The sequence below is a fragment of the uncultured Bradyrhizobium sp. genome (genome assembly GCF_936943645.1).
Taxonomy (GTDB): Bacteria; Pseudomonadota; Alphaproteobacteria; order Rhizobiales; family Xanthobacteraceae; genus Bradyrhizobium.
Genome location: NZ_CAKZJO010000066.1, coordinates 1 through 57,671 on the forward strand (window position 1 = coordinate 1; position 57,671 = coordinate 57,671).

Consider the following 57,671-nt stretch of genomic DNA (forward strand, 5'->3'; position numbering starts at 1 on the left):
AGGCGACGGGGGCAATAGTGCAACGCTCCCCGGGGAGAGCACGGCATAAGCCGTCAAACCACTGCGCAGGGAAGGCCGTGTGTTGGGCTTCACCTGTATGCCGCTGTGCAGCCTCTTGTAGCGCAATTCTCGCACAGTGGACCGTGGGTGCCAGCCGGCACCCGGCCTTCCCTGCGCCCTCTGACATTGAAGGCGCATTACGACCATGCAGGACTCGGGCAGGAACTGTCGCGAGGCCGCAGCGTTATGTCCTGTTTTTCAAAAAGCACGCAAGTTTTGTCGAATCCGATCGGATTGCGGGTTCAACCGGCGCGACCAAACGTCATCATGTGGGTCCGTGCTTGCACGCGAAAATATTGGCGCAATAATGCCGCCCTACGTTGTGAGCCGGAATCAACCGGACCAACCCCATGGAGGGCGACGAAAGTGTTCGCTCGCACCGCGGCGTCAGTCGCTGTGATCATCACCTTGGCCGCCATCGATGGTGCGGCCGCGCAAACGGCCAATCAGCCGCCGGATACGATGGCGGCGCGGGTCGAGGCGTGCACGCCCTGCCACGGCAACAAGGGCGAAGGCACCAGCGATGTCTATTTTCCGCGCCTCGCCGGCAAGCCTGCCGGCTATCTCTACAACCAGCTTCTCGCCTTCCGCAGCGGCCGGCGCAAATATCCGCCGATGAACTATCTGCTGGAGTTCCTGCCCGATCCCTATCTGGAGGCGATGGCGGAATATTTCGCCGGCGAGCATCCGCCGCTGCCGCAGCCGGCGCCCAGCGAGGTCAGCAAGGAGGTCCTCGCGCAGGGCGAGCTGCTCGCCACCAGCGGCGATGCCAGCCGCAGCATTCCGGCCTGCGTGAGCTGCCACGGCCCGGCGCTGGCCGGCATGCAGCCCGGCATTCCCGGCCTGTTGGGGCTGCGCGCCGCTTATATCAGCGCCCAGCTCGGCGCCTGGCGCTATGGCACCCGCACCGCGAAGTCGCCCGACTGCATGCAGCTCGTGGCCGGCCATCTGACCGAGGCCGACGTCACCGCGGTCGCCGCCTGGCTCGCGACGCGGCCCGCGCCCGCCAACCCTGCCCCCGTTCCGAAGGGCACCTACGCGCTGCCCTTCGGCTGCGGCAGCCAGCCCAACTGACGAGGCGGATGATGGGCTCGAAACTGTCGATCGCATTCCTTGCTCTGGTTGTGCTGACGACTGCCGCGCAGGCGCAGGACAAGGCCCAAGGCAAGAACAGCGATATCATCGCGCGCGGCGAGTACCTCGCCCGTGCCGGCGATTGCACGGCGTGTCACACCGCACCGGAGGGACGCCTGTTCGCCGGCGGCCGCGCCATGCCGACCCCGTTCGGCACCCTCTACACCTCCAACATCACGCCGGATACCGATACGGGCATCGGCAAATGGAGCGCGGACGATTTCTACAAGACCATGCACAGCGGCCGCTTCCCGGACGGCGGGCTGATCTATCCGGCGATGCCGTTCGCGTCCTACACCAAGGTGACGCGCGCCGACAGCGACGCAATCTATGCGTATCTGCGCGCAATCGCGCCGGTAAGCCAGAAGAACAAGCCGCACGAGCTGCGCTTTCCCTATGACAACCGCCAGCTCATTCTCGGCTGGCGCACGCTGTTCTTCAGCGAAGGCGAGTTCAAGCCCGATCCGAAGAAGTCGGCGGAATGGAATCGCGGCGCCTATCTGGTCGAGGGTCTCGGCCATTGCGGCATGTGTCATTCGCCGATCAACGCGCTCGGCGGCACCTCGCAATCGGACGCCTTCAAGGGCGGCCTGATCCCGATGCAGAACTGGTACGCCCCATCCCTCACCTCCAACCGCGAAGCCGGCCTCGGTGACTGGAGCATCAAGGACATCACCGACCTGCTCCAGACCGGCGTCTCCATGCGCGGCGTGGTCTACGGTCCGATGGCCGAGGTCGTGCACAACAGCCTGCAATATCTCAATGACGAGGACACGCGCGCCATGGCGGTGTACCTCAAGGGCATCGCGGAGCCCTCGCCTCCGCCGCCGGCGAGCTCGACGCTGCCGACCACCGAGAGCAGCCTGCTGATCAGCCTCGGCAAGACCGTTTACGACAAACACTGCGCGAGCTGTCACGGCACGCAGGGCGAAGGCAAGCCGCCGCACTGGCCGCCGCTCGCCAACAACCAGTCGATCGAGATGCAGTCGGCGGTCAATCCGATCCGCATGGTGCTCAACGGCGGCTATCCGCCGGGCACCAAGGGCAATCCGATGCCCTATGGCATGCCGCCCTTCGCGGGCCTGCTGTCCGACAACGAGATCGCCGCCGTCGTCTCCTACATCCGCACCGCCTGGGGCAATCGCGGCACGCCGGTCTCGGCGCGCGAAGCCAACGAGCTGCGTTCCGCGCCGCTGAACTGAGGCATCACATGATCAATTCCGATCCGCCGACCAGCCCAGCCGCCGCCGATCAGGCCGTCGAGGAGGTCGTGGCGCAAGGCCCGTCCGGCGCCATAGTGCTCGCCGGCATTGCGACGGCCTGCGTGGTCGCAATGTGGTTCGCCTTCTATCTCTTCGTGTTCCTGCCGCGTGGGCCGCTGCAATGAGCACGTCAGACACCCATGGCAGCGCCAGTGCCGAGGTTGCGGCCCGCGTCGAGCGGCGCTGGGCCACCATTGCCGTTGTTATCATCGTGGTGATGGCATTGCTGGCCGCCTTCGCCGGCATCCATCGCGCCACCATGCCGCAGCCGCGCGTCGAGACCACCGACCCGTCGCGGATCCATCTGTCCGGCGAGTTCGTCGAGAGCAATCTCGGCAGCGTGCTCGAGGCCAATGGCGCTGTCACCGTGCGCGCGATCGGCCAGCAATATTCCTTCACGCCGGCCTGCATCGTGGTTCCCGCGGACACGCCGATCACGCTGCGCGCCACCAGCGCCGACGTCGTGCACGGCATCCTGATCCAGGGCACCAACATCAACACCATGCTGGTGCCGGGCTACATCTCCGAGCAGTTGATGCGCTTTACGAAGACAGGCGACTATCTGATGCCCTGCCAGGAGTTCTGCTCCTTTGGCCACGAGGGCATGTGGGGCAAGGTCAAGGTGATCGACAAGGCCGACTTTGCGAACCGTGCGAAGGGCGGCGGGAGGCTGAGCTGTGTTGGTCAATAGGAAGCTCATCCTCGCCCATTTCTGGCTGGCCTTCGCGGTGTTCGGCATCGCCCTGACGCTCGGCGCCTGGCAGATGTTCATCCGCAGCCCGATCGGCACCTGGCTGTCCAATCCCGAGCTGTATTACCGCTCGCTGACCGCGCACGGCACGGTGATGGGATACGTGTTCCCGACGCTGGTCGCGATGGGCTTTGGCTATGCCATCAGCGAGACCGCGCTGCAGCAGCGCCTGGTCGGCGTGCGCTGGGCCTGGACCGGATTCTGGTTGATCGTCATCGGCAGCATCATGGCGGTGATCCCGATCGCGCTCGGCCGCGCCTCGGTGCTCTACACCTTCTATCCGCCGCTGATCGGCAACGTCTTCTACTATCTCGGCGTCGTGCTTGTCGTGGTCGGCTCCTGGATCTGGGTCGCGCTGATGTCGGTCAACTTGCGCGTCTGGCGCAAGGCCAATCCCGGCGCGCCGGTGCCGCTGGCGATGTTCGCCAATGTCGCGGGCTCCTATCTCTGGGCCTGGACCGCGGTCGGCGCCGCGCTCGAGCTGCTGCTCCAGATCATTCCCGTGGCGGCGGGGCTGAAGAACACCATCGATGCCGGCCTTGCCCGCATCTTCTTCTCCTGGACGCTGCACGCCATCGTCTATTTCTGGCTGATGCCGACCTACATCGCCTACTACACCATCGTGCCGCGCGCGATCGGCGGCCGGGTCTATTCCGACAGCATGGCGCGGATCTCCTTCATCCTGTTCCTGGTGGTGGCGATGCCGATCGGCATGCACCACACCTTCGCCGATCCGCAAGTCGGCGCCGGCTTCAAGTTCATTCATTCGGCCTTCACGGCGCTGGTGGCGCTGCCGACGCTGCTGACCGTGTTCACGATCTGCGCCTCGGTCGAGATCGCCGCGCGCCTGCGCGGCGGCCGCGGCATGTTCGGCTGGATCAGGGCCCTGCCCTGGGACAATCCGATGATGCTGGCGCTGGCGTTCTCGTTCGTCATGCTCGGCTTTGGCGGTGCCGGCGGCCTCATCAACATGAGCTATCAGCTCGATGCCTCCATTCACAATACGCAGTGGATCACCGGCCATTTCCACCTGATCTTCGGCGGCGCCATCGTGATCATGTATTTCGCGATCGCCTATGATCTGTGGCCGCATCTGACCGGCCGCGAGCTGATGGATATCAGGCTGATCCGCACCCAGCTCTGGCTGTGGTTCATCGGCATGATCGTGACGACCTTCCCGTGGCACTGGGTCGGCATTCTCGGCATGCCGCGCCGCATGGCCTATTTCGATTTCGCCGATCCCGCCATCGCGCCGCAGGCGCTTTCGGTGACCTTCTCGGCGATCGGCGGTTTCGTCCTGCTGGCTTCCGGCATCATGTTCATCGTGATCCTCGCGCGCGGCATGCGTGCGCCGCTAGCCGACGCCGGCCCGTATCGCTTCGCGCTCGCCGTGCATGAGCCGAAGACGGTCCCCGTCGCGCTCAATACCCACGCGCTGTGGGTGGCGCTGATGATCGGCCTCACGCTGACCAATTACGGCTATCCGATCCTGAATCTGGCGCTCAGTTCCGGCACCTCGGTGCCGGCCGTCTATGTGGGAGCGCAGTGATGAGCAGGCGCGACCTCTTCACCATCAGCAACAGCCATTTCAGGATCGGCGTCGGCATCACCGCGGCGATCCTGATCGTGACCGCGGTCGCCGGCTTCATCGTGCTGCCCTTCGCGCAGCCCTGGGTGCAGTTCGCAGGCGTCTGGGACGCGATCTGCAGCGCCGCCGGCGTGCCGCAGCGTACGGCCAACGTCACGGTGCCCGAACAGGCAAAACGCCTGTCCGAGGTCGTGCTGACCTCGAACACGCTGTCGCGGCCGAGCCAGGAAGCGATCGGCCGCGGCGCGACGCTGGCACAGCGTTGCGCAATCTGCCACGGCCCGACCGGCGTCAGCCGCGCGGACTCGCCCAATCTCGCCGGCCAGTATGCCGCCGTGATCTACAAGCAGCTGCACGATTTCCGCTCGGGCGCGCGCACCAATGCCGTGATGTCGCCGTTCGCGGTCAATTTGACCGACCAGGAGATCGCCGATCTCTCCAACTATTACGCCTACCTGCCGCGGCTCCCCGCCTATCACCCGACCCCGCAACTGCCGAAGCCCAACATCGTCATCTACGGCGCCCCGATGCGCGGCATCGCACCCTGCGGCTCCTGCCATGGCAGCCTCGACAACAAGACCGGCAGCCCGTGGCTGGAGGGGCAATCCGAGGCCTACATGAAGGCGCAACTGCAGGCCTTCGCGACCAGCGAGCGCCGCAACGACATCAGCCAGCAGATGCGCAACATCGCGCGCGCAATGACGCCGCAGGAGATCGAGGCGGCCGCGGCGTATTACGCCTCACAGCCGCCGGATGTGGTGAAGGCGGTGGATTAGAGATGGTCTCGTGCCCCGGACGCAGCGCAGCGCTTCTTCAGCGGTGCGCTGCAGAGTCGGGGCCTATCTCTCCGGGGTGCTCGGGCGGCGTGGGTCCCGGCTCTGCGCAGCAACGCGAAAAGCGTTGCAGCGCGTCCGGGAAACGAGAGTTATTACGTCGGCGCCAGCTTGGGCCGGCCGTAGATCGCGTCCGCGCGCTTTTCGAACGCGGTCGAGAACCGCGCGAAAGCGGCGTCGAACATCGAGCCCATCAGCATCGCCAGCATGCGGCTCTTGAACTCGTAGGACAGGAAGAAGCCGACGTCGCAGACGCCCTCACCTTTGGGCTCGAACGTCCAGCGGTTTTCGAGATTGCTGAAAGGACCTTGCAGATATTCGACCAGGATTTTCAGATTGGTGCGGTCGAGCGTCACGCGGCTGGTGAAGGATTCCTTGACCAGCTTGAACGACACCGTCATGTCGGCCACCAGCACCTCGGTGCCGTCGGGCTTGGCCATGCGCTGGCGCACCTTCAGCGCGCTGCAGAGCGGCACGAATTCCGGGTAGCGCTCGACGTCGGCGACCAGATCGAACATCTGGGAGGCGCTGTGGTCGACACGGCGCTTGCTCGAGAATTTGGGCATGGCGGCTCAGACGGCGGTTCAGCGGGCGCTTGCTGCCCGCGCGGCCTTCAGTCTCGCAAAGTCCTCGCCGGCATGATGGGACGAGCGGGTCAGCGGACTCGCGGATACCATCAGGAAGCCCTTGGTGTAGGCGACCTTTTCGTAGGAGGCGAATTCGTCCGGCGGCACGTAGCGCATCACGGCGTGGTGCTTGCGGGTCGGCTGCAGATATTGCCCGATGGTCAGGAAATCGACGTCGGCGGAACGCAGATCGTCCATCACCTGCTGCACCTCGTGGCGCTCCTCGCCGAGGCCGACCATAATGCCGGACTTGGTGAAGATGGTGGGATCGAGCTCCTTGACCCGCTGCAGCAGCCGGATCGAATGGAAATAACGCGCGCCGGGTCGCACCGTGAGATAGCGCGACGGCACGGTCTCGAGATTGTGGTTGAAGACGTCGGGCTTGGCGGCGACGACGATGTCGAGCGCCCCCTCCTTGCGCAGGAAGTCCGGCGTCAGGATCTCGATCGTGGTCGTGGGACAGGCCGCGCGGATCGCACGGATGGTTTGGGCAAAATGCTCGGCGCCGCCATCGGCGAGATCGTCGCGGTCGACCGAGGTGATGACGACATGCGCGAGGCCCAGCTTGGCGGTGGCTTCGGCGACGTTTTGCGGCTCGGCGGCGTCCAGCGCATTCGGCAGGCCGGTCTTGACGTTGCAGAAGGCGCAGGCGCGGGTGCAGGTGTCACCCATGATCATGAAGGTCGCGTGCTTCTTGTCCCAGCACTCGCCGATGTTCGGGCAGCCCGCCTCTTCGCACACCGTGTGCAGGCCGTTCGACCGCACGATGTTGCGGGTGTCGGCATAGCCGCGGGTGTTGGGCGCGCGCACGCGGATCCAGTCCGGCTTCGGCGGCGAAGCGGAGTCAGGGCGATTCACCTTTTCAGGGTGGCGCGGGCGCAGCGGGTTCGTGATGGTATCGACAATAACGACCATGGTCCGTCCGGTCTGTTCAGGTCCTACCTAGTCGGTCTGCCCTCTCGCTGCAACCCGGCTCGCGCCGCTTCAGGGAACATGGCAGATATGGGCATTATCCTGCTCTGTTCTCAAGCGATTCTCACCTCGAATGGCTCCAGTCTCGAAGGCCCCATCCCCCAGGCTCGGCAAACGGCTCAAGCGCGGCTTTTTCGACCGCGACGTCCGCGAGGTCGCGCACGATTTGATCGGCGCGACCATGCTGGTGGACGGCGTCGGCGGCATCATCGTCGAGGTCGAGGCCTATCATCATACCGAGCCGGCGGCGCACTCCTACAACGGCCCGACGCCGCGGAACCAGATCATGTTCGGCCCGCCTGGTTACGCCTATGTCTACCGCTCCTACGGCATCCACTGGTGCGTCAATTTCGTCTGCGAGGAGGCTGGCTCGGCCAGCGCCGTGCTGATCCGTGCGCTGGAGCCGACGCACGGCCTGGCCACGATGCGCCGCCGCCGTCATCTGCAGGAGGTGCACGCGCTGTGCTCGGGCCCGGGAAAGCTGACCGAGGCGCTCGGCATCACCATTGCGCACAACACCCTGCCGCTGGACCGTCCGCCGATCGCGCTGCATGCACGGACGGAGGAATTGGAGGTCGCGACCGGCATCCGCATCGGCATCACCAAGGCCGTCGAGCTGCCCTGGCGCTATGGCGTCAGGGGCTCGAAATTCCTCAGCAAGCCGTTCCCGAAATAGCCCTACGTCGCCTGCTTCAGCCGCTCCAGTGCCTCGAGCAATTTGGCCTTGCGGGCCAGCGCCGCCTCGCGCTTTTCGCGCTCCTCCTCGACGACCTCCTCGGCCGCGTTGGCGATGAACTTTTCGTTCGCCAGCTTGGACTCGGCGCGCTTGATATCGGCATCGGCTTTGCCGATTTCCTTGTCGAGACGCGTGCGCTCGGCGGCAACGTCGATCACGCCCTTGAGCGGCAGCGCAGCGACCTCGCCACGTACGAGCAACTGTACCGCGCCGTCAGGCGCGCGGTCGGCGAAGGAGATGTCAGACAGCCGTGCCATGCGCTTGATGACGTCGGTCCAGCGCGGCGCGCGCTCCCTCGTTTCCGCGGAGGCACCCGCAAGCACCAGCGCCGTCAGCGTCGCCGGCGGGATGTTCATCTCGGCGCGCACCGAGCGGATCTGTGTGACAAGGTCGATCACCCAGCCGATCTCGGCCTCAGCCTTGGGATCGGTGAAGTCGGCGTGGTCGAAGATCGGCATGGCCAGCATCGGCGACACCAGCGGATCGGTCGGTCCCGCCGCCGCGGCGAGCATCGCCAGCTGTTCCGGCGTCGGCTCGGCCGGCTTCAGCGGCCACGGCGCAAGTGCGAGCAGGCCGTCGCGCTGGGCAGTCACCTCCCAAAGCTCTTCGGTGATGAAGGGCATGAAGGGGTGCAGCAGCTTCAGGATCTCGTCGCGCGCCCAGGCGACCATGGCGCGGGTCTCGTCCTTGGCCGGGCCGTCCGGACCGAGCAGCACGGGCTTGGCGAGCTCGACATACCAGTCGCAATAGACGTTCCAGACGAAGCGGTAGATGCTGCCTGCGGCATCGTTGAAGCGATAAGCCTCGATCGCCTCGGTCACCTCGCGCGTGGTGTGCGCGCTCTCATGCGCGATCCAGCGATTGAGCGTTTCCTTCGCCTTGGCAGGCTCGAAACCGTCGGGCACGGCGCAATGGTTCATCTCCGCGAAGCGCGAGGCATTCCAGAGCTTGGTCGCGAAATTGCGATAGCCCTCGACGCGGCTGGTGGCGAGCTTGATGTCGCGGCCCTGAGCCGCCATCGCGGCCAGCGTGAAGCGCAGCGCGTCCGCGCCGTATTCGTCGATCAGGTTGAGCGGATCGATGACGTTGCCCTTCGACTTCGACATCTTGGCGCCCTTCTCGTCGCGGACGAGGGCGTGGATGTAGATCGTCGAGAACGGCACCTCCTTCATGAAGTGCAGGCCCATCATCATCATGCGGGCGACCCAGAAGAAGATGATGTCGAAGCCGGTCACCAGCGCGTTGGTCGGGTAGTAGCGCTGCACCTCCGGCGTGTCGTCGGGCCAGCCGAGCGTCGAGAACGGCCAAAGCGCCGAGGAGAACCAGGTGTCGAGCACGTCCTCGTCGCGCGTGATGAAGCCTTCGCGCTTGTTGCGGTCGAGCGCCATCTCGCGGCCCTGCTCGGCCGTGATGACTTCCTGCTCGACGTAATAGCCGAGCGCGTGGCTGATCGCCTCTTCCTCGGTCTCGGCGACGAACACCTTGCCGTCGGGACCGTACCAGGCCGGGATCTGATGGCCCCACCACAGCTGGCGCGAGATGCACCAGGGCTGGATGTTCTCCATCCAGTCGAAATAGGTCTTTTCCCAGTTTTTCGGCACGAACGAGGTCTCGCCCGAACGCACCGCGGCGATCGCGGGCTTGGCCAGCGTCTTGGCGTCGACGTACCACTGGTCGGTCAGATACGGCTCGATCACGGTGCCCGAGCGGTCGCCGTGCGGCACCATGTGGGTGTGCGGCTCGATGCGCTCGACGAAGCCGAAGCTCTCCAGCCGTTCGACGATGCGCTTGCGCGCGGCGAAGCGGTCGACCTTGTGGAATTCCTCGGCGAATTGCGAAGCGCCTTCCGGCAGCTCGCGCAGATAGTCCTCGTTGTCGACGAGATCGAGGCAGCCTTCCCTGTCGATCACGCTGATGCGGCGCAGGCCGTGGCGATTGCCAACCTCGAAATCGTTGAAGTCGTGCGCCGGCGTGATCTTGACCGCGCCCGAGCCCTTTTCCGGATCGGAATAGTCGTCGGCGACGATCTGGATCTTGCGGCCGACCAGCGGCAGGATCACGTTCTTGCCGACCAGCTTCAGATAGCGCTCGTCCTCGGGATGCACGGCGACGCCGGTATCGCCGAGCATCGTCTCGGGGCGCGTGGTGGCGACGACGATGAAGCTCGAGGGATCCTCGGGATTGAAGGTCTTGCCCTCGATCGGATAGCGCAGATACCAGAGGTGGCCCTTCACCTCGGTCTGCTGCACTTCGAGATCGGAGATCGCGGTGAGCAGCTTGGTGTCCCAGTTCACCAGCCGCTTGTCCTTGTAGATCAGGCCGTCGCGGTGCAGCTCGACGAACACCTTGACGACCGCCTTCGACAGGCCCTCGTCCATGGTGAAGCGCTCGCGCGACCAGTCGCAGGAGGCGCCGAGACGCTTGAGCTGGTTGATGATGGTGTCGCCGCTCTCGGCCTTCCACTGCCAGACGCGCTCGAGGAACTTCTCGCGGCCCATCTCTCGGCGGCTAGGCTGCTGGCGCTCCATCAGTTGCCGCTCGACCACCATCTGGGTGGCGATGCCGGCATGGTCGGTGCCGGGCTGCCACAGCACGTCGCGGCCGCGCATGCGCTCGAACCGGCACAATATGTCCTGGAGCGTGTTGTTGAGGGCGTGGCCCATGTGCAGCGAGCCCGTCACGTTCGGCGGCGGGATCACGATGGTAAAGGGCACGGCGTCGCGGCGGTCGGGACGGCCGGCCTTGAAGGCAAGGCTGTCCTCCCACACCACGGACATGCGGGCTTCGATATCGGCGGGCTGGTAATTTTTCTCGATCATGGGGTCGCTAGAAAGCCGCGCGCGGGGCCCAAGTCAACGGAAAGCTCAGCGGCAAAAGGGCTTTCCGGCTTGTTCGGCAGGCCTGATATAACGCTTGAGCGGGGCGTTATGAGGGCTGGTCGGCCACCCCTACCTGCCGCCGCGCGAGACCCGCTCGATTTCGGCCTTCACAATGCGCTCCACCATGGCCGGCAGATTGTCGTCGAGCCAGGATTTCAGCATCGGACGCAGCATCTCCTTGACCAGATCCTCCAGCGTCCGCGCATTGCTGCTGAGCACCGTATGGGCCAGGGAGTTGAAGGCGGATTCGACGGCCGAGACCGTCGATTGCGCCAGCATGGGCTGCTGCGGCGGCAGCGGCGGGGCATCGAAATCGACCGGCGCGTAGGACGGTGGCGGTGTCGGACGCGGCGGCGGGGCTTCGGCGAATTCGAGATCGTCGCGCGGCTCGACCTTGCGGAAGCTCGGCGGCGGCGGAGGCGGCGTCGGATCCATCGCCATCTCGTCCGTCAACTCGAGCACGTCGGGTTCAGGCTCCGGCTCAGGCTCCGGTTCGGGCGCACGAACCTCAGGCGCGGGCGTCGCCGCATCGAGCCCCGCCAGCAGAGCGTCGATGTCGTCCTGGCTGTTTGGCGATGCATCCGCCGCCGGTGCGGGCGGCGGAGCCGGCTTCGCGGCCGGGGCCGGCGCGGGCTTCTCAGCGGCCGGTTTGGCCGGTGCGACCTTGGACGGCGGAATGTCGTTCATCGCCTGCGGCTTTGGCGGCGCGGCCGGTGCCGCGGCTTTCTCGGGCTTGGCGGTCTCGGCCGGCGGCGGCTTGGCCTCGTCGTCGGCAATGATGCGCCGGATCGAGGCCAGAATCTCCTCCATCGAGGGTTCTGTGACCTTTGCAGGCTGCGTCATCTCCGACTCCACATCATCAACGCCCTCGCATGCGTTGTTTTACACCAAGCACGACAGGATTGGCCGGTTCCGCAACGAGCGCCCCGACATTTTCGTCGCGGCAGCCCGACTTGTCCCCAGATCACGGCTCAACGTGCGGCGGTGCGCCCCTGCCCCCGGCACTCAAGCTTTACGCACACGGCATCAATGCGAGCCGAATCGACCCGCATTGTCTTGACAAGGCTATGTCAGGGATTTTGACGATTGCAAGCAAAGCGCCGGTCGGCTTCGGCTATTGGCGAGGCCGACCGGACGACTACGGGACTTCAGCGCCCGTCAGGCGTACGCACGCCGACCCAGCTGTCGCGGACCTGATGGTAGTGAACGCTGGGATCGTAGACCGAGGTCGCAAGGCCGAGCACCTGCGGCGACAGACGGCCGACGGCGGCCAGCACCTGGTAGGATGCGACGACGCGGTCGTGCTGTGCGGTCACCAACGCGACGCGCGCGTTGACCAGCGCCTGCTGCGCGTTGAGCACGTCGAGCGTGGTGCGCTGGCCGGCCTTGGCTTCCTCGCGCACGCCGTTCAGTGCGATCTCGGACGCCGTCACCTGCGCCTGCGCCGACTGCACTTGCGCCTTGCCCGCCTGCAACGAGCCCCACCACTGCACCACCGTCGCACGGGTCTGGTCGCGCGTATTTTCGAGGTTGAGACGCTGTTGCGCCAGGTTTTCCTTGGACTGGCGGATCAGCGCATATTCAGCACCGCCCTGATAGATCGGCACCGAGAGCTGAGCGGTCGCTGCGGCATTGAACGCCCTGTACTGAATCAGGGACTGTTCGTTCGCCTGCGTGGCACTGGCCTGCAACGTGACCGTCGGCAGCAGTGCGCCCTCGGCGACCTTGACCTGCAGGTAATTGACGTCGATGCCGAACATGGCCGCCGTGACGTTGGGATGCTCAACGAGGCCGAGTTCGACCGCGGCGGCAAGCGATGCGGGCAGGAAACGATCGACCGGCGAGCCGGGCGCAAGGTTCGTCGGCTCGTTGCCGATGATGCGTCGGAAATTCGCGCGCGTGGTCGTCAGATTTGCTTCGGCAGTCAGAGCCTGAGTCCTGCCGGCCGCGAGCTGTGCTTCCGATTGTGCAACGTCGGTGCGCGTGACTTCGCCGACATTGAAGCGGTCACGAGTCTGCTTGAGAGTTTGCTCGAGCACCCGCACGTTGCTGCGCTGAACTTCGAGCGTGGCCGCGTCGCGCAGATAGTCCATATAGGTCGTGGCGGCTTGGAGAAGCACACTCTGATCGAGGCTGCGCAGCGCCTCGCGCGAGCCAGACACCTGGCTCTCTGCCGCGCGCGTGCGGTTGGCAGTCTGGTTGCCGTTGTAGAGCGTCTGCTGCACCGTCAGGCCCGCGCTACGGGGCACAGTTGTCCCGTTGATCGGTACGCTTCCGGGCGCGCTTAGCGTGTCACTATATTGATAGCCGGCACTCGCGGTCAGATTGACCTTGGGCCGATAACCGGACAACGCCTGAGGAACGTTCTCGTCGGTCGAGCGCACCTGGGCACGTTGCGCGTTGAGCTGCGGATTGTTTTGATAGGCGCGCACCAGTGCGGCATTGATCGTGTCCGCCAAGGCAGGCGTCGGCCCGGCAAGCGCGAGCAGCAGGACCGAAACCGCAGCTCCGGTGAAGAGCTTCACCCCATGCATCCCAAAAATTCCGTTCATTCTAACGCCCACCTCGTGCCCGCGAGCTGGGTTACCGTCTACCGAGTGGAGTCGTTGCCCCGCCGCAACATAGGATGCGGATTGGCGCGACGGAACTACCTCAGCGCAGTTCTCGGTGGAAACTCTTCACGTGCAGCATCCCGGCCACACTTCTGATTCAGAACGGGATTTTAACGGGGTTTGGTCCGTCAGAAGACGAAGGCGGCCGCCCGTTCGAGCCCGGGAAGGACCGGGGCTGCGGCATCGAACAGGGTTCGATGGCCGAATTCGCCGTGGGTCCGGGTCACGATCATGGCCCGCGGCGGCCGAGATTCGGCTGATACCCCCACCAGACGCCCGCCCTCCTTCAGCTGCCCGAGCAGCGCCTGCGGCACCACCTCGGTGGCGCCATTGAGGATGATCACGTCATAGGGAGCGGCGGCAGCGTCGCCCTCGGTGCAGGCCGCGGCCTTGCAGGTGACGTTGGCAAGTCCGAGGGACGCGAGGGCATCCCTGGCTTTCGCGGCCAGGACCGAATCGCACTCCGTTGCCGTGACCTGGCTGGCCAGCTTGGCGGCCAGTGCCGCGAGGTATCCCGTGGCGCAGCCGACCACCAGCACGCTGTCGCCCTCGCCGATCTCGGCGGCCTGCAGCAGCTTGCCGGTCAATTGCGCCTTGATAAGGAAACGCTTGGCGGGGCCCTCGCTCACGTCGAGGTCGATATCCAGATAGGCCAGCGCCTGCCGGCTGGCCGGCACGAAGGCCTCGCGCGGAACCGTGAGCATGGCATCGAGAACACGACGGTCGGTGACGTCATTGGTGCGCACCTGGCCATCGACCATTTTGAGGCGCGCGGTCGAGAAACCGGACATTTGCGGACCCTGCAATGCGGACGATGCCGCGGACGAAATTCGCGGCATCTTTGGAGCATGCACGGCGAAAACGCAACACGGCCGTTCGCCTGCGGGCTTGAGGCTTCCGCATCTTACCGCTTCAGGGACCGGAAGGATTATTCGATGGCGACCGCGAGGCGGCCGATCAGAGCGGCGACCTCGTCCAGCCGCGCCGAATCGGGCGTCTCGACCGCACGGGCCAGACAGGCGAGGCATTCGTCGTCGCTCAGCTCGGGAACGTCGGCCGGCAGAATCGAGGGGGCCATGTGCGAACGGTCGACCTGGATGTCTCGCATGGGAATCAGCTCCGTAAAAATCCGGCGTCCCCAAGGCTCGATTTCAATTGAGTCGATTTGCCGCCGTCCTCATGGCTCGACGGCGCCCGTGCACACATCTGCTTGAACATGATTCCGGGCAGTCAGTCGCGAATGCGCGGCTCAGAAAACAAAGCAACCACGTCGCGCACCACATGAGGGCGCGACCATAAATCATTGAATTTGCGGTAAGATTTGGCTCCCCGGGCTGGATTCGAACCAGCGACCATCCGATTAACAGTCGGATGCTCTACCGCTGAGCTACCGAGGAAAAGGCGAACCATTCGTTCGCGCGGGGCTGCGTATAACAAAGCCGCTTGCGCTTGCAAAGGACGAATTCGTCATCATCCGAACGGACTTGAGGAAGGACCTGAGCGGCCCCTCCTCCGGGCCATGGCCTCCGGGGCAATATCAGCCGGCCGCTATTCCGCGAGGAACGAGGTGGTCTTGGTGCCGGGGTCGTAGCGCAGCCGAAGCGCGGTCATCTTGCACAGGTTGACGTTCTTCCACAGCACGGCCTCGTCGTAATTCTGCCAGTCGACGCGGATGTTCCAGACGCAACCCTCATCGTCCTCGTCGAACTCGACATAGGTGCTGGTCTGGTTCTGCAACACCTTCTCGAGCTCGTTGTCCCATTCGTCCAGGCCGTCGTCCGGCGCGTTGAAGCCGAGGAATTTGATGGCGTAGCCGGTCTCGTTGACGACCGTGACGTTACGGGCGTCGGCTGCGAACGATGGCATGGCGGCGATCGACAGACCGATCGCGATCAATCCGGACAGAAAATACTTCATCTGAAAATCCTCCGATCGAAACAGGCCTCGGCGCCCGGCGTCGATCGGCGCAGGCGCCGCGGCAACGGAAAGCGTTGCCTTAAGACTCGCCCGGAGCGGTCGATGGGTTCAAGACACGATCGACCTGCGCTCCGGGACGTTTGCGCGACGCGAGACGCGCACAGCCTGTTTATCGTTTCGAATTCTCAGCAGCAATGAACGGGCATTCATAGATCGGCAGAGTTTGTCTTCTCCGCAGGGGCAGGCGCCGGCACCGCAGCGCCGTTGCTCTTGCCGGTCACGGCGCCGACCAGCGCCTTCACGGGATCATCGCCCGGCGCAAAGCCGCTCTGGCGCAGGATCTCGTCGATCATCGGACGCAGCGCGTGCACCTTGAGCAGCTCGCCGGCGAGCCCTTCGCCAAAGCCGACATTGCCTCCACCGGCGCCGTTGCCGCCGAACGCACCGCCGGTGTGCAGGATACGCACGTCCTTGAGGTTGGCGATCGGCTTGACCATCTCGGCCAGCGCCGACGGCATCGTCTCGATCCGCTTCTTGGCGATCTCAAAGTCGATGACGTTGGAGCCGAGCTTGTTCTGGGCCTCGTTCTTCATGGTGATGACGGCAGCTTCCGCCTCGCCGATGTTGCGCACGCCGACCGCCTTGATCTTGTTGGACTCGGCTTCCGCCGTAGCCAGCGTCTTCACGGCCTCGGCGCGATCGAGCGAGGCTTTCTTCTCGGCTTCGGCGGCGACGATCAGCTCGGTCGATTTCCGCTCGGCCTCGGTGCGGGCGGCGAGCACCTGGGTGAGACGGGCGCGATCGGCGACCTCGACGGCACGCGCGGTCACGACCTTTTCTTCCGCGGAGACCGCGACCGCCTCGGCGGTCTTGGCCTCGGCGACGGCCTCCGAGGTCTGCTTGCTCTTCGCTGCGATCTGGATCTCGTTCTCCTGGGTCGCGATCTGGATCTCGCGCTGGGCGTCGGTCTTGCGCTTGTTGATGGCGAGATCCGACTCGATGACGGCGGTCTCCTTGACCTGCTTGGCGCCGGCCTCCTTCTCAGCGACGGCCCGATCGGTGTCGATGCGGGCATTCTCCTCGGTCAGGCGCGCGGTCTGTGTGGCGGTCGCGACCTCGGCGCGGGTGCTTGCAGTCTTGTTGGCGATGTCGCGCTCCTGGGACAGCTCGGCTTCCTTCTTGGTCCGCTCGATGCCGAGCGTCTGCTGCCGCGCCTCGAGGTCCTTTTGCGCGATCGCCACCTCATTGTCGCGCACGATGGCGTTGCGGTCGCGGCGGCGGGTCTCGGTGACGGTCTTGAGCTGGGTCAGACCCTCGGCGTCGAAGAAATTCTCGGGATTGAAGAATTTGACGTCGGTCTGGTCGAGCTTGGTCAACGACACCGATTCCAGCTCGAGCCCGTTCGATTTCACGTCGGATTCGACGGTGGACTGCACGTGCTTAACGAAATCCGAGCGCTTCTCCTGAAGCTCGAGGATGCTCATGGTCGCCGCCACCGAACGCAAGCCGTCGACGAATTTCGCCTCGACCTGGTTGCGCAGGGCTTCCGCATCGTTGGTGAGCGCGCCCAGCGTCTGGCTCGCCAGCGCGATGCTCTCCTCGTCCGGGCGGACGCGCACGTAGAACTCGGCGACGATGTCGACGCGCAGGCGATCCTTGGTGATGAGGGATTCCCGCTCCTTGCGCTCCACCGTGAGCCGCAGCGTCTTCAGATTGACGCTGGCATAGGAGTGGAAGATCGGCAGGATCATGGCGCCGCCGTCGAGCACGACCTTCTTGCCGCCGAGGCCGGTGCGCACGAAGGCCTCGTCGCGCGTGGCGCGCTTGTAGAGGATGGTGAAGACGATCCCGAGAACGACGATCAGCGCGACGCCGATCATGGCCGGGACTGCGATGTCGAACATGACTTTCTCCGATAAATGGCTTGCTAGCTGCTTAGACTGGGCTTGGACGGTTTGAGTTCATCGTCGGCCTTCACCGCGACGAAGCGGGTGCCGTCGCGATCGACCAGCAGGACCATGGTTCCCTGCGGCAGGGGCGATGATGATGGCGCGGCGACCGCCCAGACGAAATGGCGGTTGCCGTGGATGTCGGCGACGCTGACCTTGCCGGGCGGCCCCTGGTCGAGCGGTCCGATGACGACCTCGCCGATGCGGCCGACGAGGTCCCCAAGACCGACGACATAGCTCTCGTCCTTCGGGATGACCCGCGCGATGGCCCGGCTGGCAGCACGCACCAAGGGAACCGAGACCACGAGGGCCCCGATCGAGGCGGCCGTCGCCGGCAAGGGCCCCGCCACCATCCGCGCGACGTCCTGGATCAGGAAGCCGGTGATGGAGAAGGCGCCGAGCAACAGCAGCAGGAAGATCAACAGCGGCACGCCGCCGACATTGATCCAGGAGATGGCGTTGATGACGCCATTGTCGCTGGGATGGCCGAAATCGATGTTGGTGCCGAGCATCTCGCTCAAGGAGGCCCCGACCATCATCGAGACCACCTCGATCGAGCCGACGATGAGGATCATGGCCGCCGCGACTGCGAACGGCCTGACCTCCGGCATCATGACGTGTTCGAGCAGAGCGCTCATGACACGACACTCAGGAGCGCGACTTCAGCCGCGCCAGCCTCGCCGCAATTTCCTTGTCGCGATGAAGCGCGCTGAGCTCGTCGATGTCGCTCGAATACGGGATGCCCGGCGGCACGCCGGTGGCCCGCGCCACTGCCCTGCCCGCGCGTAGCGCCTTCGCGGCCGCGGAGTTGCCACCCTGCTTGCGGGACGAGGTCGAGGCCTGATGGCTCGCGGCGGCCTCGCTCTTTTCGAGATCGACGCGGCGTTGCTCGGCGTCCTGGAGTGCTGACAGCACCGCACGCAGCGAGGTCACGCATTGCTCGATCTTCTCGTTGTTCTCGTCGATGGCGCGGGAGAGCACCTCGAACTGTGCCTCCAGATCCATCTGCCGCGCGATGCCGGCGCGCGCGAGGTCATCGCGCCCGTCGGTGATCGCCCCTTCGATCTTGGGCGCGAGATCGGCCATCTCGCGCTCGATCTCGGTGCGGCGTGCGTTGAGGCGGTATTCCTCGGCCCGCGCAGCGGCGAGCGCGTCGCGCGCTTCGCTCTCGGCGCGCTCGATCTCGCGGATGGCCTGGCCGACCACTTTCAGCTTGTTCTTGCCTTCCGCCTGCTCGATCGCGTCATAGGCGATGCCGGCGATCAGACGTCCGACCCGGGACAGGAAATTGTCGGGGGCGGCAGCGATGGTATCCATAGCGTTCTCCTCCTCTGGCAGAGTGTTCGGCGTGACGCCGTAGTGAACTTCGAAGCCGTCATCGGTACGGACGAGGCGCGCGGGCACGCTTTGCCCCCAGCCCTCGGCGTAGCCGGCATAGTCGAAGGGCACGCTGAAGCGTCCCTCCACCGTCGCAATCGAAATGGTCGCGGGGCCCTTGATCTTGGCGAGCTTGTCGTCGAGCGGCAGGCGACGCCCCTGCGCCGCGCGATACTCAGTGCGATCGCGCAGCCCCAGCGTCACCAGGCGCGACGGCAGCGCCGTTGCTTTCCGGATCGGCTCATAGGCGTGGGCATGCAGCAGCACGACGTTGGAGCCGATGTTGTGGCTCCGCGCGACCTCATCGAGGATTTCCATCATGCGGTCATAGGCCCCGAATGTCGCCTCCAGGGCGGCCTTGGCGGCCGGATCAGGGGCAAGCCTGTAGCGCAGCGCGGACGGCGCGTTTCGGGGCGACTGGCTCATGGAAAGCACTAAAGCACCATTTTGGTGCTTTAGGAAGAGGAGCTGTGATCACGTTTCCCTGATCCTCATGCACGCTATTGATGAGTCGTCGTCGCCTGGAGCGGCGTTCAAGGCCGGCGCTCACCCCTAGATCACGGCCGATCAAGACTTCTTGCACGCGCGGATGGCAATTTGAGACGAAATGCAGGGAGCGTTCGGCAACGAGGCGCGCGGCCCCCGTTCACGGCGCCGAAGAGCGAGGAGACCGCGACAAAATTGCGGAGCAATTTTGCGCTGATGCGACGAAGCAATCCAGAATCCCTCCGCAGAAACATTCTGGATTGCTTCGCTACGCTCGCAATGACGGCGTGACATCCGGGCTCCCGTGAGCGGCAATGCTCCACAGCCTGTCCGCAGCATATCCACAACGTCGGTAACGCGGATTCGGCAGCCGGTCGGACGACTTGCTGCGCACAAACCCACAGGTGGGTCAGCCGCCGGCCTGATCGAACACGCTGCGACAGGCCTCGCTCAGGCTCGCGCGGTTGCGCCGCAGGCACGCCGTGATGGCGCGGACGTTGGGAATCTCGCCGGCACAGAGGCGGTAGACATCGGGCGTGCAGGCCCGGCGCTGCTCCGCCGTGCCTTGCGCGTGCGCGGCCGAGGCAAACAGCGTCAGGAACAGCCCGACCGTGGAGGCGCGACGCGCCCGGCTTCTCACACCCGCAAACCGCAAAAACCTCGCCTTCATGACCAGTCTCCCGTCTGCCCTGCCCGCCTCCCGGCCCTAGCGGCCGGCGTCATGCGAAGGGGTAGGAGGAATAAATCGCGGAAGATGTGATCTCTTTCACACTCGGCACGGTCGGGAGGAACGTAGGTTCCCGACGGGACTTCTTTAGAGATCGCTAACCAATCGAAGCCCGATCGCCGGATCGTTAAAATGCGAACGATCGGCTCAATCGGGTGACAAACCGGCTTTGCGACATTGCGCCTACTGCGTTTTGCGAGGGTGCGATGAGAAGCGAAGCCGAATTCAACTTGCTGCTGGATGCCGTCCGAGACGCCATGGTCATTGAAGATTTCGCTCCAGCGCCGGAGCTCGAGTTCGCGCCCAGCTCGTGGAGCTTTGAGGCGACGCCCAGGAAAACTCCGATGGCCGCCAACGACAATGATGGCGCCTGGCCTCTCCTGCCGTTTCCCGAAGGCTGGTACGCAGCCTGCTGAGGGCTGATTTCCACGTGAGCCGAACCGCCCGCCTCGCGGGCGTTTTGCCGTGAGGCCTCCGCCGGACAATCGGCGGCAACGATCAGTTTTTGACGCGATCCTCGCCATCCTGCTGCGCTCGGGCAGGTTCAGCCGATGGGAAGATGCTGTCGTAGATCGCGCGGGCCTCACGAATGAGGCGGGCCCGCTCCAGCTCGGATTTCGGGACAAATCGGACGATGTCGCCCATTTGTGGCTCCAGTGCTCGCGTGACGAGTTTCATCACTTCGCAGATGCGAACTCTATGCCAGCAGGCCTGAATCAGGGGTTTCCAGCAGCCTCCGGGCAAACCCGGTGATCGCGCCGCCACGCACCATGGCTGAGCGCGGCCGGCAGCATTCGGCGGCGCCGATGCGAAGTCAAATTGTTCTGGGAGATCAGAGGGTTGTGATGGAGGCCACGACCAGAATTGAACTGGTGTACACGGTTTTGCAGACCGTTGCGTAACCACTCCGCCACGTGGCCCCGTAAGGCCGGACCAATATAGGGGATCAATGGCTTAGGCAACTGCCTTCGTCCGACTTTGGCTGGTGGCGGCCCCCGGCGACGTCCCGCAGCGACGGCTATGCCTTTCTCCCGCCGGACCCCGCTAGATATTGCGCGAGAATCGCGTCGGTTGCGCCGGCCGCGGTGATCCTGCCCTGCTCCAGCAGGATCGCCCTATTGCAGGTGCTCTGGATCAGCTCGATGTCATGTGAGGCGAGCACCAGAATGCCGGCGCGGGCGACGATCTCATCCAGCCGCTGCCGGGCCTTCTTGCGGAACCGCTGGTCACCGACGCCAATCCATTCGTCGAGCAGCACGATCTCGCCTTCGACGGCGGTTGCGACCGCGAAGATCAGGCGCAGCATCATGCCGCTGGAATAGGTGCGCAGCGGCAGGTCGAGCCGGTCCCCGAGCTCAGTGAACTCGGCGATCTCCGCGCGCCGCGCGTCGATCTCGGCACGCCGGGCGCCGATCACGAGGCCGCGCCGCATGATGTTCTCGTAGCCAGTCGCCTCCTCGTCGAACCCGGCCGACAGGTCGAACAGCGACAGGCAACGGCCGAGCACGTCGATGCTCCCCGCCGTCGGATGATAGATTCCGGCGAGAACCCGCAGCAGCGTGGTCTTGCCGGCGCCGTTGGCGCCGATGATGGCAAGGCGGTCGCCGGCGCGAATGTCGAGGCTGACCCCGTTCAACGCCGTGACGATGTGCGAGACCGCCGGCTTCCGGCGCAGCGTCACGGCGCTGACGAACCGGCTGCGCAGCGAACGATCGCGGAACGTCAGCACGGGAAACGTGACCGAGACGTCGCGAAGCACGATGTGAGCCGTGGGGGTCATGCGCGCATCACAGCCAATACGCCACGCGATGGCGGTATTTTGCGTAGCAGCCGAGGGCGACGACGGCCACGACGACTGCATAGACGACACCGAGCAGCCATTGCTCCAAATCGGTCGGCTGCGACAATAGCGGTCGCCGCACGAGATCGAGCAGCGTCGCGAATGGATTGACCCATGTCAGCCAGTGAAACGCGGTGCCGCGCACGCTGTCCTCGGTCCAGATGATTGGCGTGAGGAAGAACACGAATTGCAGGCCGCTGACGATCGCCGAGCCGATGTCGCGAAAACGCGCGCAGAGCATGCCGAGCGCGACGGCGCCACCGAGCAGCACGAGAAACAGGATCGCAAAGCCGGGCACCACGAGCAGCATGCTCCAGCGCAGCGGCCACGGCATGACGAGGTAGAGCAGCGCGACGATCACCAGATGATGCGCGAAGATGATGATGTTGCGCGTGATCATCTGGAGCACATGAACGATCAGCGGTGCCGGCACCGCCTTGATGAGGTGACCGGACGCAACGAAGATGTTGGAGCCTTCCTGGAGCGCCGTGGCGATCAGGGTCCAGACGATCAGGCCGATTGCGAAGGACGGCAGGAAGGCGGCGATGTCTTGCTTGAACAGTGCCGCATAGACCGTGCCGACGCTTGCGATGGTTGCGGCGAGCGTCAGCGTGATCCAGAGCGGGCCGATCACGGTCCGCCGGTAGCGCAGCGAAATGTCCATCAGCGCGAGCGTGCCCCAGCGATCGGGCCGCACCACCTGGGTCAGAATTTCCTTCGCTGCGAGCTGAATTCGACGGCCCCTTGGTTGCCACGCTCCGATGCCGCAACAGGACAGCAGATCCGTACCGGCCGATGCTCTCTAGACGCCTGCGCCTCGCAGTGCAATCGACCGTACAGATGAGTCAGGCCGACGTCAGGCTCGTTTGCGTCGCCGAAAGTCGCGCCGGCCCTTTGAAACAGGCTTGGGAGCCAATTCCGGCATCTCGGCCTGAACCTCGCGATAGCGTGTTAACAGCCGTTCAAAACTCGCATGCAGCGTGTCGGCGATGTCGGGGCGCCGCTCGAGGCCGGCCAGGACAGTCGCCGCGGCCTCGATGGTCGAGAGCCCGTCGCGGCGCGGTTCTTTGCGCAGACGTCCGTAGCGCGAGGGGTGTGCCGGGTTGAGGATCACGCGCTGGCACTTGAGCATCCAGGGATTGCGCCACCACAGCGCCTTGGCCTGGCTCCAGGTGCCGTCGAGCAGCACCACGCCTTCGAGCTTGCCGAGGATCGCGCGCTGGTTCTCCGCGATCTCGCCCTTGCGATTGAGCGCGACGATCTCGGCTTCCGCATCGAGGTCGGCGGCACGCGCCGACCCGAGATAGAGCACGGCCCAGTGCGTGGCATTCTCGACCGGCCGGCCCAGCGCCTTGGACAGGCTCGGCCAGGACAGGCCGACCCGCACGGTGGCGTCGGCGAAATGCCGGGCGAGCAGGCGCGCGGTGCCGAGCGCCCTGTCCTGCTCCTGCGGATGCTGGAGGATCAGCAGCGACAGCCGGTTTTCGATCGGCGTGACGCTGTCGCAGATGCACAGCGGCATCGGCTTCTGGCAGTGCGGGCACTCGGGGATCGGTTCGGCGGCGGCGATATCTGGCGGGTTCGACATGGGCGCCGCTATACGCTCGAAGCGCGGCTTCAACAACCTATTCCGCCGGCGCTGGTACCGGGCGTGGCGCAGGCCGCCGCCGCAGGCGGTCGATCAGGAGGTAGATGACCGGCGTGGTGTAGAGCGTCAGGATCTGCGAGACGAACAGGCCGCCGATGATGGTGATGCCGAGCGGACGGCGCAGCTCCGTGCCTGGGCCGGTTGCCACCACCAGCGGAATGCCGGCGAACAGCGCCGCCATGGTCGTCATCAGGATCGGACGGAAGCGCGCCTGGCAGGCCTCGAAGATCGCCTCCGCCGAGGACAGGCCGCGCTGGCGTTCGGCCTCGAGCGCGAAATCCACCATCATGATGCCGTTCTTCTTCACGATGCCGATCAGGAGGATGATGCCGACGAAGGCGATCACCGTCAGCGGCGTGTTGGTGAGCTGCAGGGCGAGCAGCGCCCCTAACCCGGCCGAGGGCAGCGTCGAGATGATCGTGAGCGGATGGGCGAGGCTCTCGTAGAGCACGCCGAGCACGATATACATCGCCACCAGCGCGCCGAGGATCAGTAGCGGCTGGCGGCCGCTGGTCTTGGCGAAGTCGCCGGCATTGCCGTCGAAGCTGCCGCGGATGCCTTCGGGCATGTGCAGCTCCTCGACCGCCCGCTGGATGTTCTGCGTCGCCGCCTGAAGCTGCACGTTCGGCATGAGGTTGAACGACACGGTGGTCGAGGGGAACGACTGCGAGTGGTAGACCGCGAGCGCGGCGAGCCCGCGGCTCGCGTGCACCACGGCCGACAGCGGCACCTGCGCGTCGCCGGCGCCCGCGACATAGATGCGATCGAGGTTGGACGGATCGACCTGGAATTTCGGATCGATCTCCAGCACGGTCATGTACTGGTTGCGCTGGGTGTAGATGATCGAGATCTGCCGCTGCGAAAAGGCGTTGTTCAGTGCGTTGTCGATGTCCTGAACCCTGACGCCGAGCGCCGAGGCCTTCTGGCGATCGATGTTCAGGGTGAGTTGAAGCCCGCCGGGATCGCGGTCGCTGGAGATGTCGGTGATGCCCTCGACGCTCTCCATGCGCTTGGCGACGATCGGCGCCCATTTCTGCAGCAGGCTGAGGTCGGTGCTGGTCAGCGTGTACTGATAGTCTGAATCGCTCTGCCGGCCGCCGGCGCGGACGTCCTGGGCGGCGAACATGAAGAGGCGGATGCCGGCCACCGGGTACAGCGCACGTCTCAGACGGTCGATCACGACCGCGGTCGAGACGTGGTCGCGCTCCTCCGGCGGCTTCAGGCTGATATACATGATGCCGCGGTTCGAGGTCGCGCCCCCCGGCCCGCCCCCGGCGCCGACGGTCGAGCCGATGCCGGCCACGGCCGGATCCTTCATCACGATGTCGGCAAGCCGCTGCTGGAGGCCGAGCATCGACTGGAACGAGATGTCGGCCGAGGCACGCGTCGCCCCGATGACGAAGCCGGAATCGTCGGTCGGGAAATAGCCCTTGGGGACCTTGATGTAGAGCGTCACGGTGAGGCCGATGGTCGCGAAGAACACCAACAGCGTCGCCAGCGGGTAGTCCAGCACGGTGCGCAGGGTTCTCGCATAGAAGGTCACGATGCGCGACAGCGAGCCCTCGATGACGCGATCGAACAGCGTCGCCGTGCCTGATGTCGCCTGCTTGATGTAATGGGCGCAGATCATCGGCGTGACCGTGAGCGACACCAGCGTCGAGACCAGGATGGCGAAGGTCAGCGTCAGCGAGAATTCGCGCAGGAGACGGCCGACGATGCCGTCCATGAAGATCAGCGGCGTGAAGGCCGCGATCAACGACAGGCTGATCGAGACCACGGTGAAGCCGATCTGCTTGGCGCCCTCCAGCGCCGCCTGGAACGGCCGCATGCCGTGCTCGAGATTGCGATACATGTTCTCGATCATGACGATGGCGTCGTCGACCACGAAACCGACGGAGATCGCAAGCGCCATCAGCGACAGATTGTCGATCGAGAAGCCCGCGACCCACATGCCGGCGCAGGTGCCGGCCAAAGCCAGCGGCACCGAGATGCCGGCCGCGATCGTCGGCGTCATCCTGCGGAGGAACACGAACACCACGACCATCACCAGGACCGCGGTCGCCAGCAATGTCCATTGCATGTCGAGCACGCTGGCGCGGATCGTGCCGGTGCGGTCAACCAGGGTCGAAATCTCGACGCCAGCCGGAATCCACTGCTTCAGCTCGGGGAGCAGCGCCTTCACCCGGTCGACGACGTCGATGACGTTGGCATCGCCCTGCTTGGTGATCTGGATCAGCACGGCGGGCTGCTTGTTGAACCAGGCGATCGAACGGGCGTTGCGGACGGAATCCTCGATGTCGGCGACGTCGGACAGCCGCACGAAATTGCCGTTCGCGCTCTTGATGACGATGTCGCGGAACTCTTTCGCGCTGCGCATCTGCTTGTTCAGCGACAGCGTCTCGCTCTGCCGCTCGCCGTTGAAGATGCCGACCGGGCCGAGCGGATTGGCGTTGATGATGGCGGTCCGCACGTCGTCGGTGGCGATGCCGGCGTTGGACAATGCGACGGGATTGAGCTGGACCCGCACGGCCGGCTGGTCGGCGCCGGAAATCGCCACGTTGCCGACCCCCTGCACCTGCGAGATGCGTTGCGCCAGCACGCTATCGGCGACGTCGTAGATCGCGGCCGAAGAGATCGTCTTGGAGGTCAGCGCCAGCACGTAGATCGGCGCGCCGGCCGTATTGGCCTTGCGGAAGCGTGGCAGCGTCGGCAGGTCGCTCGGCAGGTCGACCATCGCAGCATTGATCGCCGCCTGCACGTCGCGCGCGGCCTTGTCGATGCTGCGGCCGATGTCGAACTGGAGCTGGATGCTGGTGTTGCCCAGCGTCGAAGTCGAGGTGATCTGGTTGATGCCCGAGATCTCGCCGAGACGCCGCTCCAGGGGCGAGGCCACCGTCGCCGCCATCACCGAGGGGTCGGCGCCGGGCCGGCTGGCCGACACGAAGATGGCGGGGAAGTCGACGTTCGGGACCGAGGCGACGGGAAGGAACTCGTAGGCGACCACACCCAGCAGGAACAACCCGATCGACAGCAGCGTGGTCGCCACGGGCCTCCGGATGAAGGGCTCCGAGATCGATGCCATCACTGCATCCCCTCGGTCGCGCCGGCCACCGGCGGGCCGCCGGACTCCGCCGGCGGCAGCGCCTGCTCGAGCCTGCGGTTGATGCGGTCGAGCGCGAGGTAGATCACGGGCGTGGTATAGAGCGTCAGCAGCTGGCTCAGCAGCAGGCCGCCGATGATGGAGATGCCGAGCGGAAAGCGCAGCTCGGCGCCGGTGCCGCTCTCGATCGCCAGCGGCAGCGCGCCGAACAGCGCCGCCAGCGTCGTCATCATGATCGGGCGGAAGCGCAAGAGGCAGGCCTGCACGATGGCCTCATTGGGCGACATGCCCTGCCCGCGCTCGGCCTCCAGCGCGAAGTCGATCATCATGATCGCGTTCTTCTTGACGATGCCCATGAGCAGGATGATGCCGATCAGGCCGATGACCGAGAGGTCCTGCCCGCACAGCACCAGCGCCAGGATTGCGCCGACGCCGGCCGAAGGCAGCGTCGACAGGATCGTGATCGGATGGATGTAGCTCTCGTAGAGCACCCCGAGCACGATGTAGATCGTGATCACGGCCGCAAGCAGCAACCAGGGCTGGCCGGCAAGTGCCTTGGCGAATTCGGCGGCATCGCCGGCATAGACGCCGACGATGTTGTTGGGCATGCCGATGCGGGTCTCGATCGTCTTCACGGCGTCGACGGCATCGCCGAGCGCGGCGCCCGGCGCGAGATTGAAGCTGAGCGACACCGACGGAAACTGCGCCTGGTGCGAGATTGCAAGCGGCGCCGTGGTGCGCTTCAGCGTCGCCACGGCCGACAGCGGCACCTGGGCGTTGGGCGCTCCAGTGGTGGCGCTCGCCGCACCCGGCAGATAGAGTTTCGACAGGATCGAGGGATCGCGCTGGTACATCGGCAGCGCTTCCAGCACCACGCGGTACTGATTGGCCTGGCCGTAGATGGTCGAGATCTGGCGCTGCGCAAAGGCGTCGTTGAGCGTGTCGGTGATGCCTTGCAGGCTCACGCCGAGCTGGCCGGCGCGGGTGCGATCCACATCGAGCTGGGCGCGCAATCCGCCCTCCTGCGCCTCCGAGGAGGCGTCGCGGAACAGGGGATCGCGCCGCATCTCCGCGACCAGCTTGCGCGCCCATTCCGACACCAGCGCCGCATCGGTGCCGGTCAGCGTGTACTGGTATTGCGAGCGGCTCGACTGGGTCGAGATCTGCACGTCCTGCACCGGCTGGAAATAGACGGTCATGCCGGGGATGCCCGAGACCCGCTCCTTCAGCCGAGTGATGACAGCGGCGACATCGTCTCGCCGTTCGCCGCGCGGTTTCAAGGTCATGACGAGCCGCCCGACGTTGGTGGTCGGATTGACCGAGCCGGCACCGATCACCGAGACCACGCCGACCACGTCCGGGTCGGCCTTGATGGCATCGGACGCCTCGGCCTGTCGTTTCTGCATCTCCGCGAAGGACACGTCCGGCCCCGCCTCCGTCACCGCCGTGATCGAGGCAGTGTCCTGCAGCGGCAGGAAGCCCTTTGGCGCGACGACGTAGAGAACGAGGGTCGCGATCAGCGTTGCGAAAGTCACGGCCAGCGTGGTGCGCTGGTGCTGCAAAACCACCAGCAGCGTGCGGTGGTAGGCTTCGACGGTGCGATCGATGAAGCGGCTGATCGCGGCCAATCCCGGCACCGCCAACTCTTCATGGGCGTGCTTGAGCAGGCGCGAGCACATCATCGGCGTCAGCGTCAGCGAGACCACCGCCGAGGTGACGACGGCGATCGTCAAGGTCAGCGCGAATTCCCGGAACATGCGTCCGACAAGCCCGGACATGAACAGCAGCGGGATGAAGACCGCGATCAGCGACACCGTCAGCGAGATCACGGTGAAGCCGATTTCGCTGGCACCCTTCAGCGAAGCCTCCATCGGGCCGTCGCCGTTCTCCATGTGACGGACGATGTTCTCGATCATGACGATGGCGTCGTCGACGACGAAGCCGGTGCCGATCGTCAGCGCCATCAGCGACAGATTGTCGAGGCTGAAGCCGGCGAAATACATGATGCCGAAGCTCGTGATCAGCGACAGCGGCAGCGCCACGCCCGCAATGATGGTGGCGCGGATCGAGCGCAGGAACAGCAACACCACCAAGGTCACCAGCACGACGGCAAGGACCAGCGTGAACTGCACGTCGTGAACCGAGGCGCGGATCGTCACGGTCCGGTCGGAGACGATGGTGAGGTTCACCCCGGCCGGAATCGCGCGCTGCAGCTTGGGGATTTCGGCGCGGATCTGGCTGACGACGTCGATCACGTTGGCGCCGGGCTGGCGCTGGATGTCGATGATCACGGCCGGTGTGCCCTGGTACCAGCCGCCGGAGCGGTCGTTCTCCAGGCCATCGACGATCTGGGCGACGTCGGCGATGGTGACGGGCGAGCCGTTGCGATAGGCGATGATGACGGGCTTATAGGCGTCGGCCGCGGCGATCTGGTCGTTGGCCGCGATGATGTAGGATTGCTGCGCGCCGTCGAGCGAACCCTTCGGACCCGAGACGTTGGCGTTGGCGATCGCGGTGCGCAGATCCTCCATGGCGATGCCATAGGCGGCGAGCCGCGCCAGGTCGGCCTGGATGCGCACCGCCGGTTTCAGTCCGCCGAGCACCGCAACGCGCCCGACGCCCGAGATCTGGCTCAGGCGTTGCGCCAAAATGGTGTCGGCGATGTCGCTCATCGCGCGCAGTGAGATGGTGTCGGAGCGCAGCGCGAGCGTCATGACCGGCGCATCGGCGGGGTTCACCTTGGCGTAGGTCGGCGGATAAGGCAGCGTCTTGGGCAGCACGCCCGCCGCGGCATTAATCGCGGCCTGCACGTCCTGGGTGGCGCCGTCGATGTCGCGATTGAGATCGAACTGCAGCGAGATCTGGCTGACGCCGAACGAGCTCGTCGAGTTCATCGCAGACAGCGACGGGATCTGGCCGAGCTGCCGCTCCAGCGGCGCGGTGATCAGCGAGGCGATCACGTCGGGGCTCGCGCCCGGCAGTTGCGTCGTCACCTGCACGGTCGGAAAATCGACCTGCGGCAGCGCCGAAACCGGCAGCGCGAAATAGCCCAGCAGCCCGCCGATCAGAAGCGCGATGCCGAGCAGCGAAGTCGCGATCGGACGGCGGATGAAGGGTTCGGAGACACCCATGGGTTATGCCTGCCGCATCAAGCGGCTGTTGTCGGGATCATGGCTGCTTGGCTCCACTGCCCGCGGCCGGTGCTGGGGAAGGTCCCGGAGCCGGCCCGGTCTGTCCCTTCTGGTCGCCCTCGCTGCCGCTGCGCTTGGCGCGGAACTCGCCGGCTTTACCCTGACCGTCCTTTTGGCCGTCCTTGGCGCCATCCTTCTTCTGCGCGTCCGGCCCGCGCGAGCGCTTGCGCGGGGCAAGATCAGCAGACGGGGTCTGATCGTCGCGGCCGATGATCACCTTGGAGCCGTCGGACAGATTGGCAAAGCCCGTGGTGACCACCCTGTCGCTTGCCGAAAGGCCGCTGGCGATGACGGCGTCATGCTCGTTCTGCTGGGTCACCGTCACGGCCTTGGCCGAGACGATATTGTCCTCGCCGATGACATAGCTGAACGTTCCGATCGGGCCGCGCTGCACGGCTGAGGTCGGCACCACCAGCGCCTGCATCAAGGTCTCGACCTTGAGGCGGACATTGACGAACTGGCCCGGCCAGAGCTGGTAATTGGCGTTGGGAAATTCGGCCTTGAGCTTGAGCGTGCCGGTGGTCTGGTCGACCTGATTGTCGATGCCGGTGAGCTTGCCGGTGTCGATCACGGTGATGCCGTCATTGCCGAACACGTCGACCGCGAGCGCGCCCTTCGCCGCGGCGGCATTGACGCGCATGATCTGTTGTTGCGGCAGGCTGAACCACACCGCGATCGGCTGCAATTGCGTGATCACCACGAGGCCCGTGGTGTCGGAGGCGTGAATGATGTTGCCCTGGTCGACCTGACGCAGGCCAGCGCGACCAGAGATCGGCGCCACGATCTTGGTGTAGCTCAGCGTCGCCGCCGCGTTGTCGATCGCAGCCTGGTCGGCCTTGACCAGCGCCTCGGTCTGCGCAACCAGCGCGCGCTGGGTGTCGGCCTGCTGCTTGGAGCCGGCATTGGAGGCCGCAAGCTGCTCGTAGCGCGTCAGGTCGATGCGCTGGTTGGCGAGCTGGGCCTGGTCCTGCGCCTTCTTGGCGACAGCCTGGTCGTAGGTCGCTTGATAGAGTGCCGGATCGATCTCGCCGAGCACATCGCCCTTCTTGACGTCCTGGCCTTCCGTAAAATTCACCGCGATCAGCTTGCCGTCGACCTGCGAGCGCACGGTCACGGTATTGAGCGCACGGATCGCGCCGACGCCGTCGAGATAGACCGGAACGTCCTGCACCCGCGGGCTCGCCGCCAGCACCGGCACCGGCAGATCGAGCCGCTGGTTGTTGCGATTGTTGGCCTGCTGCTGATGCGTGACGGTCCAGCCGAGATAGAACAGGCCGCCGAGGATCGCCAGCGTGATCACGGTCATGATGAAGCCGCGGCCGCGCGACTTTCTCGCCGTCCCCTCCTCCGCACCTTGCTTGCTATCCGGCTTAAAGAGCATTGACCGGTTTCTCCATTCGCGGCTCCCAGCCGCCACCGAGCGCCTGGTACAGGCTGACGATGGCGAGAAGCCGCGCGAGTTGTGCCTGCGACAGCGCGTCTTCCGCCGTGAACAGGGTCAGCTGGGTGTTGAGCACGGTCACGATGTCGGCGGTGCCGGCTCGCAATTGCTGCTCGGACAGATCGAAGGCGCGCCTCGAGGCATTGAGCACGTCGCGCTGCAATTGCAGCTTGATCGTGGTCTGCCTGATCGAGAACAACGCATTGTCGACGTCGGTGAACGCCTGGACGATGGTCTTGCGGTAGGTCTGCAGCAATTCATCCTGACGCGCCTTGGCGTACTCGAAATTGCCGAGGATCTTGCCGCCGTCGAAGATCGGCTGCGTCGCGCTGCCGACGAGCTGGAAGAACGCCGCATGCGGCTGGAACAGCGAGACCAGCGCCGAGCTCTGATAGCCGCCATTGCCGGTGAGCTGGATGGTCGGAAAGAACTGCGCGCGGGCATTGCCGATGTTCGCGGTCGCCGAGGCGAGCTGCGCTTCCTGCCGGCGGATGTCGGGCCGCTGCGTCAGGATCTCCGACGGCAAGCCGGGCGTGACGCGCGGGATGGCGACGTTGTTCAGCGAGCCGCCGTCGATGCGCACGCTTTCCGGCGGCCGCGATACCAGCACGGCGAGCGCATTCCTGTTCTGGTCGAGCGTCTGGCGCAGCGGCGGCACCAGGGCCTTCTGATTGGCAAGCACGCTCTCCTGCTGGGCAACGTCGAGATCGGTGCCGGTGCCGGCCTTGCGGCGTTCCTTTACGGCATCGAGGATGCGCTGCGCGCTGGCGATGTTGCGCTGTGAGGTCCTGATGCGGTCCTGCGAGGCCAGCACCTGGAAATAGGCATTGGCGACGCTGGCCAGCGTCGTCAGCGCGACGGTGTCGCGATCGAAGCGGTTGGCGTTCGCCGTCTCCTCGGCGGTCTGCAGCGCGTCGCGATTCTGGCCCCAGAAGTCGAGCTGATAGCTCGCGCTCAGCGATGCCTGGTAGTTGACGACCTCGCGGCCGCCATTGGTGAGCCCTGATGCGGACGAGCCGGAGGTGCGTGAATAGGCCTCCTGCCCGGTGCCGGACAAGGTCGGCAGCAGCGCCGCGCCCGCCTGCCGCGCCTGCGCGTCAGCCTGGACGATGCGCGCAACGGCGGCGGCGATGTCGAGGTTGACGGTCTGGGCCTCTTCCATCAGCTGCGTCAGCTCCCTGGAACGGAAGCCGCGCCACCAATCCAGCGACGGCGGCGCATCGCCCTTCCCGGCGTATTTGTACTGCGTGGGAACGTCGAGCGCGGGATCGGGAAGATCCTGGGTCAGCACGCAGGCACCCGAACCGGCGGCCAGGCACAACGCCGCAAGCCAGCGCGCCGCGCGCAGCGTCCGGGATGAGCCTTCGGATCGCCGCATGGCGATCGCCGGATCATGCTGTGTCACATCCACCCCCCGCCGGGCAGATCAAGCCGCCGCGCAACCGGATTAACCGATTCGCAGGCAGATGGTCGGGGGGCTTTGGACAACTCGTTCACAGGTGATGCTTTCTGCGGAACCTGAAATCCATCCTAGCCGGGCGCGGAACAGCGGGACAGTCCCGCAGATGCGAAAGGCACAGTCAAACGCTTGTGCGTTGATCATAGCGAATTGCGAGAAACTACTGTCTTGCAGAGGCTTTTCTGCGGTTCGACACATCCGGAAACGGTGCAAGCTTACCAAGATTTCATGTGATATTGGCCCACGGGGGATCGCAGGCATGTTTCCTGGACCCGAGCTACTCAGTACCACGGGGTCGAGGCGCCCGACAGGCCGTGGCAGTCGCCGGCAAAACCGTCCGCGCATCGTTGCATGCCAACAGCGTCTTCCGCCTCCTGAATGCTTCGTCGCCGCTCGTCGATGACGAATTCAAGCTGGTGCTCCGAAGTCCTTTGATGCAGAACCAACCGAGAGGGACTTCAGTGATCGTCCCAGCGACGTTCGAAGCAGAATTGCGTATCCTTCAAAAGGGCAGAGCTTGCGCACATGCTAGGTTTAATCGATTGCCTGAGCCTGTGGCGCAAGATCGACGAACTCGACGACCAGTCCGTCTCCTCGCGTCGCAAGGTCGGAAACGCCCAGAGCCGAATCATTGTGTTTTTGCCATGGAACGTATCAATCGAAACGGCAGAGGCTCTGCGTCTACTCCCCAATTCGTACTTTGCGTGCAACGAAACCCCTGATGGTATCGTGAGTTCAACGCCCGAAGTGCCGGTGCAATGCCTGGCCGAGGCTGAGAAGGTATTCGTACAAGACCTGGCGACTATCCGGAAGTCCGGACGGGATCCGCTGCTCATTGGCCTCAGCATGGGCAATTTTGCAGCGACCTATCTGGCCAATAAATATCATCTTGATCTGATATCCGTTGCCAGCGGCCATAGCGGCGATTGGCTGACCTTCAACAGCCCCGCTTCACGTCATTTGCGCCTTAAGGCAGAGGCTGCGGGACTGCAAGAAGCTGACTTCGTTGCGAGGTTGCATTCGATCAGCCCCGTCAACAATCTCTGTTCGCTCGGGGCGGCTTCACAATTCATCTTTGGAAATTTCGACCACTATATTCCTCAATACAGCCGCGATGCGTTGATCGCTGAACTTCGCCAAAATAGGCCGGACATCCCGATCGTGAAGGTTCCTTTCGGCCACGTCGTTACAATTCTGCTGTGGAAATTTCTCGCGCATGACTATCGAGACGGTTGAGCCGCAATTCCGCGGGCGGTGCTGTTCCTCGCTGACGCGCGGCGGCCTGCATCCGCTCCGCCACCTTGACGTATCGCCGAATTCCGCCGCGCACCAGAGCTCCCATGTCCGTGCTCGCGTATTTGTGGAGGGCGTAGTAGCAGAGCAGCGCCATCACAACGCCCAGAAATGCCTCGTCATGGATGGGCCCAAATCTCAGCAGCAGACCGACAGCAAAGATGAACACGCCGGTGCCGATCATCGACTTCCACCACCCACTAAAGGTCTCGTCAAACCTCGTGATGTCGGTGGTCTCTAGATTGCCCGCAATCGAACGACCGGCCGCGTCCTGCCGAGTGCTTTGGCAAAAGCGCCAGACCGCAAAATTGTTGCCCGCCGTTATCAACGGTCCGATCAAGGACGTGACGTACCACCAACTCGGAAACAGCCCGGCAGTCGACACGCACAGCAGCATGATTCCGAACGGCGTGAATCTCATGGTGCGCTCGGCCCATCGGGCCGTGTAGGTTCGCACCGATCTGGTCGTAATCGACGAGAAGATGGAATTGTAGTACTGCGAAACTACCAAGACGATCGCGAATGCAAGGGTCTGTCCCGCGATGACCGACTGAACTTCCGTCGGCCCGAATAGCGTGGCGTTCAGCTTGTTGAGTACGCCCTTCACCCACGCGGATAACGACCAAAGATTTTCGGGTATTGCGTCGGCGGGATGCACAGTTTGGAAGAGCTTGTAGCCACAATACACCAACGATGCGACGATGGACGTATTGATTAGGGCACCCCAGTAATAAAGATACTTAGCGTTCGCGCTGTATGGGTCCTTATCGGTGAGCTTCCACAGCGTCGGAAGCTCTCGAACGATCTTCATGATTTGCTGAACGAGTGGCTCGAATCCTCCCCAGGCGGCGGACACCTCTACCCGCGTATCGATGAGCTTGGTGATCTGCTCCTCTTGTTCGAGTCGCCGCCTCAGGACGCCATAAGTCGTCGGCTGGTCCAATCCGTTCGACCATGACGCCCTGTCATACGGATCGACTGCGACCAGTTCCTCTACAATCGATGCAAGTTGAGAGTGGACTTGCCAAAGCCGATCGAGTTGAACAGATAGATCCACGGCGTTCGCGGAAGGTCGCATGACGTCAAGCACGACCATTCCAAGAGAATAGAGATCTGCCTTCGTGCTTCCCTCGTACGCACCAGCCATCATCTCCGGTGCGCTGTAACGCACGATGTCGCTGCGGATCGGAAGGCCGGAAAGTCCCTCCCGCAGCAGATAGTTGTAGCCGAAATCGATCAACCGGACTTTAAAGCGTCTGATCTTGTCGCGCCCGACAGGCAGAGGCTCGATCATGATGTTGCCGGGGGACAAGTCCAGGTGCGGGGACCGCAAGGCCTCCAGGTTTCCGATAATGCCAAACAACACCTCCCGTCGCTCATCGACCGTCATGTTGTCGAGGTCGCCGCGCTCCATGATATCGGCCAAACTGCTGCCCTCGATGAACTCCATCTGCACAAAGGAGCCACCGGCCGCGAGAACGCGAGGAAGAAGCGGATTGGTGGCCGCCTGATTCCGAAGGAGGCTCCCATATGATGAAGTTTGATCTCTGATGAGGGCGCTTCCCATGAATTGCGGCTTGACCAGCTTGAAAACAAAGTTCGCCGAACCGCCATATCGGATCACATAGGACGTAGTGCCTGACGCAATCATCGTCACTTCTGCGTGTGGATCGACAACCTTGGACCTGTCGATGCCGTAATAGCTCGCGATCCAGCCGCGCACAGCGGAGCTAGCCAGATACTCGCTCGCGTTTGCAAGCGCGCTTTGCGCCCGCTGGACGTCGCCAGGCGACATCACCGACGCTCGTCCAGCTTTGACCGTTTGAGCTTGGTCCGCGCTTCGGCAGCAAAGCAGAAAGCCTATCGCGCCCTCAGTTGCTGCCGAGCAGCCGGTGCTCGCCAGGGCTTCATACAGCCTTGTCAGGCCCTGCAGTTCAGATTGATCAAACGTCGCCGTGGCGACGGTCGAACGCAGCCAAAATTCAAGTGGCGACAGCGCTTCCGTAGGATCCGTCGGCTTGGAAAGGCCGTCGAGCGCTTTGGTGAGTTCTGTGGCCAGGCTTTGTGAACCGGAATGGCCATCCAAATGATCTGCGCCAGTCCCTTCGAGCGCGCTTTGGAGCGCTCGAATAAGCATGTTCTCATTCATTTTTGCCCCCAAAGGGAACATTTGTTCCCCTCACACCCGGTTGTCAAACTAGCGCGAGACAATTTTGGGCACCAGTGGAGCCAGCGGTCTGGATCGCAAAGTGCCTCAGCTCATTCCAACGCGGAGCGGAGCCGCTCCCGGTAGCCAAGTCGGGCGCAAAATGTCTTGGTTCTCGACAATGGACTTGGCAGCAATTGGCGGCCTTTTGCCAAGAAACCCAGGGTCTTCGCGGACCTTCATTGCCGCAAAGCAGCATAAGAGTTCGCCCCTTCCGCTTGTATGCCCGGCCCCCCTCCTTTAGGGTCGCCCACCAATGCGAAACCGACCGGTAAGTGCCTGACATGACCATTCGAAACGACGTTGTCGACGCCATCGGCAACACCCCGCTGATCAAGCTCAAGCGCGCCTCGGAACTGACCGGCTGCACCATTCTCGGCAAGGCCGAGTTCATGAATCCTGGCCAGTCGGTCAAGGACCGCGCCGGCAAATGGATGATTCTGGAGGCCGAGAAGCGCGGCGAGCTCAAGCCCGGCGGCCTCGTGGTGGAAGCGACCGCCGGCAATACCGGCATCGGCCTCGCCGTCGTCGCCAGCGCGCGCGGCTACCGTACCCTGATCGTGATCCCGGAGACGCAGAGCCAGGAGAAGAAGGACTTCCTGAAGCTGTGCGGCGCCGAGCTGATCGAGGTGCCCGCCCTTCCTTACGCCAATCCCAACAACTACCAGCATGTCGGTCGCCGTCTTGCCGACGAGCTGCGCAAGACAGAGCCGAATGGCGTGCTGTTCGCCGATCAGTGGAACAACCTCGACAATGCCAAGGCGCATTACGAATCCACGGGGCCGGAGATCTGGGAGCAGACCGGCGGCAAGATCGACGGTTTCGTCTGCTCGGTCGGCAGCGGCGGCACGCTGGCCGGCATCAGCCGCTATCTGAAAGAGAAGAACAAGAACGTGCGGATTGCCTGCGCCGATCCGCACGGCGCCGGCATGTATGAGTATTTCAGGACGGGCGATGCCAAGGCGACGCCCGGCGGTTCGATCACCGAAGGCATCGGCCTCAACCGGGCGACCGCCATCGTCGAGACCGCGAAGGTCGATGACGCCTATCTCATTCCCGATGCCGAAGCCGTCGGCGTCATCTACGAGCTGCTCCAGCACGAAGGCCTGTGCCTCGGCGGCTCGACCGGCGTGAACATCGTGGGCGCGATGCGCCTCGCCAAGCAGCTCGGGCCCGGCAAGACGATCGTCACCGTGCTGTGCGATTCCGGCAGCCGCTATCAGTCGAAGCTGTTCAACGCAGACTTCATGCGCGCCAAGAACCTGCCGGTGCCGGAATGGCTGGAGAAGCGTAGCAACATCAAGCCGCCGTTTGTGTGATCGCCGGCCCTCGGGTCCGCACGCTCGGCCCGTTGGTCCGATTTACGTCGCTTCGCCGCGCTCCGACGCCGCCGCACAATAGTCGCGCCAGAAACGGCGATAGCCCTCCTCGACCTTGCGCGTATAAGTCTCAACGTTGCCCGCGGCCGAAGCTGCGATCCGGGCCGGCAATTCCGCGCGCAGTTTCGCCAGATACTCGGGCCGGGCGGCGAACTTGCACGCGATGGCAGAGTAGCCTTCGTCATCCTCGGCGACCCACTCGTCAAGACCGACGGCCGCCACGATGGAGCCGCCGGCACGCGATGAGGCGCCGTGACCGAGCTTGGCCACCACCGGAACGCCCGCGTAGAGCGATTCCCAGGTGCTGACGCCACCGTTCTGCGGAAACGGATCGAGCGAAATATCGACCAACCCGAAGGCTTGCAGATGATCGGCGCGCTCGGTCGAGCCGAGGCAAGTGATCCTCTCCTCGGCAATCCCGCGTGCCACAAAGCGCGCGAGAAGGCCGTCGCGCACGAGGGCATCGTCTAGCAGCGTGTGCTTGATGATGATCTTCGATCCGGCCACTTCCCGCATGATGTTCGACCACACGCGGATGGCCTCGTCCGAAATCTTGTTGACGCGGTTGAACACGCCGAAGGTGACGTAGCCGTTGCGGAGCATGGGAAGTTCCGACGGCGGCACATGGATGGGATCGATCGTGATCAGGCACGGCAGGTCATAAACCGTTTCGGTCAGCAGATGTCGTGCCGATTGCGGGATGAAGACGGCGTCGGCGAGCACGTAGTCCATCGTCCGAAGACCCGTACCGGTCGCGTGTCCGAAGCCCGTGGCCTGGATGGGAGCCGGCTTGCGAGCAAAGACCTGGAGCCTGTTGCCCGACGAATGCCCTGATACGTCGATGAGGATATCGACCTTGTCGGCCTCGATACGGTCAGCCAGCTGGTCATCGAACATCTGCCAGGCGTCGACCCAGACATCGGCCGCCGACCTGAATTCGGCCGTCACCGCATCGCGCGTCGGCGAACACGAATAACAGATGACCTCGAAGTTGGCGTGATCATGATGGCGCAGCACCGGCAGCAGGCCGAACGCTGCCGAGTGATACCAGAATTCGGCGGAAAGATAGCCGATCACGATCCGCCTGTCTGGATCGAGCTGCCGGGGCGCGAGCTTCCTCTGCGGAACGCGCGCGCTGATGGCTTCACCCCAGGACTTTCGCGCGGCCTGCTGGATCGTGAAATCGGCATCAGGGAGGAAGTCCAGAAAGTAGATCTTCCGCGCCATCAAGTCTGGATCCGGCGCGATCGCCAGTGCCGCGTCGAGATGTTCGATTGCCGAGGCGATCTCTCCCTGATTTGCAAAGCAGGAGCTCAGCAACGCCATTGCGATCGTGGAACGCGGATTCTGCTCAAGCAAGGTCGTGCAGGCCAGGATCGCCTGTGCAGTGTTTCCGATGCTGAGCGAGGCCTCCGCCTTTCCGCGTAGGGCCACTTCAAATCGCGGCGAAAGTGCAAGCGCCGCATCGAAATCCGCAGCGGCCTGTTCCGGCCGCGACAGTGCTGCGTTGAGGCGTCCGCGCTGCGCCAGAATCTTCGCCGAATCCGGCTTGATCGCGAACGCCGCCGCGAGCGCAGCTTCCGCCTCATCGTAGCGCCTCAGCTCGATGCCCACCATGCCCTTGCCGATGAGCGCTTCGACGTGGCGCGGCTGAAACAGCAGCGCGCGGTCAAAGCTCTCCCTGGCGCGGTCAAACCGGTACAGCGCCAGCTCAGCCACGCCACGATTGCAAAGCGCGTCGGCATAGTCGGGCTTCAGCTTGACGGCGCGATCGTAGACCTCGATGGCCTGTGCGGGCAGGTTCATCTGGAGCAGGGTGTTGCCGAGGCCGACAAGGGCCGGCGTAAAATTCGGCTTCAGCGCGATTGCTTTCTCCTGACAGGCACGGGCCGCATCCAGCTTCTGAAGAGCAAAGTAGACGGCCGCGAGATTGCTCTGCGCCTCGTGCGCACGCGGATCGATTGCGATCGCGCGTTCGAGCAGTTGTTGCGCCTCTTCAAGTCGCCCGCCCTGTTGCGCGCACACGCCGAGCAGGTGCGTGGCGTCGAAATGATCCGGAATGGCTTGCAGGATCTGGCGGCAGAGCGCCTCGCACTCCGCATACCTGCCCTGGCCATAGGCGCTCGCCGCGGCGGGAATGATGGCGTCGGCCTGCTTCTTCAATTTCTTCTGCAATCGCGCATTCTGGAATGCGCGCGCGCCCGCGCTGCTCTGCAAGGTGTCTCTCCGGAAGATGGCCCAGGGCCGAGTCTAGCTGATTCGCGTACCGGCCCGGCCGAACTGCCGGACCAGAAATCCGTCCGGGATATCCCCGGGGCTCGCCTGCAGGATGCGGCTCAGGAACCGCCGGGTGCGCCCGCCCCGCTGACCACAGCTTCGCCGCGCTCCGCGGTAGCGGCACAATAGTCGCGCCAGAACTTTCGGTACCCCGCTTCGAGCTCACGCGTGTAGATCTCGACATTACCGGCGGGCGAGGCTGCGATCTGGGCCGGCAGGTCTGCACGCAACTTCGCCAGCAGCGCGGGCTGCGCAGCAAATTTGCGGGCGATCTCGATATAACCCTCGTCATCCTCGGCGACCCAATCGCCGAGCCCGACGCTTGCCACGATCGAGGCTCCGGCGCGCGAAGAGGCGCCGTTGCCGAGCTTGGCCACGACAGGAACTCCCGCGTAGAGCGACTCCCAGGTGCTGATACCGCCATTTTGCGGGAACGTATCCAGGGAAATATCGACCTTATCGAAGGCCAATAGGTGGTCGTGACGCGAGGTGGCGCCGAGGCACGTGATATTCTCCTCGGCAACGCCTTGCGCCACGAAGCGTGCAACCAGGCTATCGCGCAGCAGGGAATCATCGAGCAAACCATGCTTGAGGATGATCTTCGATCCCGGCAGCTCCCGCATCAGGCGCGACCACACGGAGATCGCCTGATCCGATATCTTGTAGATGCGGTTGAACACGCCAAAGGTGACGTAGCCATTACGAAGCATCGGCAATTCGGAAGCCGGCAGATCCGAAACGGGTTCCATCGTGATCAGGCAAGGCAGATCGTGGATCTTTTCTGGAAACAGGTACCGGACCGCTGGCGGAATGAAAACGGGATCCGCGAGCACATAGTCCATGGTCTGCATGCCCGTGCCGGTCGCATGTCCGAACCCGGTGGCCTGGATCGGGGCCGGCTTGCGCGCGAACATTTGCAGCCTGTTTCCGGTCGTGTGGCCCGATACGTCGATCAGAATATCGACTTTGTCGGCCTCGATGCGGTCGGCGAGTTCGTCGTCTGAGAGCCCCCAGGCGTCGACCCAGACGTCGGCAAACGATTTGAACATGGCGGTGTGCTCGTCCCCGCCCGGCCAGGAGTAGTAGCAGATGATTTCGAACTTGGCGTGATCATGGTGGCGTAGCACCGGCAGCAGCGTGAGGCCCGCCGAGTGCTGCCGGAATTCGGCAGCGACATAACCGACCACGATCCTCTTTTCCGGATCGAGTGGCCGCTTCGGCAGCGTCCTTTGCGGTATCTTCGAGCCGATCGCATCCCACCAGGACTTCCGCACCGCCTGCTGAACCGCGAAATCGGCCTCCGCGAGGTAGTCCAGCAAGAAGATCTTGCCCCTGATCGCATCTCCATAACCCGGCCGGAGAGCAATCGCGCGATCGAGATATTGGATCGCCGAGTCCATGTCTCCCTGGTTCGAATAAGCGAAGCCCATCAGGGCCAGCCCGATCTCGGAGCGCGGATTTTGCTCGATCAACGCCGCTGCGGCCGCCATCGCCTGCGCGGTCTTTCCCATCAAGAGGCAGGTCTGTGCCTTCCCGCGGAGCGCCAGTTCGAGCTTGGGCGAGATCGCGAGCGCCGCTTCGAAATCTGCAAGCGCGGGCTCCAGGCGCTGCAGCTCGTAGCTGAGCCGCCCGCGCTGGGCCAGGATCCTCGGTGCGCCGGGCTTGATCGCCAGCGCCGTGGCAAACTTGGCCGCCGCCTCCTCGTGGTGCCGCAGCTCCATGCTGACCATGCCGCTGCCGACGATGGCCTCCGCGTGACGCGGCTGAAATAGCAGGGCGCGATCGAAACTCTCCTTGGCGCGCATGGTCTGACCGAGCACGAGCTCGACCATGCCGCGATTGCAGAGCGCATCGGCATAATCTGGTTTGATCTTGATGGCACGCTCGTGCAGCTCGAGAGCCTGTTCGTACCGTCCAAGATGCATCAGCGTATTGCCGAGGTTGGTCAGCGCCACCGCGAAATTCGGCTTCAGCGCGATCGCCCGCTCCTGGCAACGCCGCGCTTCCTCGTAATTGGCGAGGTCGAAATGCACGGTCGCGAGGTTGTTATGGGCATCGTGCAGGCGCGGATCGAGCGCGATCACGCGCTCCAGCAGCTCCTTCGCCTCCTCCAGGCGCCGGCCGTCATGGGCGCACATGCCGAGCAGGTGCAGGGCGTCGACATGATCCGGGAGGGCTTTCAGGATCTCGCGGCACAAGGCCTCGGTCTCGGCATAACGGCCCTGGCCATAAGCATTCGCCGCAGCAGCAATGACCGTGTCGGCCTGCTTCATCAATTTCTTCTGCAGTCGCGCGTTCTGGAATGCGCGCGCGCCGCCGCCGCTCTTCTGCAAGGTGTCTCTCCGGAGGAATGCCCTCGCAGGAGTCTAACTGATTCGCGAGCCCCGCCGACCGGCGCCGGCCCCGGGATGTTCCGGGGCTCGGCGCAACATCCGGCTACGGCTCCATCCCCGAGGCGTCGGCACAATGGTCGTGCCAGAACCGGCGATAGGCCGCCTCGACCTCTCTAGTGTAGCGTTCGACATTGCCGGCGGGCGAGGCCGCGATCCGGGCCGGCAGCTCCGTGCGCAATCTCGCCAGAAGCGCGGGCTGCGCCGCGTGGCTGCTCGCGATCGCGGCATAGCCGTCGTCATCCTCGGCGACCCAGTCGTCCAGGCCGACCGCCGCTACGATCGACCCGCCGGCGCGCGAGGAGGCGCCGAGGCCGAGCTTGGCAACGACCGGAACGCCTGCATAGAGGGATTCCCAGGTGCTGATGCCGCCATTCTGCGGGAACGGGTCGAGGGAGATGTCGACCTTGGCAAAGGCCAACAGATGGTCATGGCGCGAGGTCGAGCCGAGGCAGGTGATATTCTGTTCGGGAATGCCCTGCGCCACGAACCGTGCGATCAGGCCGTCGCGCAGCAAGGGATCGTCGAGCAACCCGTGCTTGACGATGATCTTCGACCCCGCCACCTCCCGCATGATGTGCGACCACACACGGATCGCCTGGTCCGAGATCTTGTAGATGCGGTTGAAGACGCCAAACGTCACATGGCCGTTGCGGAGCATCGGGAGCTCCGAGGACGGCACGTCCAGGATGGGATCGATCGTGATCAGGCACGGCAGATCATGGACCTTCTCGGCCAGCAAGGGACGCGCCGATGGCGGAATGAAGATGGGATCTGCGAGCACGTAGTCCATGGTCTGAAGGCCAGTGCCTGTGGCGTGTCCAAAGCCCGTGACCTGGATCGGGGCCGGCTTGCGGGCGAATACGCCCAGCCGGTTGCCGGCCGTATGCCCGGACACGTCGATCAGGATGTCGATCTTGTCGGCCTGGATGCGATCGGCCAGCTCGTCGTCCGACAGCTGTGCGGCCTCCACCCAAACGTCTGCCAGAGGCTTGAACCGCTCCGTGACCTCGTCCTGCAACGGCCAACAGGAATAGCAGACGATCTCGAACCTCGCGTGATCATGGTGACGCAGCACCGGCAACAGACCAAATGCGGCCGAGTGGTTCCTGAATTCCGAGGCGACATAGCCGACGACGATCCGTCGGTTCGGATCGAGCTGCCGGGGCGGCAGTGTCCGTTGCGGCAGCCGGGCGCCGATCGCATCCCACCAGGATTTTCGCGCCGCCTGCTGGGTGGCGAAATCAGCCTCCGGCCAATAATCCAGGATGAAGATCTTGCGTGCGATGGCATCCGCATAGTCCGGCGAGATCTCGAGCGCCGCATCGAGATGCTCGAGCGCCGTCGTCACATCTCCCTGGTTGGCATAGCAGGCGCCGAGCAGCACGATGGCGTAGTCGGATCGCGGATTGTCCTCGAGCAGGGTCTTGACGGCGGCAATCGCCTGCGTGGTGTTTCCCAACAGAAGGTTGACCTGCGCCTTGCCGCGTAGCGCGAGCTCGAGCCGCGGCGATTGCGCCAGCGCCGCTTCGAAGTCCGCCGCCGCCTGCTCCAGCCGATACAGATCGAAGTTCAGTCGCCCGCGCTGCGCCAGGATCCGCGGTGAGCCCGGCTTGATCGCGAGCCCTGCTGCGAGGGCAGCTTCCGCCTCCTCGTAGTGCCGGAGCTCGATGCACACCATGCCCTTGCCGGCGAGCGCCTCGGCGTGCCGCGGCTGAAACGCGAGGGCGCGGTCGAAACTCTCCTTGGCGGGCTCGGGCCGGCCGATCATCAGTTCCGCCATGCCACGGTTGCAGAATGCATCGGCATAGTCCGGCCGCAGCCGGATGGCGCGTTCGTGAAGCCCGATTGCCTGCTCGCCGAGGCCGATGTTGAGCAGCGTATTGCCGAGATTGGTTAGCGTGATCGGACAATTCGGCTTCAGCGCAATGGCCTTCTGCTGGCTTGTGCGGGCGTCCTGGAATTTCTGGAGGTCGAAATACACGGCGCCGAGATTGCCATGCGCATCGGGCGAGCGCGGATCGAGCGCGATCGCACGTTCGAACAGCTGTTGCGCCTCCTCCAGCCGCCCGCACTCATAGGCGCGCAGGCCGAGCAGGTGCGTGGCGTGGAAATGATCCGGAACTTCCTTCAGGATCTCGCGGCAGAGCGTCTCGGCCTCGGCAACCCTGCCCTGCCCGAGTGCCTCGATCGCGAAGGACATGACGGCGTCCGCCTGCTTCCTCAACTTCTTCTGCAATCGCGCATTCTGGTACGCGCGCGCGCCGACACTGCTCTGCAAGGTCTCTCTCCGGGGTGGTCCGAAAAGAGGCAAAGCTGATTCGCTGGTGCCAGGCTGGCGGGTCGGTCAGGCCGGCGCAGTCGCCGGGTGCTCAGCGCAGGATCTGGCTCAGGAACAGTTTGGTGCGGGCATGCTGAGGCGCCGCAAAGAACTCGTTGGGTGTATTCGCCTCGATGATCTGGCCGGCATCCATGAACACCACGCGGTTGGCGACCTCGCGGGCAAAGCCCATTTCGTGGGTGACGACCAGCATGGTCATGCCCTCCCCGGCAAGATCCACCATGGTGTCCAGCACCTCCTTGACCATTTCGGGATCGAGTGCCGAGGTCGGCTCGTCGAACAGCATGACCTTCGGATTCATGGTCAGGGCCCGCGCGATGGCGACGCGCTGCTGCTGGCCGCCCGACATCTGCCCCGGAAACTTGTTGGCCTGGTGCGGGATCTTGACCCGCTCCAGGAATTTCATCGCGGTCGCCTCGGCATCCTTCTTCGGGATGTTGCGCACCCAGATCGGCGCCAGCGTGCAATTGTCGAGCACGGTCAGATGCGGGAACAGGTTAAAGCTCTGGAACACCATGCCGACCTCGCGGCGGACCGCATCGACATGCTTGAGGTTGGGCCCGAGCTCGATGCCGTCGACCACGATTTCGCCCTCCTGGAATTCCTCGAGCGCATTGATGCAGCGGATCAGCGTCGACTTGCCGGAGCCGGAGGGCCCGCAGATGACGATGCGCTCTCCCTTGCGGACTTCCATGTCGATATCGCGTAGTACGTGAAAGTCGCCGTACCATTTGTTGAGTCCGGAAATCTTGACGATGGGGTCGGACATGGGGACCTCGATCAGTTGCGACGGTGGGCATTGAGACGGTGCTCGACGAACAGCGAGTAGCGCGACATTCCAAAGCAGAAGATGAAGTAGATGATCCCGGCAAAGGCGAAGCCGGTGAACGCGGTCGAGGGCGTCGACCATTTCGGGTCCGAGAACGATGCCCTGAGCGAGCCCAGCAGATCGAACAGCGCCACGATCGAGACCAGCGAGGTGTCCTTGAACAGCGAGATGAAGCTGTTGACGAGATTTGGAATGACGTGGCGCAGGGCCTGGGGCAGCACGATCAGCGAGGTCGTCTTCCACCAGGACAGCCCCAGGGCCGCCGCCGCCTCGCCCTGCCCGCGCTGGATGGCCGCAAGCCCGCCGCGGACGTTCTCGGCCTGGTAGGCGCCCGTGAACAGGGCGATGCCGATCAGCGCGCGGACGAGGCCGTCGACGGTGAAATTGCCCGGCAGGAACAGCGGCAGCATGTAGGTGGCGAAGAACAGCACGGTGATCAGCGGCACACCGCGCCAGAACTCGATGAAGGCGATCGAGAAGATCCGGATCAGGGGAATGGTCGAACGGCGGCCGAGCGCCAGCGCAATGCCGATCGGCAGCGAGGTGACGATGCCGGTGACGGAGACCACCAGCGTCACCAGCAGGCCGCCCCACAAATTCGTCGTCACGACCGGCAGGCCGCCGGTATCGAGCCCCATCAGCTTGATCACGGCGGCGATGGCGACGAAGGCAACGATGCTGGAAGCGAGAGCGCGCCAACCTGTGCGCGAGCCGCCGCCGAGCCAGAAGGCGATCAGGGAGACGATCACGGCCGTCACGGCGAAGTCGGCCCAGACCGACAGGCCCACGCCCTGAAGCTGGTCACGCAACAAGGTCAGCGGCAGGATCAGCCAGTGGATCGCCGCGCCGACCAGCACGACGAAATTCCCGACCACCCACAACAACGGTCCGACGGCCGACGTCTTGCTGAGACCGAGCAGGGCCTGCCCTGCCCCGATAATGCTGTCATCGAACAATTCCAGCAGCCCGGCCGTCCAGCTGAGGCCAAAACCCTTGATGCCGCCGCCGTGCAGCAGGAAGAACGCGACCACAGGAAAGGCGACGAAGAACAGGCTGGCGTTGAGCCCTTTCGCCGGCAGACGCGGCACGAGCAGCGGCACCAGCAGGACCACGGCGAGGATGAAAGTGAGATTGACCCGCCAGCGCTCAGCCTCGGGATAGAAGCCGTAAATCAATTGCGGCAACTTGGCCTGGATGTAGGGCCAGCAGGCGCCGACCGCAAAGCCGGCATTCTCCGTGAGGCATGCCGCGCGGTCCTTGCCGCTCCAGACCGCATCGACCATCAGGAACTTGACCGAGGGAACGATGGTGAACCACAGCAGCAAGGCGCCGAGGATGGTGAGCAGGATGTTGGTCGGCGAGTTGAACAGGCGCGTCCGCATCAAGCCGACGAAGCCCGTGGTCTTCACCGGGGCGGGACGCTCGGTGAGCAGGTCCTGACGGACGAAGCTGCTGGAGGCGATATCGCTCATGCGCCGAGACTCCGGCTGACGCGCCAACCGTAGACGCTCATGATCGCGCTGGTGAGCAGCGAGATCAGGAGGTAGATGCCCATCGTCATCGCGATGATCTCGATTGCCTGCCCGGTCTGGCTCAGCGACGTGCCGGCGAATACAGACACGAGGTCAGGATAGCCGATCGCGACCGCCAGCGACGAGTTCTTGGTGAGATTGAGGTACTGGTTGGTCAGCGGCGGCACGATGACGCGCATGGCCTGCGGCACCACGATCAGCCGCAGCGTGTTGCCGCGGCTGAGACCCAAAGACGATCCCGCCTCCATCTGGCCCTTGTGGACCGACAGAATGCCGGCACGCACGATTTCGGCGATGAAGGCCGCGGTATAGGTCGACAGTGCCAGCGTCAGCGCCACGAACTCCGGAATGATCCGCGAGCCGCCCGCGAAGTTGAACCCCTTGAGCTGCGGCAGCTCGAAGGTGAACGGCAAGCCAGCCACCAACATGGTGGCGAGCGGCAGGCCGACCAGAAGACCCAGCACATAGGGCCAGATCCGGATCACCTGCCCCTGCTGGAACAACGCGCGCCGGGCATAGAAGCGCAAGGCCAGCGCCGCGACGATGCCGAGCGCCAGCACCGCCAGGAATGGCTCCAAGCCGTTGCCGCCGATCAGGCTCGGAATGACCAGACCGCGATTGCTGAGGAAGGCGATGCCGAGCAGCGAGATGCTCTGCCGCGGATTGGGTAAGGCCGCGAGCACCGCCAGGTACCAGAACAGGATCTGGAACAGCAGCGGCAGGTTGCGGATGATCTCGACATAGATCTCGCCGACGCGCGACAACAACCAGTTGGGCGACAGCCGGCACAGCGCGACGATGAAGCCGATCAGGGTGGCGAAGAAGATGCCTACCACCGAGACCACGAGCGTGTTGAGGAGCCCGACCACGAAGACGCGCAGGAACGTGTCCGAGCCGGTGTAGGGGATCAGGGTCTGGTTGACGTCGAAGCCGGCGTTGTTGCGCAGGAAGCCGAAGCCGGCCGCGATATGCTGGTTTTCGAGGTTGGTGCGGGCGTTGGAGACGATCTCATAGCCGATCCAGCCCAGGATCGCCGCGAAGGCAAACTGGACGGCGACGCCGTTCCAGCCTGCCTTGCCGCCCAGAATGCGCCTGATCTTCAGCGCGATCTGGGGCGGCGGTTTTCGGGCCTCGGTGCTCATGCCGCTGCCAGCGGATCAGGGCGATCAGCGGATCGGCGGCGCGTACTGGAGACCGCCCTTGTTCCAGAGATTATTGAGCCCGCGGTTGATGGCGAGCGGCGAGCCCGCGCCGACATTGCGGTCGAACACTTCGCCGTAATTGCCGACCGCCTTCACGATCCGCACCACCCAGTCCTTGGTCAGGCCGAGCTGTTCGCCGAAATTGCCGTCGGTGCCGAGCACGCGCTTCAGCTCCGGATTTTCCAGTTTCGCCTTCTCGTCGACGTTCTTCGAGGTCACGCCAAGCTCTTCGGCGGTGACCATCGCGAACAGCGTCCATTTCACGATGTCGAACCACTGGTCGTCGCCGTGGCGCACCATCGGGCCGAGCGGCTCCTTCGAGATGATCTCGGGCAGCACCATATGGTCGTTGGGATTGGCGAGCTTCAGGCGGTTGGCGTAGAGGCCGGACTGGTCGGTGGTGAAGACGTCGCAGCGCCCGGCTTCATAGGCCTTGACGGTTTCGTCGTTGGTGCCGAACGCGATCACCTCGTACTTCATGTTGTTGGCCTTGAAGTAGTCGGCGAGATTCTGCTCGGTGGTGGTGCCGGTCTGCACGCAGACCGAGGCGCTGTTGAGCTCGAGCGCCGAATTCACCTTGAGCGACTTCTTCACCATGAAGCCCTGCCCGTCATAATACGTCACGCCGGTGAAGTTGGCGCCGAGCGAGGTATCGCGCGAGATGGTCCAGGTGGTGTTGCGCGAGAGCACGTCGATTTCGCCGGATTGCAGCGCCGTGAAACGGTCCTTGGCGGACAGCGGCACATACTTGACCTTGCTCGGATCGTTGAAGATGGCCCCGGCGATTGCCTTGCAGACGTCGACGTCGAGGCCGGTCCAGTTGCCCTTGTCGTCGGGCGAGGAGAAGCCCGGCAGGCCCTGGCTGACGCCGCAGGACAGCATGCCCCGGTCCTTGACGGTCTTGAGCGTTTGCGCATCGGCGGCTTGGGCTGAGAGGCCGGCGGCGAGAGCAAGGGTGAGAGCCAGGGTTACGCGTTTCATGGGCTTTGGGCCTTTCAAAGTCATCTCAAGGAACGTTGTCTCAGGATCATCCCTGCCGGGTCGGGCGTATGGAGGCCAGCCCTGCAAGAGTCATGCTGGAAAACCTTGCCGAACACTCGCCGATCCCGGGAGGCCATACCTTAATCCCCGCCGCTGGCGCCCGCCCTTTGTCTGGCTGTGGCACAACGTTCGGTCAGACGATGGATCGAAGGTCGCGGCAGGCCCCTCAACATGCGGCGACTGAATAGCACCTCCGCATCACAGAACGACTGGCGTGCCGGGTCAAGGGGTTGACGGGACTCTTCTGTGTTCTGTTATTAACGACAACGGCCATCGGCCGGCCTGCAGGGCGTCTTCCGCGTCCGGCGGAAACGCGGTTTTGAAAGCAGACGCATGGATTCCTCGCACCTCCAAGAGCAGCACGCCGAAACCCGCCTGGTTACCTCCGGCCGCGACACCAAGGCGCAGAAGGGGTTCGTCAATCCGCCCGTGTTCCATGGCTCGACCGTGCTCTATCCGACCGCCGAGGACCTGCACGCTCATCGCGGCGAGTTCACCTATGGCCGCCACGGTTCCCCCACCACCAAGGCGTTCCAGGAGACGCTGATGGCGCTGGAGGGGCCGCAATGCGCCGGCGTCGGCATCGTCCCGTCGGGACTGTCGGCGATCTCAACCACCCTGCTCTCGGTGCTGAAGGCTGGCGACCATCTCCTCGTCATCGACAACGTCTACCGACCATCGCGCAATTTCTGCAACGGCATGCTCGCCCGCTATGGCGTCGAGACCACCTATTTCGACCCGCTGATCGGGGCCGGCATCGACAAGCTGTTCAAGCCGAACACCCGCGCGGTGCTGGTGGAGGCGCCGGGCTCACAGTCGTTCGAGATGCCGGACATTCGCGCTATCGCCGATGTCGCGCATGCGCGCGGCGCGCTCGTGATCGACGACAACACCTGGGCGACGCCGCTCTACCACCGCTCGCTCGACCAGGGCGTCGACATCAGCATGCAGGCGGCCACCAAATATATCGGCGGCCATTCCGATATCATGTTCGGCACGATCTCGGCCAATGCCAAGGCCTGGCCGATGATTGCCGAGGGCATCCGCCTGCTCGGCGTCTGCGCCGGCCCCGACGACGTCTTCCTCGCGCTGCGTGGCCTGCGCACGCTGTCGGTGCGGCTGGCGCAGCATCATCGTTCCGGCCTCGACATGGCGCGCTGGCTCGCTGCTAGACCCGAGGTCGCACGGGTGCTGCATCCGGGCCTGGAGAGCGATCCCGGTCACGCCATCTGGAAGCGCGACTTCACCGGCGCGTCCGGCCTGTTCAGCATCGTGCTGAAGCCGGCGCCGCAGAAGGCCGTCGACACCATGCTCAACACGCTCAAGCTGTTCGGCATGGGCTTCTCCTGGGGCGGCTTCGAGAGCCTTGCGATTCCCTTCGACTGCGACGCCTATCGCACGGCGACCAAGTGGTCGCCGGGTGGTCCGACCCTGCGCCTGCACATCGGGCTCGAGAATACCGACGATCTCAAGGCCGATCTCGATCGCGGCTTCGCTGCCCTCAAAGCGGCAATGTGAGCCTGCTCACAGGGCATTGCGCCTGCGCACGCGCCAACGTGTGCCGGGCGGACGCGCAACGCGCCGCGGGAACGTGAGCCACCTGTAAACGTTAACGCCGACGCGCCAACAAATGGTTTGATCCGCTGACATTTGGCGCTAGCCTCACCAATCGACTCTTTTCCGGACACGGAGCATGGGAACATTGGTTCTGCTCGATCTGATGGGCGGCGTGGCATTGTTGCTGTGGGGCCTGCACATGGTCCACAGCGGGATTCTCCGCGCCTTCGGTCCCGACCTCAGGCGGCTGCTCGGCAAGGCGCTGAGCAACCGCGTCAGCGCCTTCGCCGCCGGCCTCGGGCTCACCGCCCTGCTCCAGAGCAGCACGGCGACCGCCCTGATCACCAGCTCGTTCGCGGCCGAGGGTCTTGTCAGCCTCGCCGCCGCGCTTGCCATCATGCTCGGGGCCAATGTCGGCACCACGCTGATCGTGCAGGTGCTGTCGTTCAACATCGCGGCCGTTGCGCCGGTGCTGTTCGTGCTCGGCCTCGTCGCCTTCCGCTCCGGCCCGCGCTCGCGGATCAAGGACATCGGCCGCGTCTGCATCGGCCTCGGCCTGATGCTGCTCTCGCTGCACATCCTGCTCGATACGCTCGCGCCGGCCGAGAACGCGCCCGGCGTGCGCGTGGTGATGTCGGCCATCACGGGCGATCCGGTCCTGTGCATCGTCATCGCCGCCCTCGTCACCTGGGCCGTGCATTCGAGCGTCGCCAGCGTGCTCCTGATCATGTCGCTGGCCTATTCGCAATTCATCACGCCCTACGCGGCGATGGCGCTGGTGCTCGGAGCCAATCTCGGCAGCGCCATCAATCCCGTATTCGAGGGTGCCAAGCGCGACGATGCCGCAAGCTATCGCCTGCCGGTCGGCAATCTCGTCAACCGTGTGGTCGGGATTGCGCTCGTCCTGCCCTTCCTGGGCACCATCGCCGAGCACATGCACGCCTGGCAGCCCGATCTCGCCAAGATGACGGCGGCTTTCCACATCGCCTTCAATGTCGGCACGGCCGTCGTCTTCATCGGCCTGCTCGACGTCATGTCGCGCCTGCTCACCCGCCTCTTGCCGGATCGCGTGCAGGAGGCGGACCCGGCCAAGCCGCGCTATCTCGACGAGACCGCGCTGGAGACACCGTCGCTGGCCCTCGCCGACGCCGCCCGCGAGACGCTGCGGATGGGCGATCTCGTCGAGGTCATGCTGCGCAAGGTGATGGCCGCGATGATGACTGGCGACCGTGCGCTGGTCGACCAGGTCTCCAAGATGGACAATTTCGTCGACGGTCTCGACGAGGCCATCAAGCTCTACGTGACCAAGCTGATGCGGGGCAGCCTCGACGAGAGCGAAGGACGGCGCGCGATGGAGATCATCTCCTTCGCCATCAATCTCGAGCATATCGGCGACATCATCGACAAGAGCCTGAGCGAGCTCGCCACCAAGAAGATCAAGCGGCGTTTCCAGTTCTCGGCGGAGGGGGCCGACGAGCTCGCCGCCTTCCACAAGCGCACGATGGACTCCCTGCGGATCGCCTTCGGCGTCTTCATGTCGGGCGATGCCAACGAGGCGCGCAAGCTGTTGGTGGAAAAGACCGCGCTGCGCAACACCGAGCTCGCCGCGGTGGAGCGTCACCTCGACCGCCTGCGCGAGGGCCGTCCCGAAACCATCGAAACCACGTCACTGCATCTCGACGTGCTGCGCGACCTCAGGCGCATCCACTCGCACATCTGCTCGGTCGCCTATCCCGTGCTGGACGCGGCCGGCGTGCCCTATCGCAGGACCGAGGCGGAGACGGCCGCCCTGCCCGCCCCGGGTGCGGCCTCGGCAGTGCCGCGCTAGCGCCCCGCTCACCGCTCCAGCGTCTTCGACGCCTTGCCGCGGTTCTTGAGGATCAGCATGATGTTGCGGATATAGATCACCGTCGCCAGCGATTGTCCGAGGATGATGACCGGCTCGCGCTTCACGACGCCGTAGACCAGCGTCATCAGCCCGCCGCCCATCGAGCAGAACCAGAACGCCATCGGCACCACGCTGTTGCCGGCGCGCTCGCTCGCGATCCACTGCACCAGGAAGCGCGCGGTGAAGAACAGCTGCGCGACGAGGCCGAAGGCCAGCCAGAAATCGAACTTGGCGACGAAGACGTCGTAGAGATAGTTGCTCAGCGCCTGACCGTATTGGATGATCATGCGTTCACCTCAGTCACTTCTGGCGTCGGCTTCTTGCGGCGGATCAGCCACCACACGCCGGCGAGATCCATGATTCCGATCCACAGCCGGTCGAAGAAGCCGTAGTTCGACACGCCGGAATGGCGCGGCCGGTCGATCACGTCGACATAGGCGATGGCGTAGCCTTCGCGGCGGACCAGCGCCGGCAGGAAGCGATGCAGCCCGTCGAAATAGGGCATCATCAGGAAGACCTCGCGCCGGAACGCTTTCAGCCCGCAGCCGGTATCGCGCGTGCCGTCCTTCAGGATGGCGTTGCGGACGCCGTTCGCCACGCGAGACTGGAATTTCTTGAAGCCGGTATCCTTGCGTCCGACGCGCTGGCCGGCGGCGAGGCCGACGCGCCCTTCTCCCTTCTCGACCGCTGCGATCAGGTCGGGCAGAAAGGCCGGATTGTTCTGGCCGTCGCCGTCGAGGGTTGCCACGATCCCCCCGCGCGCTGCGCGCACGCCGCTGCGCACCGCCGCGGATTGGCCGCCCGACTTGGCATGGCGGAGCTGTCGCAGATTGCCCCGTTGCGCCATCAGCGCCGCGAGCCGTTCGCCTGTCGCATCGGTCGAGCCGTCGTTGACGTAGATGATCTCGTAGGCCCAGCGACCATCGAGTGCCGCGCCGATCTCCGCGATCAGCGGCGCGATGTTGTCGGCTTCGTTGCGTACGGGAACGACGATGGAAACCGAAGGCTGGGACGTCGACAAATCAAAGCTCGTGGTTGGCATTGGCCTGCCCCAGGGGAACCAAGGGTCCCCGGCAGGCAGCCGCTTTTATGGGGCGGATGCCCCGTGGGCAACCCTTTTGAGGCGGCCCGAGACCGCCCCCGGGAGAGGCACGATGGTGCCGTCGGCGCGGATGGCAAAGCCCAGCCGCCGAGCCGCAAACCAGTAGCGAACCGCCATGGCGCCGACCATGCCGACCAGGGCACCGGCCACGACGTCGCTCGGGTGATGCGCGAGCAGCACCAGGCGGGTCAGCACGATCACGATTGCGTAAGTGAACATGAACACGCGCAGGCGTGGCCACAACGCCGAGACCGCAAACGCCAGCGCGAACGCTGCCACGGCGTGGCCCGACGGCAGGCTGGCATAGGCGCCGCTCCCCTCGAACGGCACGAAGTTGAAGGGATTGGCCTTGCCGCCGACAAACGGACGTCCGCGCCCGATGATGTATTTCAGGATCTCCGCGGCGAGCGCCGACACGGCAATCGACAGAAACAGGAATTGCACGCGCGTGCCGAACCCGAGCAGCAGCGTGCGCCGTGTGCCGTGCAGCCCTGCCGCAACGAGCGCCAGCACCACCAGGGCAGCTCCCAGCGCGATGAGCAGATACTCGTCCTTGCCGAAATCGGTGAGGATACGGATCGGCCACAGGCCGGGCGTGCCGCGCGCCGGCATTAGCTGGATCTCGGTTTGGTCGAAGGCGAGCATCAGCACGATGACGAGCGCCGCCCCCGCCGCGCTGAGCCACAGCGAATGCCGCGCCAGCTTTCGGGCGGCCTCGGCGCGTCGCGAATGCGAGGGCGTGCGCACGAGCTGGGCCAGCGCGCGGCCCGACACGGCGAGCAATTGCGCAGGATAGCCCGGACGTCGTGCGGGGCTGGTCGTGCCAGGCATCCTATTCGGTGCCTTCCGAGCGGAAGATCGCGATCGAGATCGCGCGGCCTTGCGAGAAATTGTAACCGTCGATGCGGGTGCCGACCTTGTAGCGGAGCCCGATCGCCTCGGCGCGCTGCACGAAGCTGCGCTCCGAGCGTTGCTCGATCAGCGCGAAGCGGCAGCTTCCCTGCCGCAGGAAGTCTGCCGCGCCCGAGCCGTCGGTGAGCATTGTCTGGGTGCCCGTCAGGAAGACGAGGCTCGGCTCGTGATAGCCGGCCGCCGCCGCCTTCGGCCCGACGCAGGTGACGTTGCGAAGTGCGCGTGCGACCTCGATGCTCGGGAATAGCGGCGTCAGAGACGGCAGCACGATGCCGTAGACCGTCACCGCCAGCATCAGCGCGGCGACCAGCGCATTGAGCAGCGACCGCTCGGCGCGGTTGGAATCGAACAGCCACCATGCGAACAGCCCGAAGATCAGCGACGCCGCGATGAACGGCCAGGCCACAAACGCCGGCTGCCGCGTCAGCACCACCGCGCCGACCACGGCGATGATCGAAGCCGCCACAGGGATCGCAAACCACCACGCCGAGCCGCGCGCCAGCCATGAGCGCGACAGCACGTTCCGCTCCACCGCGCCGGCGGTGAGAATGGCGATCGCCGGATAGAGCGGCAGCACGTAATGCGGCAGCTTGGTCAGCACCGCCTCGAACACGATCCAGGACGGGATCAGCCAGGCCAGCAGGAACTGGGCGCCCGGCTCGCGCCGCGCCCGCCACACCGCGGGCGCCGCCATTGCCGCCAGCGGTGCGCCCGGCCAGAACGTAATCCAGAACAGCGCCAGATACATGCCGGGCGGCGCGCCGTGGGATTCCTGGGCGCCCAACTTGCTCAGCATATCGCCGCCGACGGAGTCCGCAAAGAAGGCATCGCCCGCGCGCCAGAAGATCGCGACGAACCAGGGCAGCACCAGCACCAGCATCCACATCAGGCCCCAGACCGGCCGCAGCTTCCACAGCCAGGAGGCATCGCGGTCCTGGATCGCGAGCGCGACGATGGTCAGCCCCGCGAACATCAGGATCAGCGGCCCCTTGATCAGGATGCCGACAGCAAGCGCGCTCCAGAAGATTGCGGGCCAGCTCCAGGGCGGATGCGTCTCGTCCTCGGCGCGCTGCCAGGAGAGGTAAGCCCGCGCCATCGCGCCCATGGCCGCCGTCACGCAAAACAGCAGCATGGCGTCGGTCTTGGCGAGCCGCGCCTCGACGCCGAGCAGCACGGAAGCGCACATCAGGAGCGCGGCCAGCACCGCGGCACGCCGCGTGACGAAGCCGAGCGCGGCCCAATAGGTCATCAGCACCGCGCCGATCGCCCCGAACAGCGACGGCAGCCGGTACACCCAGATACGCAATTCGGCCTTCGGCAGCTTCAGCGCCGAGGCAGCTTCAACCGCAACCGACTGCAACCAGTAGATGCCGACCGGCTTTTTGTAGCGGACGTCCTCCTGGAAGCGGATATCGACATAGTCGCCGCTCTCGACCATCTGCTTGGTGGCCTGGGCGAACCGCGCCTCGTCGCGATCAACAGGCGGGATCGTGAAGAAGCCCGGCAGGAACAACAGCAGCGCGCACAGCAGCAGGAAGGCGACGGCGCGGGCATGGCTGGCCGTGGCGATGTCGAGCATGCTTACGAGTCGGCTGCCCGGATTTACAGGCGATTTCGGCTCGCGGGGCGCTCCAAAACGGGGGCTGGGATAGGTCTCGGCCATTGGTTCCGCTTACGCTGAAACCGCCATTCCGACAACCGGTTAAGGCCAAGGTCACTGAATTCGAATGACGACTGTGTCCGCGGCGCCCGTAGCGTCGATCACGGTGAGCCGCGCAAAGCCCGGACCAGGAGGATCGATCAAGCGCTGGCGACGGCCGTCGATTTCGCCAAGCGCCGTGCCGTTAACCATGACGGTCATGGGCAGCACGCCGCCGGCGACCTTGACCGGCATCGCTGCGCTCTCCGGGCCTCCGGACCGATCGACATCGATCCGCGAGCCGTTCAGCGGAAACTGGATATGCAGCGCCTGCTCGCGGCCGGTCCGCACCAGCTCTCCGACGGGGCGGAACCGCTTCAGCGGCAACGGCAGCTTGGCATTGCTGGCGACCAGGGTTCCCCTCGGCGGCTTCGGCAAGGGAGCGAGCGTCTTGCCGGTGCGGGCGAAGGCTTCGAACAGGATCGGTGCGGCGGCGACGCGCCCGATCAGGCCCGGAACCGGCGCGCCGTCGGGCCGGCCGACCCAGACGCCGATGGTCATCCGGCCGTCGAACCCGACCGACCAGGCATCGCGATAGCCGTAGGAGGTGCCGGTCTTGAAGGCGATGCGGTTGTGAGCGGCGTTCTCCGGCGGCGGCGTGCCCAGCAGCACATTGCCGACTTGCCACGCCGCGACGGGATCCAGAAGGCGGAGCGTCTCGCGGTCGTCCTTGTCCGCCATAATCTCGCGCAGCGGCTTGGTGGTGCCGAGGCGGGCGAAGCCCGCGTAGAGCTGGGCGAGATCCTGCAGCGTCACGCCGACGCCGCCGAGACCCATGGCGAGCCCCGGCGCTTCGTCCTTGGGCAGAACCAGATTGCCGCCGGCTTGGCGCAGCCGCGAGGCCAGCCGACTCGAGCCGACGCGGTCGAGCAGCACGATCGCCGGCACGTTCAACGACAATTGCAGCGCCTTCCTCACGGGCACCGTGCCCTGGAAGGTCATGTCGAAATTTTCCGGCGCGTAGGAGCCGAAGCGGACGGGACGATCGTCGATCAGGCTTTCCGGATGGACGAAGCCGTCCTCGAAGGCGAGCCCGTAGATGAAGGGTTTCAGCGTCGAGCCCGGCGAGCGGATCGCGCGGGTCATGTCAACCTGCCCCGCCCGGCTTTCGTCGAAATAATCGGCTGAACCGACGCGGGCGAGCACATCCCCGCTTTCATTGTCGACCACGATGATGCCGACCGAAATATTGGGTCCGAGCGCAATGGCGCGGTCGCGTGCCAGCGGCTCCAGCACCTTCTGCAAGTTCGCATCGAGCGTGAGCTTGATGACCGGCTTGTCCTTCACCGTCGACAACGCGGTGTCGGACGCATGCGGCGCCAGGATCGGCATCGGCTTGCGCAGCTTTGGCACGGGCACGGCCTTGGCCAGCTTTGCATCGTCTGCGCTGACCACATTCTCCTCGACCATGCGGTCGAGCACGCGGTCGCGGGCC

At 64.7% G+C, this 57,671-nt stretch carries 45 protein-coding genes and 2 tRNA genes (1 of these 47 running past the window's edge); 12 read left to right on the top strand and 35 right to left on the bottom strand.

Annotated elements, in window-relative coordinates; genetic code table 11:
• The first annotated feature begins 426 nt into the window (after positions 1-426).
• From Q0743_RS19040 to Q0743_RS19065, 6 genes are read left to right on the top strand one after another with little or no spacing between them, the layout of a single operon-like run.
• Entirely contained in the window at positions 427-1,134 is a 708-nt protein-coding gene (locus tag Q0743_RS19040; protein WP_298243041.1) for a c-type cytochrome, read from the top strand.
• Positions 1,135-1,145: 11 nt separating this feature from the next.
• A complete protein-coding gene (locus Q0743_RS19045; RefSeq protein ID WP_298243042.1) occupies positions 1,146-2,396 on the top strand; it encodes a cytochrome c in 1,251 nt (416 codons plus the stop codon).
• Between the two features lie 8 nt (positions 2,397-2,404).
• A complete protein-coding gene (locus tag Q0743_RS19050; protein ID WP_194402114.1) occupies positions 2,405-2,581 on the top strand; it encodes a hypothetical protein in 177 nt (58 codons plus the stop codon).
• Positions 2,578-3,147, top strand: a complete 570-nt coding sequence (locus Q0743_RS19055) for a cytochrome C oxidase subunit II (RefSeq protein WP_298243043.1) — start codon at positions 2,578-2,580, stop codon at positions 3,145-3,147. Before Q0743_RS19050 ends, Q0743_RS19055 begins: the two co-directional genes overlap by 4 nt.
• Positions 3,134-4,756: a b(o/a)3-type cytochrome-c oxidase subunit 1 gene (locus tag Q0743_RS19060; RefSeq protein ID WP_298243044.1), complete on the top strand. Its 1,623-nt coding sequence runs from the start codon at positions 3,134-3,136 to the stop codon at positions 4,754-4,756. Before Q0743_RS19055 ends, Q0743_RS19060 begins: the two co-directional genes overlap by 14 nt.
• Positions 4,756-5,571, top strand: coding sequence for a c-type cytochrome (locus Q0743_RS19065; protein ID WP_298243045.1), 816 nt, complete (start codon positions 4,756-4,758; stop codon positions 5,569-5,571). Before Q0743_RS19060 ends, Q0743_RS19065 begins: the two co-directional genes overlap by 1 nt.
• 152 nt (positions 5,572-5,723) lie before the next feature.
• Here Q0743_RS19065 and Q0743_RS19070 read toward each other — a convergent pair whose 3' ends face one another.
• Positions 5,724-6,194, bottom strand: coding sequence for a type II toxin-antitoxin system RatA family toxin (locus Q0743_RS19070; protein ID WP_298243046.1), 471 nt, complete (start codon positions 6,192-6,194; stop codon positions 5,724-5,726).
• Positions 6,195-6,212: 18 nt separating this feature from the next.
• Positions 6,213-7,169 carry a lipoyl synthase gene (lipA, locus tag Q0743_RS19075; protein ID WP_298243047.1) on the bottom strand — a complete coding sequence of 319 codons (957 nt, stop codon included), beginning with the start codon at positions 7,167-7,169 and terminating at the stop codon, positions 6,213-6,215.
• A 130-nt stretch (positions 7,170-7,299) separates the two neighbouring features.
• Here lipA and Q0743_RS19080 point away from each other — a divergent pair, with 130 nt between their 5' ends.
• Positions 7,300-7,902: a DNA-3-methyladenine glycosylase gene (locus Q0743_RS19080; protein ID WP_298243048.1), complete on the top strand. Its 603-nt coding sequence runs from the start codon at positions 7,300-7,302 to the stop codon at positions 7,900-7,902.
• Positions 7,903-7,904: 2 nt separating this feature from the next.
• On the opposite strand, the gene Q0743_RS19085 is transcribed toward Q0743_RS19080, so the two are convergent.
• The 11 genes from Q0743_RS19085 to Q0743_RS19135 all read right to left on the bottom strand — a co-directional run bounded on the left by Q0743_RS19085 (position 7,905) and on the right by Q0743_RS19135 (position 19,852).
• A complete protein-coding gene (locus tag Q0743_RS19085) occupies positions 7,905-10,781 on the bottom strand; it encodes a valine--tRNA ligase (protein ID WP_298243049.1) in 2,877 nt (958 codons plus the stop codon).
• A gap of 129 nt (positions 10,782-10,910) precedes the next feature.
• Positions 10,911-11,684, bottom strand: coding sequence for a PopZ family protein (locus tag Q0743_RS19090; RefSeq protein ID WP_298243050.1), 774 nt, complete (start codon positions 11,682-11,684; stop codon positions 10,911-10,913).
• Between the two features lie 305 nt (positions 11,685-11,989).
• A complete protein-coding gene (locus Q0743_RS19095) occupies positions 11,990-13,375 on the bottom strand; it encodes a TolC family outer membrane protein (protein WP_298243081.1) in 1,386 nt (461 codons plus the stop codon).
• Positions 13,376-13,581: 206 nt separating this feature from the next.
• Positions 13,582-14,244 (bottom strand): protein-L-isoaspartate O-methyltransferase, encoded by a 663-nt coding sequence (locus Q0743_RS19100; RefSeq protein WP_298243051.1) that lies wholly within the window; start codon positions 14,242-14,244, stop codon positions 13,582-13,584.
• Positions 14,245-14,381: 137 nt separating this feature from the next.
• Complete coding sequence (locus Q0743_RS19105) at positions 14,382-14,561, bottom strand: hypothetical protein (RefSeq protein ID WP_097662582.1); 180 nt, start codon at positions 14,559-14,561, stop codon at positions 14,382-14,384.
• 214 nt (positions 14,562-14,775) lie between these two features.
• A tRNA-Asn gene (locus Q0743_RS19110) sits at positions 14,776-14,850 on the bottom strand.
• Between the two features lie 151 nt (positions 14,851-15,001).
• Positions 15,002-15,370: a hypothetical protein gene (locus Q0743_RS19115; RefSeq protein ID WP_298243052.1), complete on the bottom strand. Its 369-nt coding sequence runs from the start codon at positions 15,368-15,370 to the stop codon at positions 15,002-15,004.
• Between the two features lie 206 nt (positions 15,371-15,576).
• Positions 15,577-17,274: a flotillin domain-containing protein gene (locus Q0743_RS19120; protein WP_298243053.1), complete on the bottom strand. Its 1,698-nt coding sequence runs from the start codon at positions 17,272-17,274 to the stop codon at positions 15,577-15,579.
• A gap of 23 nt (positions 17,275-17,297) precedes the next feature.
• Positions 17,298-17,957, bottom strand: a complete 660-nt coding sequence (locus Q0743_RS19125; protein WP_298243054.1) for an OB-fold-containig protein — start codon at positions 17,955-17,957, stop codon at positions 17,298-17,300.
• Between the two features lie 10 nt (positions 17,958-17,967).
• Positions 17,968-19,131, bottom strand: coding sequence for a PspA/IM30 family protein (locus Q0743_RS19130; protein ID WP_298243055.1), 1,164 nt, complete (start codon positions 19,129-19,131; stop codon positions 17,968-17,970).
• Positions 19,132-19,591: 460 nt separating this feature from the next.
• Positions 19,592-19,852 (bottom strand): hypothetical protein, encoded by a 261-nt coding sequence (locus tag Q0743_RS19135; protein WP_298243056.1) that lies wholly within the window; start codon positions 19,850-19,852, stop codon positions 19,592-19,594.
• A gap of 263 nt (positions 19,853-20,115) precedes the next feature.
• Between Q0743_RS19135 and Q0743_RS19140 the strand changes: the two genes are divergently transcribed.
• Positions 20,116-20,325, top strand: a complete 210-nt coding sequence (locus Q0743_RS19140; RefSeq protein WP_298243057.1) for a hypothetical protein — start codon at positions 20,116-20,118, stop codon at positions 20,323-20,325.
• 82 nt (positions 20,326-20,407) lie between these two features.
• Here the strand turns inward: Q0743_RS19140 and Q0743_RS19145 are convergent, their stop codons facing one another.
• The 9 genes from Q0743_RS19145 to Q0743_RS19185 all read right to left on the bottom strand — a co-directional run bounded on the left by Q0743_RS19145 (position 20,408) and on the right by Q0743_RS19185 (position 32,507).
• On the bottom strand, positions 20,408-20,554 hold the full coding sequence (locus tag Q0743_RS19145; RefSeq protein WP_298243058.1) for a hypothetical protein: 147 nt from the start codon (positions 20,552-20,554) through the stop codon (positions 20,408-20,410).
• A gap of 201 nt (positions 20,555-20,755) precedes the next feature.
• Positions 20,756-20,829, bottom strand: a tRNA-Cys gene (locus Q0743_RS19150).
• A gap of 98 nt (positions 20,830-20,927) precedes the next feature.
• Entirely contained in the window at positions 20,928-21,689 is a 762-nt protein-coding gene (locus tag Q0743_RS19155) for an ABC transporter ATP-binding protein (RefSeq protein ID WP_298243059.1), read from the bottom strand.
• Between the two features lie 7 nt (positions 21,690-21,696).
• Positions 21,697-22,413, bottom strand: coding sequence for an ABC transporter permease (locus tag Q0743_RS19160; RefSeq protein WP_367184926.1), 717 nt, complete (start codon positions 22,411-22,413; stop codon positions 21,697-21,699).
• A 192-nt stretch (positions 22,414-22,605) separates the two neighbouring features.
• Entirely contained in the window at positions 22,606-23,337 is a 732-nt protein-coding gene (locus Q0743_RS19165) for a tRNA-uridine aminocarboxypropyltransferase (protein WP_298243061.1), read from the bottom strand.
• Positions 23,338-23,374: 37 nt separating this feature from the next.
• On the bottom strand, positions 23,375-26,479 hold the full coding sequence (locus Q0743_RS19170; RefSeq protein ID WP_298243062.1) for an efflux RND transporter permease subunit: 3,105 nt from the start codon (positions 26,477-26,479) through the stop codon (positions 23,375-23,377).
• A complete protein-coding gene (locus tag Q0743_RS19175) occupies positions 26,479-29,628 on the bottom strand; it encodes an efflux RND transporter permease subunit (RefSeq protein ID WP_298243063.1) in 3,150 nt (1,049 codons plus the stop codon). The genes Q0743_RS19170 and Q0743_RS19175 overlap by 1 nt, the downstream gene beginning before the upstream one ends.
• 37 nt (positions 29,629-29,665) lie before the next feature.
• On the bottom strand, positions 29,666-31,069 hold the full coding sequence (locus tag Q0743_RS19180; protein WP_298243064.1) for an efflux RND transporter periplasmic adaptor subunit: 1,404 nt from the start codon (positions 31,067-31,069) through the stop codon (positions 29,666-29,668).
• Positions 31,059-32,507 (bottom strand): efflux transporter outer membrane subunit, encoded by a 1,449-nt coding sequence (locus tag Q0743_RS19185; RefSeq protein WP_298243065.1) that lies wholly within the window; start codon positions 32,505-32,507, stop codon positions 31,059-31,061. Before Q0743_RS19185 ends, Q0743_RS19180 begins: the two co-directional genes overlap by 11 nt.
• 606 nt (positions 32,508-33,113) lie before the next feature.
• Here Q0743_RS19185 and Q0743_RS19190 point away from each other — a divergent pair.
• Positions 33,114-33,824 (top strand): hypothetical protein, encoded by a 711-nt coding sequence (locus Q0743_RS19190; RefSeq protein WP_298243066.1) that lies wholly within the window; start codon positions 33,114-33,116, stop codon positions 33,822-33,824.
• Here the strand turns inward: Q0743_RS19190 and Q0743_RS19195 are convergent.
• Positions 33,775-36,030 (bottom strand): hypothetical protein, encoded by a 2,256-nt coding sequence (locus Q0743_RS19195; RefSeq protein ID WP_298243067.1) that lies wholly within the window; start codon positions 36,028-36,030, stop codon positions 33,775-33,777. The genes Q0743_RS19190 and Q0743_RS19195 overlap by 50 nt on opposite strands.
• A gap of 341 nt (positions 36,031-36,371) precedes the next feature.
• On the opposite strand from Q0743_RS19195, the gene Q0743_RS19200 reads away from it, so the two are divergent.
• Positions 36,372-37,406 (top strand): cysteine synthase A, encoded by a 1,035-nt coding sequence (locus tag Q0743_RS19200; protein ID WP_298243068.1) that lies wholly within the window; start codon positions 36,372-36,374, stop codon positions 37,404-37,406.
• Positions 37,407-37,448: 42 nt separating this feature from the next.
• Here the strand turns inward: Q0743_RS19200 and Q0743_RS19205 are convergent, their stop codons facing one another.
• The 7 genes from Q0743_RS19205 to Q0743_RS19235 form a co-directional block, all read right to left on the bottom strand.
• Complete coding sequence (locus tag Q0743_RS19205) at positions 37,449-39,683, bottom strand: tetratricopeptide repeat protein (protein WP_298243069.1); 2,235 nt, start codon at positions 39,681-39,683, stop codon at positions 37,449-37,451.
• A 119-nt stretch (positions 39,684-39,802) separates the two neighbouring features.
• Positions 39,803-42,076, bottom strand: a complete 2,274-nt coding sequence (locus tag Q0743_RS19210) for a glycosyltransferase family 41 protein (RefSeq protein ID WP_298243070.1) — start codon at positions 42,074-42,076, stop codon at positions 39,803-39,805.
• Positions 42,077-42,179: 103 nt separating this feature from the next.
• A complete protein-coding gene (locus Q0743_RS19215) occupies positions 42,180-44,414 on the bottom strand; it encodes a tetratricopeptide repeat protein (protein WP_298243071.1) in 2,235 nt (744 codons plus the stop codon).
• A 91-nt stretch (positions 44,415-44,505) separates the two neighbouring features.
• Positions 44,506-45,243: an amino acid ABC transporter ATP-binding protein gene (locus Q0743_RS19220; protein WP_298243072.1), complete on the bottom strand. Its 738-nt coding sequence runs from the start codon at positions 45,241-45,243 to the stop codon at positions 44,506-44,508.
• Between the two features lie 11 nt (positions 45,244-45,254).
• Positions 45,255-46,775 (bottom strand): amino acid ABC transporter permease, encoded by a 1,521-nt coding sequence (locus Q0743_RS19225; protein WP_298243073.1) that lies wholly within the window; start codon positions 46,773-46,775, stop codon positions 45,255-45,257.
• Positions 46,772-47,977: an ABC transporter permease subunit gene (locus Q0743_RS19230; protein WP_298243074.1), complete on the bottom strand. Its 1,206-nt coding sequence runs from the start codon at positions 47,975-47,977 to the stop codon at positions 46,772-46,774. Before Q0743_RS19230 ends, Q0743_RS19225 begins: the two co-directional genes overlap by 4 nt.
• 24 nt (positions 47,978-48,001) lie before the next feature.
• Positions 48,002-49,018: an amino acid ABC transporter substrate-binding protein gene (locus Q0743_RS19235; RefSeq protein ID WP_298243075.1), complete on the bottom strand. Its 1,017-nt coding sequence runs from the start codon at positions 49,016-49,018 to the stop codon at positions 48,002-48,004.
• A 393-nt stretch (positions 49,019-49,411) separates the two neighbouring features.
• On the opposite strand from Q0743_RS19235, the gene metC reads away from it, so the two are divergent.
• Together metC and Q0743_RS19245 are read left to right on the top strand one after the other, a co-directional pair.
• On the top strand, positions 49,412-50,596 hold the full coding sequence (gene metC / locus Q0743_RS19240) for a cystathionine beta-lyase (protein WP_298243076.1): 1,185 nt from the start codon (positions 49,412-49,414) through the stop codon (positions 50,594-50,596).
• 175 nt (positions 50,597-50,771) lie between these two features.
• Positions 50,772-52,463, top strand: coding sequence for a Na/Pi cotransporter family protein (locus Q0743_RS19245; protein WP_298243077.1), 1,692 nt, complete (start codon positions 50,772-50,774; stop codon positions 52,461-52,463).
• 8 nt (positions 52,464-52,471) lie between these two features.
• On the opposite strand, the gene Q0743_RS19250 is transcribed toward Q0743_RS19245, so the two are convergent.
• The 5 genes from Q0743_RS19250 to pbpC all read right to left on the bottom strand — a co-directional run.
• Complete coding sequence (locus Q0743_RS19250; protein WP_097662602.1) at positions 52,472-52,810, bottom strand: lipid-A-disaccharide synthase N-terminal domain-containing protein; 339 nt, start codon at positions 52,808-52,810, stop codon at positions 52,472-52,474.
• Positions 52,807-53,544, bottom strand: a complete 738-nt coding sequence (locus Q0743_RS19255; RefSeq protein WP_298243078.1) for a glycosyltransferase family 2 protein — start codon at positions 53,542-53,544, stop codon at positions 52,807-52,809. Before Q0743_RS19255 ends, Q0743_RS19250 begins: the two co-directional genes overlap by 4 nt.
• Before the next feature lie 66 nt (positions 53,545-53,610).
• Positions 53,611-54,456 carry a phosphatase PAP2 family protein gene (locus Q0743_RS19260; RefSeq protein ID WP_298243079.1) on the bottom strand — a complete coding sequence of 282 codons (846 nt, stop codon included), beginning with the start codon at positions 54,454-54,456 and terminating at the stop codon, positions 53,611-53,613.
• A 1-nt stretch (position 54,457) separates the two neighbouring features.
• Positions 54,458-56,200 carry a glycosyltransferase family 39 protein gene (locus Q0743_RS19265; RefSeq protein WP_298243080.1) on the bottom strand — a complete coding sequence of 581 codons (1,743 nt, stop codon included), beginning with the start codon at positions 56,198-56,200 and terminating at the stop codon, positions 54,458-54,460.
• 51 nt (positions 56,201-56,251) lie between these two features.
• Positions 56,252-57,671, bottom strand: partial view of a penicillin-binding protein 1C gene (gene pbpC / locus Q0743_RS19270; protein ID WP_298243082.1) — the 3' portion only. Its footprint extends 650 nt past the window's final position; only the last 1,420 of its 2,070 coding nucleotides appear in the window; its start codon lies off the right edge, out of view; its stop codon occupies positions 56,252-56,254.

Coding starts and splice junctions, on each gene's coding strand:
- Q0743_RS19135 (WP_298243056.1), bottom strand. CDS start 19,852: ATGAAGGCGAGGTTTTTGCGGTTTGCGGGTGTGAGAAGCCGGGCGCGT.
- Q0743_RS19230 (WP_298243074.1), bottom strand. CDS start 47,977: ATGAGCACCGAGGCCCGAAAACCGCCGCCCCAGATCGCGCTGAAGATC.
- Q0743_RS19095 (WP_298243081.1), bottom strand. CDS start 13,375: ATGCATGGGGTGAAGCTCTTCACCGGAGCTGCGGTTTCGGTCCTGCTG.
- Q0743_RS19090 (WP_298243050.1), bottom strand. CDS start 11,684: ATGACGCAGCCTGCAAAGGTCACAGAACCCTCGATGGAGGAGATTCTG.
- Q0743_RS19115 (WP_298243052.1), bottom strand. CDS start 15,370: ATGAAGTATTTTCTGTCCGGATTGATCGCGATCGGTCTGTCGATCGCC.
- Q0743_RS19225 (WP_298243073.1), bottom strand. CDS start 46,775: ATGAGCGATATCGCCTCCAGCAGCTTCGTCCGTCAGGACCTGCTCACC.
- Q0743_RS19065 (WP_298243045.1), top strand. CDS start 4,756: ATGAGCAGGCGCGACCTCTTCACCATCAGCAACAGCCATTTCAGGATC.
- Q0743_RS19105 (WP_097662582.1), bottom strand. CDS start 14,561: ATGCGAGACATCCAGGTCGACCGTTCGCACATGGCCCCCTCGATTCTG.
- Q0743_RS19160 (WP_367184926.1), bottom strand. CDS start 22,413: ATGGACATTTCGCTGCGCTACCGGCGGACCGTGATCGGCCCGCTCTGG.
- Q0743_RS19080 (WP_298243048.1), top strand. CDS start 7,300: ATGGCTCCAGTCTCGAAGGCCCCATCCCCCAGGCTCGGCAAACGGCTC.
- Q0743_RS19170 (WP_298243062.1), bottom strand. CDS start 26,479: ATGGCATCGATCTCGGAGCCCTTCATCCGGAGGCCCGTGGCGACCACG.
- Q0743_RS19190 (WP_298243066.1), top strand. CDS start 33,114: ATGCTAGGTTTAATCGATTGCCTGAGCCTGTGGCGCAAGATCGACGAA.
- Q0743_RS19245 (WP_298243077.1), top strand. CDS start 50,772: ATGGGAACATTGGTTCTGCTCGATCTGATGGGCGGCGTGGCATTGTTG.
- Q0743_RS19045 (WP_298243042.1), top strand. CDS start 1,146: ATGGGCTCGAAACTGTCGATCGCATTCCTTGCTCTGGTTGTGCTGACG.
- Q0743_RS19085 (WP_298243049.1), bottom strand. CDS start 10,781: ATGATCGAGAAAAATTACCAGCCCGCCGATATCGAAGCCCGCATGTCC.
- Q0743_RS19145 (WP_298243058.1), bottom strand. CDS start 20,554: ATGGGCGACATCGTCCGATTTGTCCCGAAATCCGAGCTGGAGCGGGCC.
- Q0743_RS19235 (WP_298243075.1), bottom strand. CDS start 49,018: ATGAAACGCGTAACCCTGGCTCTCACCCTTGCTCTCGCCGCCGGCCTC.
- lipA (WP_298243047.1), bottom strand. CDS start 7,169: ATGGTCGTTATTGTCGATACCATCACGAACCCGCTGCGCCCGCGCCAC.
- Q0743_RS19055 (WP_298243043.1), top strand. CDS start 2,578: ATGAGCACGTCAGACACCCATGGCAGCGCCAGTGCCGAGGTTGCGGCC.
- Q0743_RS19220 (WP_298243072.1), bottom strand. CDS start 45,243: ATGTCCGACCCCATCGTCAAGATTTCCGGACTCAACAAATGGTACGGC.
- Q0743_RS19260 (WP_298243079.1), bottom strand. CDS start 54,456: ATGCCTGGCACGACCAGCCCCGCACGACGTCCGGGCTATCCTGCGCAA.
- Q0743_RS19185 (WP_298243065.1), bottom strand. CDS start 32,507: ATGCGGCGATCCGAAGGCTCATCCCGGACGCTGCGCGCGGCGCGCTGG.
- Q0743_RS19100 (WP_298243051.1), bottom strand. CDS start 14,244: ATGTCCGGTTTCTCGACCGCGCGCCTCAAAATGGTCGATGGCCAGGTG.
- Q0743_RS19120 (WP_298243053.1), bottom strand. CDS start 17,274: ATGTTCGACATCGCAGTCCCGGCCATGATCGGCGTCGCGCTGATCGTC.
- Q0743_RS19265 (WP_298243080.1), bottom strand. CDS start 56,200: ATGGCCGAGACCTATCCCAGCCCCCGTTTTGGAGCGCCCCGCGAGCCG.
- metC (WP_298243076.1), top strand. CDS start 49,412: ATGGATTCCTCGCACCTCCAAGAGCAGCACGCCGAAACCCGCCTGGTT.
- Q0743_RS19070 (WP_298243046.1), bottom strand. CDS start 6,194: ATGCCCAAATTCTCGAGCAAGCGCCGTGTCGACCACAGCGCCTCCCAG.
- Q0743_RS19050 (WP_194402114.1), top strand. CDS start 2,405: ATGATCAATTCCGATCCGCCGACCAGCCCAGCCGCCGCCGATCAGGCC.
- Q0743_RS19200 (WP_298243068.1), top strand. CDS start 36,372: ATGACCATTCGAAACGACGTTGTCGACGCCATCGGCAACACCCCGCTG.
- Q0743_RS19195 (WP_298243067.1), bottom strand. CDS start 36,030: ATGAATGAGAACATGCTTATTCGAGCGCTCCAAAGCGCGCTCGAAGGG.
- Q0743_RS19180 (WP_298243064.1), bottom strand. CDS start 31,069: ATGCTCTTTAAGCCGGATAGCAAGCAAGGTGCGGAGGAGGGGACGGCG.
- Q0743_RS19175 (WP_298243063.1), bottom strand. CDS start 29,628: ATGGGTGTCTCCGAACCCTTCATCCGCCGTCCGATCGCGACTTCGCTG.
- Q0743_RS19165 (WP_298243061.1), bottom strand. CDS start 23,337: ATGTCGAACCCGCCAGATATCGCCGCCGCCGAACCGATCCCCGAGTGC.
- Q0743_RS19125 (WP_298243054.1), bottom strand. CDS start 17,957: ATGAGCGCTCTGCTCGAACACGTCATGATGCCGGAGGTCAGGCCGTTC.
- Q0743_RS19140 (WP_298243057.1), top strand. CDS start 20,116: ATGAGAAGCGAAGCCGAATTCAACTTGCTGCTGGATGCCGTCCGAGAC.
- Q0743_RS19250 (WP_097662602.1), bottom strand. CDS start 52,810: ATGATCATCCAATACGGTCAGGCGCTGAGCAACTATCTCTACGACGTC.
- Q0743_RS19155 (WP_298243059.1), bottom strand. CDS start 21,689: ATGACCCCCACGGCTCACATCGTGCTTCGCGACGTCTCGGTCACGTTT.